The following is a 51,441-nucleotide window of genomic DNA, read 5'->3' as shown; positions in this document are numbered from 1 at the left end:
AAATCTTATTGAATGAAGCTGTTGAAGAATGATTGACCATATGGTAATGCGTAACCGATAAAGATTGTCACGAGTGCCAATACGATAAATCCGCCGAACAAGGCGTTTGATGGCTTTTTCTTTTTCACTTTGACGAGCGTCATCTCACCGAAGATCAGTGTCAATAAACCGACTGTGATTTTCACGTGATAGAACGTGCCGCCTCCGTTTAATTGAAGGTAGAGATAAAGTCCTGTTCCGAATGCGATGAGTAACATGAGTCGAAACGCCATATGTGCGATCTTTCCACTCTTGTTGCCGTTCTTATAACCCATATAGGCCACGGCAAACAAAATAAGTAACAAAATCCAGCTCGTAACGTGCGTGTGCAAGAATGCAATCAGTGGCATTCTAATGCCCCCCTTTATGTTGTTGTACAGTCTTCATTGTACACGAACCCTCTCCTGATTGGTCAAGCGAACGCTTACGTAAAAAATGAGCCATCCTTCGAGGATGACTCATTTCATTATGATACTGGTGTCGTCTCTGCCTCTTGGACAGCATATTCATAGCTAGGAATTTCAACGATGAAGGTCGACCCCTCGTGTTGAATCGATTCCACATGAATTTGACCGTTATGGCCACGGACGATTTCTTGACAGATCGGTAACCCAAGACCCGTTCCGCCGATTTCGCGGCTATCGGAGTTATCGACGCGATAGAACTTATCAAATAATCGATCGAGCGCGTCGCTCGGAATCCCAATCCCCTCGTCCTTCACTTTGATCGATACGATATGCTCATGATGGGCAAGCTCCACCGTAATCTTTCCACCACGTGGAGAATACTTCACGGCATTCGACAATAGATTACTCATCAGCTGCTTGAACTTCTGGCAGTCAACGAACAACTCATAAGGACGTGCATCATCCGCAATCAATTCGAATTCGTGCTTCAAGGAAGACGCTTCATAAAACGTCAACATATCACGAACGACCGGTTCGATATCAAGTTGTTCCCGGTCGTACATCTGACTGCCGGATTCCATCCGCTGCACATCGAGGAAGTCGTTGACGAGGTGCGTCAGACGTTCCGTTTCCGCATGAATTGTCTCTAAATATTTTGCTTGTTTCTCATTTGGTAACTGTTTCTTCACCATCAATTCTGTAAATCCATAGATGGATGAGAGTGGTGTCCGCAATTCATGAGAAATCGTTGAGATAAACTCGCTCTTCAGTCGCTCAGCTTCTGTTTCACTCGTAATATCTCGGAAGACGAGAAGCGTCCCTTTCGAAAGACCGCCGACGATAATCCGCTCCGCATACATCTGCAAGTTCATCTCACCTTTACGGATCGAGAAGCTGACACTTTCATGCGGGAAATCATCAGTGAACAAACGATTCGTATATTTCATAAAGTCTTCGGCCTGATCAACCGTCTCAACAAGCTGGTTTCGCCACTCTTCCCATGACTCCTCTTCAAGGTCTGTCATACTGACATCACTTAATTCTGGGAACATCTCGTAGAGTGGTCGGTTCACAAACACATCATCGGTCGCATGTTCGATATAGACGACCGCTTCCCGAATCGAGTCAAGAATGCGTTCTGTCTTCCCTTTTTCACGCTTCATCTCTTCGAATAGACGCATCCGTAAGAGCGAGAGTGAAAGCTGACGAGCGAACGACATGATGTCACCCATCTGCGTCTGTGTGAAACGATCTTTATAACGGACCAAATAGATGAACGCGATAATCGAGTCATCCGTCGGGTCATGGACCGGCACCGCCGTCTCGAACATATAGTATGGATACGGGAGTGGATGGTCACTTGCGACTTGTTTCGATGAATGCACCGTCGTCTTCAACGTCATCGCTCGCGTCAATACAGAATTCTCACTATCGAGCAATTGACGTGACAACGTGTCATTCAAACCATGGCTCGTCACGCGGTACGTACCCGATTCATCGACGAAAACGAGGGCACCGACTTCCGAATCCGTAATCGTAACGAGTTTCTCGATAATCTCTGGATAAGCCGTAAGCGAATCACGTGACGCTAACGTCTCCGTCAATTCGTTTCGGTACGCGAGATGTTGTTCGTTTTGTTGTGTCTGTTCGAGAATCTCTTCAAGCTCTTGCTGCTGTGCCTGAAGCTCTTCTTGTTGGGCGATCAATTCTTCTTGTTGCGCTTGAAGTTCATGGTTCTTTTCAATCAAATGACGTTCATTGTCGCGAAGTGTCTCGGCCATCTTGTGAAACGAGCGAGACATCGTCCCGATTTCGTCTTCACGCTTCATTTGATCGCTCAAGTCGACGATTTCACCTTTCAACAAACGGTTCGATGCAATCGAGAGTTTTGAAATTAAGCGTGTTTGACGACGAAGGAACGGTTGGACGAATAACAAGATCAATGCGGCAAATGAGGCGATGCTCATAATCCACAAGAATTGAAGAATGTTATTGTTTTGGCGCCATTCCGCGTAGACGTTTTCTTTTTCAGAAGCCATCAACTGACGGTAGTTTTCAAGAGACGACTCCACTTCATCAATCGGCCCTAAAATATCGATGCCACGCTCCGGATTAAATTGGACGAGACCTTGATCAATCAATCGTTGCGCCGTCGGTAACTCGGCAATCGTTTCGGCATCGATAAACGTTTCCGTAATCTCACCATCTAATTGTGCCTGCGCATATTCATACGTCACCGGAATGATGACGTCATAATAAAAGTCATGGAACTGCTGCAAATCTTCTGCGAACAACTCACCTTGACGAGTCTGCACTTGCGATTTGAACCAATTGATCTCCTGTTGGAATTTTGCTTCATTCGCACTTGCCCGTTCGAGGGACGCGATGTCCCCAAATAAGAGATATCCGCGTGTGTCGTACTGGTCGGCTTGCCACTCATCCCACATGGTCGTCAAGCGATCGACGCGTTCGTCCACTTGACGCAACTTCGTCTCGTTTGCCTCTAAACGGTTCTCGATATAGACATACGTCAGTACCGATCCGACCAACGCGAGGACGAGGAACGAATAGAGGACGACCATAATGTCACGTCCAAGTTTTTGTTTAAACCACCTTTTCACTTCACGATGCCTCCTATGATTTTAACGAGTTCAAGTGGGCTGAACGGTTTTGAAATGAAGTAGTCGACACCAATCTCATTCGCGCAATCACGGTCAGATTGTTGGCTTTTCGCTGTCAACATCATCACTTTCGTATCTTGTCGCCCTGGTAACTTCCGTACTTTTTCAATGACCTCAAGCCCCGTCATGCCGGGCATCATATGGTCCACAATCACCAAATCATATTCGTTCTCTTCAATCAATCGATAAGCCTCTACGCCATCTTGCGCCTCATCGATATCATATCCTTCATCTTCTAATGTATCCATAACGAGCATGCGTAATACTTCTTCGTCTTCCGCAAGTAAGATTTTAACCATAATCGTTCCTCCATTTTTTATCCCATTTTTTTATTTTAACGGATTTGTAATTGTTACACAAAATAAAAAGACGTACGAAACTCATCTTCGTACGTCTTTTACCGAATCATCTGACCGCAAAACCTATATTCTTCATTATACAACTTCTTTTTCAGCGAACTGACTATTATATAAATCTTCGTAGAAACCACCCGCTTCAAGCAGCGATTCGTGTGTCCCTTGTTCGATGACGCGACCTTGGTCCATCACTAAAATGAGGTCCGCATCCTTGATGGTCGATAGACGGTGAGCAATGACGAAACTTGTTCGCCCATTCATCAACCGCTTCATCGCCTGTTGAATCAAAATCTCGGTGCGTGTATCCACACTCGATGTCGCTTCGTCCAAAATCATAATTGGCGGATTGGCGAGAACCGCTCGCGCGATTGTCAGTAATTGTTTTTGACCTTGCGAAATGTTATTCGCTTCTTCATTTAAGACGGTGTCATATCCGTCTGGCAACGTCCGGATGAACGAGTCCGCATGCGCCGTCTTCGCCGCGTTGACAATTTCATCTTCTGTCGCCCCGGTTTTTCCGTAAGCGATGTTGTCACGGATTGTCCCGTTAAAGAGCCACGTATCCTGTAAGACCATCCCGAACGTATGACGCAAATCTTGTCTCGACATTTTACGAGAGTCTTTCCCATCGATTAATATCTCCCCGCCGTTCAACTCATAGAAACGCATAAGCAGATTAATCAATGTCGTTTTCCCGGCACCGGTCGGACCGACGATGGCTACGGTTTGTCCCGTCTTCACATCAAGGTTCATATCTTGAATGAGTAAACTCTCTCCATATCCAAAGTCGACGTGACGGAATGCGACATTCCCTTCAGCTCGCTCCAACCGATAAGTCGTTACTTCTTTTACTTCTTCCTCTTCGTCTAACAACTCGAAAACACGTTCTGCCGCAGCGACCGTCGACTGGACGATGTTCGCGATGTTCGCTGTTTGCGTAATCGGTTGGGTGAACTGTCGAGTATACGTGATAAACGCCTGAATATCCCCGATCGAGATGCTTCGTTGTGTGACTAAAATCCCACCGACGACACTGATCAACACGTAACTGATGTTCCCGATGAACATCGTCATCGGCATGATGATCCCAGAGATAAATTGCGCCTTGCGTCCGGCATCATAAAGTTCTTCATTCACCTCATCAAACTCACGGACAGCTGTCTCTTCACGACCGAACGCTTTGACGACCGCGTGCCCCGTATACATTTCTTCCACGTGACCGTTCAATCGTCCGAGATGGCGTTGTTGATCGGAAAAATATTGTTGTGACCGTTTTAAAATCGGACGAATCGCAAAAATCGTGAGTGGTAAAGACACGAGAGAGATGACCGTCAACAGCGGACTGATGGACAACATCATAATCAAAATCCCGACAATCGTGACGATCGAGGTAATAAATGACGTCACACTTTGTTGAAGCGTGCTCCCAATCAAATCGATATCGTTCGTCACTCGGCTCAACGTCTCTCCATTCGAACGACCATCGTAATATTTGAGTGGCAATCGTTCCAATTTTTTATTGACGTCTTCCCGCAAATCATAGACCGTCTTTTGCGCAACGCCTGACATTAAATACTGTTGCACGTAGTTGAATAGACTGCTGATGACGTAAAGTCCTGCGAGTAACGACAAGATTTGCCCGATTCTCGTGAAATCGATCTCCGCGCCTGGTACACCCATGAATTTCGCATAAGCGCCTTCAAAGAGTTCCGTAATGGCAATTCCCATGATCTTAGGACCGGCAATCATAAAGACCGTACTCAGAATCGCCGCGACAAAGACCGCAATCAATGTGTTGCGTCGTGGTTTCAGATAGGCAAGCAGACGACGGAACGTGACTTTGAACGCCTTCGGTTTCTCACCCATCATCATCATATTTCCACCGCCAGGACCTCCTGGACCACCATGCCCACCATGAGTTTGTCGCGTTGTCGTTTGTTTCTCACTCATGCGATTTCCTCCTCAGACAATTGCGACTTCACGATTTCCTGATAAACCGCATTCGTCGCAAACAATTCGTCATGTGTACCGATCCCGGCCACACTTCCTTCTTCAAGTACGATGATGCGATCGGCATCCATGATCGTACTCACCCGTTGCGCGACAATCAATACGGTCGCATCTTTCGTTTCCTCTTTCAACGCCTTACGTAACGCGGCATCTGTCTTGAAATCGAGTGCCGAAAAGCTGTCGTCGAATACATATAGATCTGGTTTTCGAACGAGTGCCCGTGCGATGGATAGACGTTGCTTCTGTCCACCCGATACGTTCGACCCGCCTTGCTCAATCACAGATTCATATTGCTCTGGCATTTTCTCGATAAAGTTGCTCGCCTGTGCGATGGATGCGGCATGTTCGACTTCTTCGATCGTCGCATCGGCTTTTCCATATCGAATGTTCTCAGCAATCGTACCGGTGAACAGTAACGCCTTTTGCGGAACGAATCCGATTTTCGAACGGAGTTCCTCTTGCGGTACGGCTTGAACATCGACCCCGTTCACGCGAATTTCGCCAGACGTCACATCATAAAAACGTGGGATCAAGTTGACGAGCGTCGATTTACCAGACCCCGTTCCACCAATCACCGCTGTGATTTCTCCTGGGTTTGCTGAAAAACTGACATGTGATAATGCCGGCTCTTCGGCACCTGGGTAAAAGAACGTGACATCATCAAACACGAGTGTCCCGTGCTCCACATCGGCCGTCTTCGTGCCGTCATCGACGAGTGAAGGAGTCATCTCGAGCACTTCATTGATGCGATTCGCAGATACAGATGCTCGCGGAATCATGATGAACATGACAGAAGCCATGACGAGCGCAAACATGATTTGCATGACATATTGAATGAACGCCATCAAATCCCCGATTTGCATCGCCCCGTTATCGATTCGGATGCCTCCGAACCAGATGACGCCGACGACGGTCAAGTTCATGACGAGCATCATGGCTGGCATGAGGAACGCCATGATTTGGTTGACTTTAATCGAGACGTCCGTCAATCGTTCATTCGCCTCCGTCAAACGAACTTGCTCTTCTTTTTCACGATTGAAGGCCCGAATGACACGAATACCCGTCAAATTTTCTCGTAAGACGAGATTCAAGCGGTCCAATCGTTTTTGCACTTTCTTGAAGAGCGGCATCGCTTTCCAGAAAATGAGGAAGATCGAGATGACGAGAACAGGCATGGCGGCAACGATGACGAGTGACAATTTAGCATCTTTCGACGTGGCCATGATCAAACCACCAACGAACATGATCGGTGCACTGACGACCATCCGAAGCATCATAATGATGACTTGCTGGACTTGCGTGATGTCGTTCGTCGTCCGTGTGATGAGCGAGGCTGTGCCGACACGATCGAACTCTTCTAGTGAGAAACGCTCGACATGGTTAAACACACGTCTTCGTAAATCACGCCCGAATCCCATCGCCGCTTTCGACGAATAAAAACTTGCCACGACCGCTGCGAGTGCCCCAAGCCCGGTCACACCAAGCATGATGCCGCCCATTTGCCAAATGTAGCCCGTGTCTCCTGTCACGACCCCGTTATCGATGATATCCGCCATCAATGTCGGCAAGAATAAATCTGCTAACGACTGTGCGAACACAAATAACAAGACCATGAGGACGGCCCATTTATAAGTAATCAAACGTTTTAACAACTTAATCATGACGACATCCTCCTTCACAATCTATGAACCCTTCGTTCAACCCATCTGCAATGTGTTGGTGAGCTTCAATCATATGGCGATACGTCTCCTCATCTAGACGAGAAAGGATTTGATTCAACTGTTGTTCGGTCCCTTCCTCTTGCTGTTCAATTTCCTCAATCAAACGTTTGCCCGATTGGTCAATCGTCAATACCACTTCGCGCCGATTGTCCGGGTTGATGTCTCGACGAATGAGCCCTCTTTCCACAAGTCCATCCAATGATTGACTCAACGTGCTCTTCGGCATCCTTGTGCGGCGAACCAATTCTTTTTGAGTGATTGCCCCTTGTTCATTCAACATCATCAGTCCGTGAAGCTGTGGCAAAGTAAGGTCGTTTTGTTGTGCCGTCTGATGCATGAGTCGAATCAACACACGCTGGACACGCCAAAACGATTGCATCATCTCCCGCGCTCTTGTTGCGCTCATCTCGGTCATATTTGTTCACTCCTTTTATCGTTCCGTTTCGGATTGTTCTATATGGAACAATTACTTATGTAAAATAAATTACTCCTCCATAGCTCACTTGTCAACGATTTAGAATGTGAAGATGCACATAGCAAAAAGAGCGATGTCATGTAGCTGACATCGCTCAACGTGTAACTTCTATGAAGTTGTCACCGTGACGATTTCTTGTAAATCAAGTGAGTAAATGAGCGTCTGTTCGACGCGAATCTCCCAAATCGTCTCAATGGCCTCTCGGTACAGCTGCAACTGAATCGCGTATCGCTCACGGAGTCGCTCGTGTGCGTCTTCACGAGATTCAGACAAATGAACAACGGCATCTGATTTATAATCCAACAGGACATACGATGTTCCGTCGAAATACAGACAATCGATAATCCCTTGAATCAAGACGTCCTCATCCGTAAACTGTCCATCCGGGTTGACTCGTTCAGCTGGTACGGTATAGGTGAATGGAAGCTCTCGCCACGCCGTGCCTCGCTCAAGCGCGCCGGCGAGCGCCTGCCCGACGTCGGTCTGGAAAAATGCTTCGACGTCAGGAATGGCAAGACGCGCCGTCTCAGCCTCGACCGGACTGAGCATTCCTTGCTGCTCCCATTTATCGATTTGGTCGACAATCGGTTGATTCGGGTCAGCCATTTGGAAAATCAAATGTAACGTAGTCCCCCGTTCGGCACCGGTCTGTTTCACTTGACGCCATTTCGGCTCCCGATAAGGTGTATCGATCGGGCGAACCGGGTCTTCGAAGGCGGCTTGTTCCAGTTGCATCGCCCGTTTCAATTCCGTCACCGTCTGTTTTGCCGCTGTGCGCACAGCATCCTGAGCTGGATAGGTATAAGTTAACGCTTTGTGGACGGCACGAATCGTCTCATCCTCATTTTGAATAGGGAAATCAATCGCTTCAAATCGTTGCACATGGTGGAGTTGTGCCATCATTTCTTGAAGTGTCGCAATCTCTGCAAGATCGTCTTCTCCAATCAAACGGTAGGTCCACGAAGTCGATTCATAAAATGAAGCGGGTACCGTGAAACCGAACGACTCGATGAATGTCGTGGCACTTGGCAAACGTAAGAGTGCTGGCGCAATCCAATCCAAGTACGTTTTCGCCTCTCGTCTCGCCTCACTTGCTAATAATTCCCCAGATTGCCCGACCTGTAGCCATTGTTGGAGCTGTTTAGCTGAATCTCCAACCGTACCGACGAGAATGAGTTTCTCTTTTGCCCTTGTCAATGCGACATAAAGGACACGCATCTCTTCGGCTTTCATCGTCGCATCCAAATCTCGCCGGATCATCTCTTTCACGAACGTTTCCGATTTCGTGCGTGTCACGACATCAATCGCATCGAGTGAAATCCCATATTGCTTATGGAAAATGACGCGCTGTTTCTGGTCGAGTGTATTGAACTGTTTCCCGAGCTGGGCGACAATCGTCACCGGGAACTCGAGACCTTTGGATTTATGCACGGTCATGATGCTAACGACGTTCTCCTCATCGCCGAGAGAACGCGCCTCGGATAAATCCTCCCCTGTATCCTGCAATCGGTCCATGACACGTAAGAAGCGATACAGTCCACGATAGCCGCTTCGCTCGTAAGAGAGGGCGCGGTCATAAAGCGCTTTTAAATTTTCCTGGCGCCCTTTCCCACCAGGCAATCCACCTGAGAAGTCATAAAACCCGGTGTCGTTAAATAGCTGTTGAATCAATTCGGACAAGCTATGGTTGCGTGCATACGTACGCCAGTGAGAAAGACGATCGAGAAACTCCCCACACTTCACGCCAAGCTCATCATCGTCATCCGCTTTTGCTTTCAAGGCTTCAAAGAAAGAATCTTCGGACTCGAGTCGGATTCGTGCCAATTCCCCATCATCAAATCGAAACATCGGGGAACGGAGCGCACCGGCGAGTGGGATGTCCTGAAGGGGATTATCAATCACTTTCAAGAGAGCAAGAATCATTCGAATCTCTGTCGCTTGAAAATAGCCGCCATCTGAATCCGTATAAGCCGGAATGTTGTACTGTGTCAAAATGTCCATCAACTGTTCAACTCGTCCTTTTTTCGAACGGACGAGAATCACGATGTCCCGGTACTCACAGTTTCTTAGTTGGCCCGTCACTTCATCCGTCACTTTGAACGGTTCATCCCCAGATACTAATTCTAGGATTCGGGTTGCGATGGCTCGTCCCTCGACTTCCTGTTTCGATAATTCACGACTTGTCCCGTCGACAATCATGAATTCGGGATGCGCTGGAATCGGTTCATATTCACGACCCGGCACGAGTTGAGCGGCCTCATCATAAGCGATTTCTCCGACCTCTTCATCCATGAGCTGGACGAACAAGTCATTGATGCCATGAAGCACCTCTGCCCGACTTCGGAAGTTTTGAGAGAGATCAATTCGTTTTCCCGTGTCCGCCTGTTTGAAACGCGTCGCCTTATCGATGAAGAGACCCGGCTCCGCATGACGGAATCGATAAATCGACTGCTTGATGTCTCCAACCATGAACAAGTTCCCAATCTCTTCTCGTTCATTTGCGACAAGGTTGATGATTGTCTCTTGAATTTCGTTCGTATCTTGATATTCATCGACCAGTACCTCGACGAAACGTTCCTTGTATAGAGCCGCGACGTCAGACGGTCCATCCTCCTGCCGCAAAATGGCAAGCGCATAATGTTCCAAGTCGCTAAAGTCGACGAAGGCTCGGTCACGTTTCGCTTGCTCATAAGCTGTTCCGAACGCACGGACCGTTCGGACGAGCGTCTTGACGAGAGGTTGTTGCATCGAGACGCTCTCTAATAGATCCGCCCCACTGACACGCGCCCGTTCAGCAGCTGCCGTCAACTTCTTCTTCGCTTGATCGTAGGCCGGTTTGAGCACCTCATGATAAATTTGATGCTCCTCTTTTTTAGGGACGGCTTTCATCGTCCCAAACTTCATCGCACGTGCAGCCGTTTCGAGTTCACTCCAGACAATCTCTTCCCCTTCTAACTGTTCAAACGGGAAAATCGCCTGACGAATGTTTTCCGACTGCGGCTCATAGCCCGCAACCCGAAGTTCCGCCTCGAGCTTCCGCAGGTCACGCACCGCTTTCTCAATGTCCTGCCACAGCATGTGACCGAACTCGATGAGGATGGCTTCTTGATCCGGGTCATCTCCGAACGAATACATCGAAATGAGTTTGTCCAAATAGGCGTCAGGGTCTGGGAGTGTACGAGCATAGTGATAAAGACCAAGAATGAGGTCTTCGATTTCGCTATCGCCACGGTCTGACGTATAGGCATCGACGAGGGCGAAGAAGTCCGTATCCTGCTTTCCGTACTCCTCTTCAAGCACCTCTTCTAACACATCATCTTGTAACAATACGAGGTCGCGTTCTTCCGCAATCTTGAATGCCGGGTCTAAGTCTAACAAATAGTAATTCTCGCGAATCACTTCTAAACAGAACGAGTGGATGGTTGTAATGAGAGCCCGGTTCAACATTTGTCGTTGTTTTCGGACATACTCATTCGTCGGGTCGTCGCGCAACGCCTCTTCAAGCGCTTTTGCGATGCGTCGCTTCATTTCTGCAGCTGCCGCGTTTGTAAACGTGACGACGAGCATACGGTCTGCCGTCAACGCATCCGCTTCGTCCAGCAATCGGCTAGACAACCGTTCAACGAGAACTGCTGTCTTTCCTGAACCGGCCGCAGCCGAGACAAGTACGTGACTTCCCCTCGCTTCAATTGCGGCGAATTGATCATTCGTCCATTTCACGGTCATCCCCTCCTAACTCCTGAAATACATCTTCTTTCTCTAACTTTTTCAATTTGCGTGGTTCATTCGCGAGCGCCTCGTCAAAATGGCAGACACTCTGGTACGGACATGTTTGACATGGGCGGCGCTCTTTATATTCGTACGGTTCTACGTCAATCTTTCCTTCATACATCTCTTCGGCACTCGATTTGACGACGTCAAACGCATGGTCCATCAATTGTTCGAGTTGAGGTGGTGTGACAATCTTTTTCAGTGTATTCGAATCAGGTGTGCCATCTTTTTTATATTTGACCGGGATGACAATCGATTTTTTCGAAGATCCTTTCGCAGAGCGGTCCATCATCTCCAAAATTTCCGGATCGTCGACCAACAACCCCTGCATCTGATACGACTCCAATACTTTCTGTCGCGTCTCTTCCTCAGAACCTGCCGGTGGGACGAGTGGGCGGTGAACGTGGAAATACAGTGCCGCAGCCGGCGCTACGTTCTCTTTCGTCCATACCTCCGCCTGTTCCACTAATACTTTCAAGTAGATGAGCATCTGCATGGCAAGACCATAGTAAATTTCCGCGAAGTCGACTTCACGCTTGCTCGACTTATAATCGACGATGCGAACGTACAGCTGATCGTGGACCATCGCCGTGTCGACACGGTCGATGCGACCGATGAGCTCACATGTGGCTCCATTCGATAACGTGAACGATACAGGTGGGAACTGCCCACTCCCGAACGCGAGTTCAAACGCTTTCGGGTCAAATCCGTCCCGTTTCGACTGTTCAATCAATACTTCTGCCGTCTTGCTGACGACGTCCGTCAATTTTTTCTTTAAATAGGCGTAACGATTTGAACTCATCAGAATGGCGTGTTGAATTTCAGGCGTCACGAGTTCTACTGCCTGTTCCGCTAAGTTCACACATTCATCAGGTGCCACATCTCGCCATTCTTTTCCGTCCATCTTCACCGTCTGAGACATATGTTCAATCGTCCGGTGATACAAGTTTCCGATATCCGGTGCCTCGAGTCGATACAATCGGCGTTCTTTCAGACGCAGGCCATAACTGGCAAAATGTTTGAACGGACATGCTTGGAACGTCTCAAGTCGCGAGACACTCGCCCGAATCGACGGTGTATAAAGAGATTTAGCCACATTGTCGTCTAGTGATTTCGGGATATTTTGATAGAACAGGGCGCTCGTCAACAACTGCAAACGTTCACGACCATCCGGATGTTTTAACAGTTCGTTATAGACGGCGAACCACATATCTTGAATCGGATAATGACGACTCAATCGTTGCAGTTCAAGAGCCGTGACAGCTGCCGTCTGGTTCACGTTCGTCAAAAAGGCGAACTGGTCACGTGGTCGATGCTCTCCTGCTTCAGCAAAATGTGTCTTGATGATGTTTTTGTGGAGACGCGCCTTCAAATCAGCAATAAAACGTGCTGGTTGAACCGCCTTACCGGTTCTGTCGATGAGGGCGTAGCTAATATAGAGACGCTCACTCGGTGCCGTCACTGCTTTATATAAGTAATACGTTTCATCATCAAACAAGTGCTCGGTCGCTTTCCCGGCACGCAGTCCGTTCTCATGCATGAAGTCCAAGTCGTGATCGGTCAACAGTTTGGACTGTGTCGTGACGAGAGGAATTTGATCTTCATTTGCCCCGAGCAAAAACACCACTTTTTTATCAATCAATCGACCACGGACATAGTCCGTCACCGTCAACTGATCGAGTGAGGGTGGGATGAGCGCATAACGTAGACTGTCTAGCCCAGTGTCCATCATCTGGAGAAACAGTTCCGTCGACAACGTCTCTTCCGGAGCTGCCGCTTCCAATTGTTCGAGTAGATGTAAGACCGCGTCCCACACTTGGGTATGCTCACGCGCTTCGAGCAACTGTGCTTCTTCAATCGCCTCGTCACGCCAATGCGTCAGACAGTCCGATACACCAATCCGCTCCAAAAAGGCATACATGGCATGCGTATAGGCTTGCATCGTCTTCGCCTGCTTCAAATCCGCTAACAACGGATCGAACGTTTCGATGACGCGTTCCCGGTATCGATTCAACTCCGCTTCGACGTCTAGCTCTTCACTCGTCAGTCGCGCTTCTTCCCCTGTACGACGACGCAATTGCCATGCATCGTGCCAGTGATAGTGTTTGATCCCGCGCTCAATGACGAATGCTTCGAGACGGTCGACGGACGTGCGTCGATGTGTCGGGTCGAGGACGACGAGTTCCGTCTTCAATGCCCGGAAGACCGCCTCCTCCCGATAGCTACGCAAGGCGATGTCGATGGTTGCTTTCAACAATTCGACGAGCGGATGGTCAAGCATCGGTTGCCGTTCATCTAGGAAGTAAGGGAGTCCCATTTTTTGTAACGCCTGCGATGCCAAATCGCCATACTCTTCGAGTGAACGCGAAATGAGCGCGATATCTCGGTAACGATATCCTTCTTCACGGGTGAGTCGGATGACTTCTCGAACGGCCGCTTCCACCTCGACAGTCCGGTCGACAGCAGCATGTAAATCGACGTGGTTCTCTGCCCCTGTATACGGCTCTGCCGTCATCTGGTCAAACGTCGCCTCTAAATAGCGAAGGCTTGGATGCGTATAGCGATAGATGGTGTCATACGGTTTGTCGACCGATTGAAGTTGTCGTTCCGACAAGAGTTCCTTGAAGCGCATAAGCGTCCGTTGCGTCGGTCCAAACAATGGGTCAGGACGATACATCGATGAAGGGTCAAGCGTCAGCAACACATCGACGTCGACTTTTTCCGCAAGACCGACGAGGACGGCTAATTCCTGCTCCGAGAACTCATTAAATCCGTCCACGTAAACACGGACTCCCGTCAAATCCGTCTCGGGCAACAATTGCAACAGGACGTTAAAGTAATCTTCCGCATGCAGCGACTTCCCTTCTGTCACCTTTAAAAATCCTTCATAGATGATGGAGAGGTCCTGTAACTTCAAGGCACGGTGTTGCGCTTGTTCACTCAACCGCAACAGATGTTCAGGTTCGACAAGCCCTCGCTTCAACATCGAAATCAGTTGGTTCAACTCTTCATAAAATCCGAACTGGTTCATCGTTCGACGGAACAAGGTCAAGCGTTCCTCGCTCATCTCGACGACTCTCCGCAACAACAGATGTGTCCCCGTCTGATCTAAAAATTGGTCGGTCGCCACTCCCGCATCCCGCATCATCAAAAATGCAAGACGGCGCATCGACAGCACTTGGATTCTTGTCGAGCCGCGTAGGTCGTCCACTGTCGCCATCTTTTTCTCCATTTCAAACGACATTTGGTCCGGCACGATCATATAAATCGTTGGTCCGCTCGGGTTTTGTTTCAGTTCTTGAATGACCTGTTCGATCATCCGTTCACTTTTCCCCGTTCCCGATCGACCGACGTGAAAGGTTACTGTCATTTTAGCGAACACTCCTTCCCTTTTTTCTTTCATTATGAACCATCTGCTCTTATTTGTAGAGGGAAACCTCCTCTTTACCCTAGTCAAAAAAGTAACAGCTTGCATCATTCCCATTTTTGGTCGAAATCGATTAGACTGAACGTATGAGGGGGAATGAATGTGAGTGCCTATGAACAATTTGGAGGCGAAAGCGGCGTTCAACAACTCGTTGACGCGTTTTATGACCTCGTCTATGCCGACCCGATTCTACTTCCGCTGTTTCCGGAAGACAAAGAGCGAGTGAAGCAACACCAATTCGAATTTTTGACCCAATTGCTCGGTGGTCCGAAGTTGTATTCGGAACGTCGCGGTGGTGGGAATTTAGCGATGATTCATCATGAACATCCAATTTCTGAGACACATGCCGGACATTGGCTCGGATGTATGGAGCAAGCGCTTAAGACAGTCGACGCGCCAGAATCGATCAAACGTCAGCTCTTCCAGCGACTGATCATGTCCTCTTCGAATGTCGTCCGCGTTTGCTCGCATCATTTTGAGTAGTCACAACTATAAAAAGTGGGTATGATAGGAAAGTAAGTAAAGGAGGTCGTTTCACATGACAGAAGAAGAAAAAAAAGAAGTCGTCTCATCTGAAGAAGAGGGGACAGAAGAAAAAGAAGAAACGGTAGTCCTCGCCGACGCGCTTGATGAAGCTAACGAAGCTGCTGAAGCAGAAGAAGATGAGGACGATGATGAGGATCAACCGGAAGAGAAGAACATGGATCACATCAAAGGCGTCTGTCGTTTTACAACGATCGCAAAAACTTAGTGTTCCGTGAACTTGGAAACGGCAAAGTTGAATTTGTCGGACGCTTCACGGACGAAGCATACGACGAAGAAAATGAGGCAGAAATGCGTGAACTCGGGCAACGTGAACTCGAGCGCATCCTCGCTGAACGCTTCAAATAAAAAAATCGCCGAAAAATTCGGCGATTTTTTTTAATTCTTCTTATTTCGTTTCTTTTTACGGAGTGCATATGCAACACCAGCAATCCCACCGACAACGGCAAGTCCGGCCACAACCGGAACGAGAACGCGCTTCGTCGGGATCATCTCTTTCACACGCTCATACGGTGTCGGTGTCGAGAACTCTAACTGTACGGCTGTATCGCCATGTCCATGCGCCCGTGCCTTACGTGACGCATCCGTGACGACGACACGTCCCGTCGTCCAACGACGATTGCCGTATTCGTCTACATATGGACGACGTACACGTTTCACGTCGCGTACCATCTTCCCACGCGCACGGTCTGGTCGAACGACACGCTCACTCGACCAAGAACGGCTCCCAGTCACACTGTATGCGGGTCGTACCTTACGGCGATTAAGCCAAGTATATGAATCGTTCATCTTCAATTCCCTCCCATACTGTTCAAAACCTCTCTTCTAATTATACCCATACAACATCACCCAAAACATGTGACAAATGGTTCAAAAAAAGATGTGACACCATACGGCATCACATCTTCAAGCTGAATCATTCTGTAAACGGTTTATCCTTGTGACGGCGTTTCGCCAAAATCAGGTAGTATGCCGGGACAAGCACGAGAGTCAACACAGTCGAGAATAGAATACCCGATACAATTCCAATCGCAAGCGGTTTGAAGAGCGGGTCTTCTCCAAGTGCGACCGGTAGGAGGGCAACGACTGCAGTAAGTGCTGTCAAGAGAATCGGACGAATCCGAGCACGTCCAGCTTCGTACACGGCGGTCGTGACCGGTAAGCCTTCACGAATGCGTTGTTCGATAAACTCGAACAGGACGACTGCGTTCCGGACGACGATTCCCGCAAGCGATACCATCCCCATCGATGCCATGAAACTGAACGGCGTCTGTGTCACGAACAACCCGACGACCGCTCCAGCGATTGCGAGATAAATTGTGAACAAGACAAGTAATGGCAACGAGAGTGAGTTGAACTGGAACGCGATGATCAAGTAAATCAAGAACAAGACGACGACGAACAATGTCGCAAGCTCTAAGAAGAACTCATTCTGCGTATCACTCGCCCCGGACTGGTCGAACGTGATTCCTTCATCTTCTAACCCAGACTTCGCGTCATCCAATACTTGCTCGACATCTTGCTTGAACGTATCTTCATCCATGCCCTCACTCGCATAAATTTGGAGTGTGACCGAACGTTCTCCATTCTCGCGAGGAATTTGTTGAATTTGCTCAGTCGTCGTTTCTGTCACGAACGTGCTAAGCGGTGCAACCGGTGGACCGGCTTCCGTTTCGACCGGGATTAAAATGTCATCAAGCGCAAGTGCCTCACGGTTTGCTTCCGCATCGATGACAATCTTCACGTCACGCTGTTCCACTCCGTCATCGAACGTGCCGATTGGAATCCCGTCTGTGACGAGTCGGATTTGATCACTGATGGCTTTCGCTGTGACACCCGCTTGGGCCATCTCCTCACGATTTAGTTCGTATGTGAGCGTTTGGAAGGGCTCTTTGATGTTATCGAGGACGATGGCGCCATCGATTTCTTCCAAGTCGGCCTTCACTTGGTCCCGTGCAGCGACGAGCTGATCAATCGTTTCGCTACGCATCGTGAACTCGACAGGTGCCGATGCCGGTGGTCCTTGTTGTTGCGTATCTAAGAAGATTTCTGCATCAGGATATGCCTCACGCAACTCATTCGTGTATTTATCAATCAACTCGATGGCATCGATTGATTCATTATCGACACGAACAACGACTTGCCCTGTGTTTTCACCGGACTGATCGAGTCCACCCGTGAATAGACCAGGAAGTCCACTACCTGCAAAGATCGATGTTTCAACGACCCCTTCTTCTTCTTGGAACCTTGCTTCGATTTCTTCAAGACGTGCTTCTGTCTCTTCTAAATCCGTCTGTACAGGCAACGTCACACTTGTCACGACTTCCGGACGGTTCGCCGCCGGGAAGAACTCAAACGGCGTGAGAAGAATCAATCCATATAGCGCTGTCGTGATGACGAAACCGACAATCCCGAACGTCCAAGGACGTTTCGCGACACTCGGTAACAGACGGTCGGCATAGAAGTTACTGAGACGATTGAGTGGTCCGCCGAGCCAACCCGGTTCACGCTTCGATACTTTCACTTCTTTTCGGTTCAAGCGATATTGCGCGATTGGGACTAGCGTCAAACTGATGACCATCGAGGCCAAAACAGAGAGCGCGAGCACCGTCGGCAAGGCACGGATGAAGTTTCCGTTCGCTCCAGATAGCAACGTGAGCGGAAGGAAGGCGAAGACGACCGCGAGTGTCGACGTGACAATCGAGCCCCATACTTCTTTCGTTCCCCGCACTGCTCCGAGCATCGCGGAATCACCACTACGGTACCGTCGTAAAATGTTGTCATTGACGACGATCGCGTCATCGACCAAAATCCCCAAGGCGATGATTGCTCCAATAATCGAGATCTGGTTCAAGTCGACCCCGGTGAATTGTAATGGGATCAACGCGATCAAGAATGACAGCGGGATCGCCAAACTGACGATGATTGACCCAGAGAACGTGAGACCAATCGTTGTCACGGCGATGACGGCGATGATCGCGATAATGAATTCACGCGTCAGTGACGAGAAGATTGCATCGACTGCCTTCGCCTGTTCATAATACGGAACAAGCTCAAAACCGTCCAAATCTCCAAGACCGTCTTCCACTACCTCGTTGACACGGTCTTGCATCGTTGGGATATCTAAACCTGACTCAATCGGTACAGTGATGGAAACGGCTGGTTTTCCGTCTAATGAAACGAGGTCCGTCTCACTTTTCGCCGTCTCTTCAACCGTTCCGACATCTTCTAACAAGACTGGCTCTCCATTGAACGAACCGACAATGACTTGCTCCATGTCGTTCACATTCGTCAAGTTGTCGATCGCCAGTTGATAGATGCCTTCATCGGTCGATTGGCGACCGAGTGGTGTCGTCTTATACTCTTCGTTAATTGCTGTCAACACGTCAGGGAAGGCGAGCTGCCGTGCACTGAGTTCTTCGGAGTCGAGTGAGACGACATACTCTTGCTCCGGTAGACCTTTGACGGTGACCCCTGTCACACCATCTGTTCGCAGAAGGTTCGATTCTAATTCCTCGATGTCTGCACGAACATCCTCGAATAATTCACGATCATCTGCCGTCAACAAGTATGAGGCAACCGGTAATTGACCGAGCGAGTCATTGACTGTCGGTGCGAGTGCGTTTTCTGGTAGCTTTGGTGTTGCGTCAGACAAAGCTTGGCGTACGTTCGCCTGAAACTCTGCCTGGTCAGTCCCATCTGCATACTCGACCGTAATGTTTGAGAACTCTGAAGCCGAAATCGACGTCACGTTCTCCACTCCTTCTAGACTACGTAGTTCTTCTTCTAACACGCCGGTCACACTACGTTCAACCGTTTCGGCAGTCGCACCAGGATATGGTGTTTGAACGAGTACGATATTGATTCCCGTTTCCGGAATCTCACGTTTAGGGAGCTGGAAGAACGTCAGCACACCTACGACGATTGCGACGAGAAGAAACACGATGACCAGTTTCCCTCGCTCAATCATTTTTTCAAAAAACATAAAAACCCCTCACTTTCGGAAGATGTGCAAATACACATATGATATCTCTTCTTCATCATAGAGGGGTTTCGTATTGAATTCAATCCTTAAGCGTGTTGCAATGTGCTGTCATGGAAACGTTTTTGAAATGCGTATGATAATTCGATTGACCGTTGTTTTTGCCTTGCCACCGTATGGTCGGATACGTGAACCTTGACCGATTCACCTGTCAAAAACTGAATGAGTGTCTGATTTCCGTCTTTTTTGATGGCTGTCACGTGCTGAAAATTGATCCACGCACAGTCTGGGCTCTCCTTTGCAATCGTCGGAAAGAAGACCGCGTCAGCGTGCCAATCCATCACAACAGGTGTTTTCCGATGTGGACCGAGAACGTGACGCGCAGCCTCGATTCTACCTTGAATGCTCGATCCATAGTATAAACATGCATGTTCTAATAGGTCGATGGGTGACCCTTTCACTCGCATCACGCCTTCCGGTTGATACACGAGCGTCTCCGCTTCGCCAAACTCGTTAAATACAGGAATTAAAGCTCTCGTTTCATTGGTCAATCTACTCATCTTTTCATCCCCCATAACGTATGTAATGACTTACATGTCATTCATACCAGGATTCTGCACGCCCCGCAAATCGACTTTTTGACATTTCCCATAAAAAAACCAGCCGTTTCCTGGCTGGTTTTCAAAATCAAGCGTTAGATTTTAAAGCATGATTCGGTTTGAGTCGCGGAAAATAAAATCTCACCGCAGTTCCGTCTCCTGTATTTCGAAGGGAGACTTCCCCTGTGTGAAGTGTCACAATCCGTTGGACGATAAATAACCCGAGTCCGAACTTTCCTTGTTTGCCACGAGAGAACTGATGGAATAAATCAAGGCTCTCGTCAACGGGTGGCCCATCATTAAAGATGATGATTTCCACGCCAGACTCATCTCGGTTTAAGTCAATTCGAATGCATGTCTCCGCATAACGAAGCGCATTGTCGAGAACGTTCTCAAATGCGACCCGAATCTGTTCCCCGTCCCCGAGCATCTCTCCGCCTTCTCCATTGATTTCCCAATCAAGCTGTCCTCTCAGTTTAAAGCGCGCGACAAGGAGTTCCATCAATTTATCCAGATTGATTGGTTCAAGTTTCATTTCTTGTCCTTTGAAATATTCGAGCTTCGTCACATACAGCAAGTCGACAACTTTCTTTTCAAGTCGAGATGCCTCTTCGTCAATAACTTCAGAAGACCCTTTCAAGTCTCCCGTCGGATAGATCCCGTCCCCGATCGACTGGGCATATCCACGGATGACCATAATTGGCGTTTTCAAATCATGTGAGATGTTTTGGAGTAACGCTTGTTGAGCGAGATCCTGTTCCTTCAATTCTTTGCGCATCGCATCAATCGAGTGGGCCAATTGTCCAAGTTCATCTTGTCGATCTAGCGGAAGAGCCGTCTCCCATTGGCGATTCGAAATTTTCTCGACCGCACGTTCCATCTCGACGATCGGTTTCGTCAATTGGCGAGACATGAGCAGTGCCGGGATGAGCGACAAGAGACTGATGACACCAATCAGAATTGAAATGCGCAAATACAACGTCGAGACTAATTCACGACGGTACGCATCCCAAGCGTAGGATGCTTGATAGACGATCGTACCATCGTATTCATTTTGACGAATGATGTAATAGACGTCTTCCCCGTCAATCGTCGTCTGATATCGCTCGACTTGACCACTTTGATTCAATGCTTCCTGATACATGCGATTCGTCAATTCGAGCGGTGCCGATCCGTAGATGATTCGTCCGTTCGGAAGAAAAATCAATTGGTTGACCGAACGCGACTCTTGCTGACGTCGGTCATACTCGATTGGATTTTGCGGATAATTCTCCAACTCATTCGTATTGCCCAAATAATAGTCTACATCTCGTAACGTCTCATATACTTGTTCATCAATGAACTGGGTGATAGAAGAGCGGACCGTAATCAAAATCATGAGCGCGAGGGTCACGATGATGAGAAGGATGAGTACCCATATCTTCCACATGAGACGCTTCGGCTTGATGGCGTTCATCATGGTCTGACGAGACGGTAGCCGATACCGTAAAGCGTTTCGAGCTTCGACGACTCGGTCCGAACCGAAATAATCGTTCCCCCAAACTCCTTCAAGAATCTGTTCACGCGATAAAGCCGAACCCGGATGTTCGAGGAAGAGAAGGAGTAAGTCGAATTCTTTCGAAGTCAAATCAATCTCTTCATCCCCGTGTTTGATGAGTCGTTTGTCCGGATATATTGTATACTCTCCGTACTCGATATGTTCATTCGACTTCGATCCGTAGACACGATCAATCAGTTTTTTGACGCGAATGACAAGTTCTCTCGGGAGAAATGGCTTCGCAATGTAATCATCCGATCCCATCTCAAGACCAATGATTTTGTCGATGTCCTCGTCTCGGGCTGAAATGAAGATGGTCGGTGTATTGGCATTGACGGCCTTGATTTGTTTCAGCAATTGAAAACCATCCAAGTCCGGCAGCATGATGTCAAGCACCCATAAGTCTGGCTGATCCGGGATCGCTTCTTGCGCGGATGTCCCGTCCGCGAATGAGCGAACGTTGTATCCTTCCTGTTCTAGATACGTGACGAGCATTTTATTCAAGTTTGCTTCATCGTCGACTAAGTAGATTGTATACATTCAAGTCACCTCAACACGTTTTTTCTCATCATATCAAACAATTGTCGTGAAATGATGGGAAAGGTTTAGAGTCAAAAAAAGAAGGCAACGAAATCGCACCTTCTTCAACGTACTGAATTTGTTCGTAGCTGTTGCGCCAAAAACGCTGTGCCCCCACTAATCAACGCCAACACTCCACTGATCATGATGATTTCCATGATGTCCGCCTCCCGTTGATACCGATTCTCATTATCAACTTAAATATAGCATACATCCTATTTGTTGAATACAACAAAAAAAGTCCCGATTTCACTCGGGACCCCTCGTCATTATGCCTTTACGTCGTATCCTTGCTCTTCGACTGCTTCGACCATCGCCTCGCGTGAGACAGAATCTTCGTGAATCACGTCGACCCGATGCTCTTGAAGAGATACGGTTGCTGATTCGACGCCGTTCAATTCGTTCAATGCTCCCTCAACGGCAGCCTTGCAGTGATTGCATGTCATACCTTCTACTGTTAACGTTGTTTCTTTCATGATGATGATCCTCCTTGTGTTTTTAATCGTAATGCGTTCAAGACGACAGACACCGAACTGAACGCCATCGCCGCACCGGCAATCCATGGGGCAAGTAACCCCGCTGCAGCGACCGGTATGCCAAGACTATTATAAGCGAGCGCCCAGAACAAGTTTTGACGAATGTTTTTCATCGTCAAGCGGCTCATATTCATCGCTCGACTCACGCCTTCAATATCTTGCCCTACAATTGTAACATCTGCCGCCTCGAGCGCGACATCTGTACCGCTACCGAATGCAATCCCGACGTCCGCGACTGCAAGGGCAGGAGCGTCGTTCATCCCATCCCCTACCATGGCGACACGACCTGATTGCTTCAAGTGTTCGATTTGGTCTGCCTTCTCGACCGGAAGGACTTCGGCAATGACTTGATGGTGTGGAAGGCCAAGTTCATCGGCAATCGCATAGGCGACTTCTTTTCGGTCACCCGTCAACACATACACGTCACGTGTTTGGCTAAGTGCTTGCACGACATCACGGCTTTTCGGTTTCAATTGATCTTGCAACCCGAACGCCGCGACAATCCCGCTCTTATCTGCGACATAGACCGGAGTCATCGCCCGCATCGGCCAATCTGGCAATTTGTATCCGAGCTCTTCCATCATTCGAACAGACCCGATGACAAGTACTTTTCCGTCAACGACCGCTTTGACACCACGACCCGCCAACTCTTCCACTTTCGTTACGACACCATCGCCGGCTTCTCGACCGATCGCCGCCGCCAAAGGATGCGTCGATTGGCGTTCTGCCATAACGGCACGGCGGAGCGCCATCTCATCTCCAAAACACGACGATGTTTGCTTCATTGAGTGATTCGAGTTGCCCGCCACCTTTGAACAATACACCTTGTTCTGCCGCTCGTCCCGTTCCGACCATGATCGACGTCGGTGTTGCCAAACCGAGCGCACACGGACAAGCGATGACAAGTACTGCGATTGATGCGCGAATGGCCGTATCGATATCATTTAAAAGAAATGCCCAGACGGCAAATGTGACGGCACTGATGGCTACGACAATCGGCACGAACACACCAGAGATACGGTCGGCCTGCCGTTGAATCGGTGCCTTATCCGTTTGTGCTTGCTCGACGACACGGACGATTTGAGCGAGCATCGTCTCTTTCCCGACTCGTTCTGCCCGCATGAGGATCCGGTGAGACTGGTTGATCGTACCGCCGACGACTTCAGCATCGACCGTTTTCTCGGCTGGAATCGATTCACCGGTCAACATCGATTCATCGATGACCGTCTCTCCTTCGATGATGCGTCCGTCCACCGGAATCTTCTCTCCTGGACGCACAACGAGAACGTCACCTACTTTGACGAGCTCAACGGCGACAGACCGTTCTTCTCCATCGACAAAGAGGATTGCCTCTTTCGCCTGAAGCGATAAGAGTGATTTTAACGCATCGGTCGTCTTCTCTTTCGCTCGTCCTTCTAACCATTTCCCGAGCAGGACGAGCGTGATGAGGACGGCACTCGTTTCGAAGTAGAGATGCGGATTCATCGGGTGTACAATCATTTCAAAAACAGAGTAAAAGTATGCGGCCGACGTTCCCGTCGCGACGAGCACATCCATGTTCGCCGAACCGCTCTTTAAGCTCTTATAGGCCCCTTGATAAAACTGTGCGCCAATCCAAAACTGAACGGGCGTCGCAAGAGCGAGTTGCCACCATGGGTTCATCAGCCATGGTGCATGAAATCCGAGTCCTGGTATATGCGTCAACATGACGAGGAGTAAAGGTGCCGACAACAAGGCAGAGATGATGACTTTCCGCTGTAATGGACGTAAGTCATGCGGTGACGCCATCTCCACTTTTGGTTCAGCTCCGTATCCGATTTTTTCGATTCGGGCGATCAGTTCTTCTTCTGTAATGCCTTCATCGACACGAATGGTTGCCGTCTCGAGCGGCAGGTTAACCGTCGCTTCGACACCGTCCATCTTGTTCAACACTTTTTCAATTCGTGCCGAACAAGCCGCACAGGTCATTCCTTGTATGGATAACTCAACGGTTTTCATGAAATCCCTCCTTATTTTTTGATGCGGCTGACAATCGTCATCAATTCATCAATGTAAGGTTCCATGTTTTCCGTCTCACTTGCGTGAACCAAACACTTGCGCATATGACGTTCTAACAGTTGCATCTCGACTTGCTTCAGCGCGGCCTGAATGGCTGACGTCTGTGTCAAAATATCGACACAATAGCGGTCGTTCTCGACCATCTTTTGAATCCCCCGGACTTGTCCCTCGATTCGTTTGAGACGCTTTCCGAGTGCCTCCCGCTCAGCATCATCACGCGGAACGAGTGGTTGTTCATGTAAAAATTCATCCATGTTGATCACCTCACCATTAATATACCCCTACCCCGTAACAGTGTCAAACGAAAAGGTAAAAAAGGAACGACTCGTAGTCGCCCCTCTCTACTCAACTATTTTGGAATGCCTCGCTCTTCAAGACGGTTCGTAAAATCTTACCTGTCGTATTTCGCGGAAGCTCTTCGATGATTTCAATATAAGTCGGTTGCTTATATTTCGCCAACTTTGTTTGTGTGTACGCACGAATATCCTCTTTTGTCACGTCTTCATGTTTCGTGACGACGAACGCCTTCACCGCTTCTCCTTGCTCCGCATCCGGCACACCAATCACCGCTGCTTCCACGATATCAGGATGTTGATATAGAACTTCTTCTACCTCACGAGGGTATACGTTATAACCTCCGACGATGACCATATCCTTTTTCCGGTCGACGATATAGAAATAACCGTCCTCGTCACGTCGAGCCAAATCCCCTGTATAGAGCCAGCCGTCGCGAAGCGTCATCATCGTCTCTTCCGGCAACTTGTAATACCCTTTCATGACGTTCGGTCCACGTACAATCAATTCCCCGACTTCACCGACGCCGACTTCTTCCCCTAGCTCGTCGACGACTTTGTTTTCGACATGAACGATTGAAGGTCCGATCGATCCCGCTTTTCGCTCGCCGTGAAGCGGGTTGAAGCAAGTGACCGGTGACGCCTCAGACAGACCATAGCCCTCGAGAATCTTACATTCGAACATCTGCTCAAACGACTCGAGCAGTTGGACCGGTAAGCTCGCCCCTCCCGAGACGAACACGCGGACATGTTTCAACGCGGACGTATAGGCCGGTACTTTCATCGCCGTCTGCAGCAAGAAGTTGTACATCGTCGGTACTCCCGCAAACAATGTCACACGATGCTTCGGCACCAAGTCGAATACATCTTGCGGTGAGAATTTCGGTAAGATGACAATCGTCGCCCCACGAAGAAGTGGCGCGTTGACAATGACCGTCAAACAGAATACGTGGAACATCGGTAATGCCGCCAACGCCTTGTCTTCCGGTGTGATATCCAAATACTCTCCAATCGAATGCGCATTCGAGAACAGGTTCCGGTGGGTCAATAACGCACCTTTTGGTTTTCCAGTCGTTCCACTTGTATAGAGAATGACGGCAACCTCTTCTTCATCGACTTCAATGAACGTCCCTTCCGCTTGTGCGAACGCTTCCGCGAACGGAATAAACTCAATTTCACCTTCACGCTTCAATGCCGGTACATCCGCATACGGGACAGAGATGACGAGTTTCAACTGAGGCAACTTCGAGAGTGCCGCCTCTGCCTGCGCGACGAGCGGTGACAATCCGACAATCCCTTTGACGTCCCCATCAAGCAGAATGTAGGCCATTTCATCAGGCGTGTATGTAGGGTTGATCGGAATGACGACCCCTCCACGTGACAACACGGCGAAGTACGCGATCAAGAACGCTGGACTGTTGCCGAGAACAAGGGCGACGTGATCGCCTTGTCCAATCCCTTTTTGTTCAAGCGTCGATGCCATCGCCTTGACTTGCCCATAAAACTGTCCGTAACTCACTGTGTCTTCCCCAAACACATACGCTGCTTTTTGCGGGTGAGCGGCCACCACTTCTTGTAGTGACTTGACTAAGTTTGCCATGGTAATCCCCCTTTAAATGAATGATGATTCACTTTTGAGCCATAAAAAAGAGCACGTTGTCCGCGCTCTTTTCAATTACTTCTATTGTACATGAAATGTTTCAATAAGAAAACGCTTCCAAAAAGTTCGTTTGTAAGTGATATAATCCCGTTCGGCTTTGCACGTGAACGAGCGCTTGGAGTGATTCATCATCCATGAGTAAATCATCAATCAATTTGTGATACGCCTGCTTTTTCGGTTCCGTCGTAGCTGTAATCAATAAGATGGCTTTCGCGTGAATCGTTTCACCGGTGATCGTCTTCATCTCGCATGGATTCAACAGATGAAGGAGTGAGATGCCGTCTCGTTTTGAAATTGAGATTGGGATATCAATAACAGCCACCGGCTCGGCCACGTCACTCACTCCGGACGGAATAATCGCTTCTTGATCCAGGATCACTCGTGTAAATGAAGAATCGACAATTTCTTTACGTTCCAACTCTAGCCCTATCGCCATGACAGCCCGTTCAAACGTCGCTTGTTCCGTCACCCACATCCGACTTGGATCCATCCATTCATTGAGCCTTCGATACATCGTTACTCCTCCTATTTTGATCAGCCTCTACGAAAGCGTTTGCATAAATTATGATACGCCTTATTTTTTCTAGGTGCAATCCGTAGCATCATCGTTCACGAAACTGCCAAACATCTACAATCCGGTGCTATACTTTGGAGTGAAGTATTTTAGTCAGATGTATAGATTTTTGTGTTGAGGGGGGAGAAGATTGCTCGAAAAACTTATCCATATTTTTGATTTGGACATTCAACATTCCGCTCCTGTTGAAAATTCATTTAGTTCAACTGTTTATCGGTGTGTGCAAGCTAATGGTGAGACTGTCTATATCAAAATCCCATTCTCGAAAGTGAAATTATTTCGTGAACTTGAAGCTTACCGACTTTTAAAAGCTCACATTCCAATTCCGACATTGCTAGACTTTTGGACCGGTGATGAACATTCAAGCGGTGCCCTGCTCTTGAAAGAATCAACCGGTGTACAACTTTCCGTAGATTCATCGGCCACAATCGCTTTTCAGGTGGGAGAAGTGCACGCTAAGATGCATTCCATTCCACCACCAACTAATCAAAAAATCACATATATCGAAAATGTTTTTCAAGAGTGGCCGAAATTTCTAGATCGTCAATTTTATAGTTTTGCGACAGATGCAAAGCCTTTGTTGGAGGAATCATTATATAACAAAGCCATTCATACTTTTGAAAAAATGAAACTGCAGCTCCCGGAACCTGATGGACCTAGTTTTATACATATGGATTTTAGACCAGGTAATATCCTCGTCACATCATCTGAAGTCTCAAGTTTGATTGACTTTGAAACCGTTCGTTTTGGTTCAACAGAAGTCGATTTCACTAAGATTTATCGGGACTATCTGAGTCATGACTTACAGTTATACGAAGCCTATCAAGAAGGTTACACAAGTATTCGACCATTGATCGATCTCGAACGCGTTCTTCCGTTTTATCGATTTACTGATGCTTTTAACAGTATTGGGTGGTGTAACCGTAGAGGACTTGAACAAAATATAGATTTTTATGAGAGAAACCTAGACATCCTTAAAGCAGAAATAAGTTAACCTTTCTTGAATCACATCAAAAAGGTGTTTCGGAAATTCATCCCGAAACACCTTTTTACTTTTAACTAATCAAATCAACCAATTCCTCGAGCTCAACATTTCCGAAGTAGTGCTTCAGATCGAGTTGCATCAATTGCTCGCGGATGGCCGCACGTTCGAAACGAGTCCCGACGAGCGCCTGCTCGACATCTTGGATGTCACCGACACCGAAGAAATCACCGTAAATCTTCGCCTCAGTGATCGTTCCTTTGTTGACGTTCAAGCGGACATCGATCGTCCCGATTGGGAAGCGACGTTTCGACTCGACATCAAACTTCGGCGATTTCCCAAAGTTCCAGTCCCAGTTCGCATAACGCTCTTTCGAAATATCGTGGACAATTTCCCAATCCTCGTCACGAAGCACGTAACGCTCTGGCTGCTCTCCATCGTAAATCGAATGGAGCAACGCTTCGACGAAATGTTCCATCTCCATCTCACGCTCTAAAAATTCAGTGATGTTCGCCACACGGCTACGGACCGACTTGATTCCTTTTGAACGCATTTTCTCTTCCGAGACGTTGAGCGAGTTGACGACTTCTTCAATGTTCGAGTTGAACATGAGCGTCCCGTGGCTGAACATGCGTCCGCGCGTCGTGAATTGTGCGTTCCCGCTGATTTTACGTTCACCGACCTGAATATCGTTACGGCCAGTCAGCTCCGCCTCGACACCGAGGTTACGTAACGCATCCACAATCGGTTGCGTGAACTTCTTATAGTTATTGAACGAGTTGCCATCGTCTTTTGTGATGAAGCTGAAGTTCAAGTTTCCTTCATCGTGATAGACGGCACCGCCACCAGAGAGGCGACGTACGACATCGATACCATTCTCTTCGATGTACTTCAAGTTGACCTCTTCAGACGTGTTTTGGTTTTTCCCGATGATGATCGATGGACCGTTGATATAAAACAAGAAGTAGTCTTCATGGTCTACGTTCAAATGTTTTAAGATATACTCTTCGACCGCCAAGTTAAGCTTCGGGTCGCGGATATCTGGATTAAAAATAAATTTCACAGTCTATTTCCTCCTAGTCGGATGTTCGTTACTCGTATTATACGAGACGAGACGATGACTCGACAAATCTTTTACTTCCACTCACCTGTCATCACTCGTTTCAAGGCATTCGCCACCCCATACTCGTCGTGACGTTCTGTGACGTGGTCGCTGATAGCAATCAAGTCCTCATGGCTGTTCCCCATCGCAATCCCTTTTCCAGCCACTTTGAACATCGGTACATCATTTAAGTTATCGCCAATCACGACGACTTCTGATAAATCGATGCCATAATGTTCAGCGAGCTTCGTCACACCGTTCCCTTTATCTGCGCCGTGCGCCATCACTTCAATGTTGTCATTACCTGAAGATGTGACGTACACACCTTCGACTTGTGCTTCGATTTCTTTCCAAAGCGCCGTCATTTTCTCGAGATGGCTTGAGAACGCGATGAACTTATAGACACGCCCCGCTTCCTCACGAATGAAGCTCTCGATATCGTCGACAATCTTGACGTCTTCATTGACGTAATAGCGATTCTTAAAGAATTCATACATCTCGAGCGAGCGGTCGTCACCATTCGCTTTCAAGTTTTTCATCGATGCTTCAATCAAGTCACCACGGCTCGCCACAAGTCCAGCTTCCGTGTACATCTCGTAAAAGACGTCCGCATACTTATGATCTTGATGAAGGACTTCAATGACCTGAAGTGCCTCTTCAATCGTCAAATCGATCTCATGAAGGACTTCTCCTGATGTGTCGAGCACACGTCCCCCATTCGACGATACGATTGGGCAAGAAAGACCGACCTCATCTAGAATTTGTTTCGCATTCACATAGTTGCGCCCCGTCGCAATTGCGAATCGAATGCCTGCTGCCTCTGCTTCACGAACGATTTCTGCCGTCTCGTTCGCAATCTTGGTGTGGTTGTGCAAAATCGTACCGTCCATGTCTGATACAAAAAGTTTATACGTTGCCATCTTCCATCACTCCTTTTTCTCTTTCGCTTCTAACTATAACAAAAAGAGAGGGATTCGGAACAATCCGAACCCTCCCTTCATCAAATCTCAATTTTTTTCACCCAATGCCTTCACTTGTTCCCGCACACTCTTCACACAGTCCGGCATCCCGATTCCGTCATAGGCGATCCCAGCCAGAATGACTCCAGGATATACCCGGCTCATCTCGGCACGGAGCGCTTTGACGCGGTCCGCATGAAAGACGGCATACGGCGGCAATCCGTCACGAAGTCGACTGACGACTGTCTGAATCGGATCACGGTGAATTTGCATGAGACCTCGAAGATCATGCAACGCTGTCTCGATGATTTCTTCATCGGACGCTTCCACGATGTCATCTGCCCCCGGACGACCTAAAAAGACACGGAGGACGTGATACCCTTCCGGCACGGCATGTGGCCATTTCTGGTCGATGAACGTACAAGCCGTAATCGTCACATCTGCTTCCTGACTCGTCACAAATCCTGTCCCGACGAATGGGAGCTCGATATCTTCTTCTTTAAAGACAAGCGAGCAAGTCGCCGTCGCATGCGGTTTCATATCCGCTAAAAAGTCACTGTCGACTTTCGGGAGGAACTGACGAATGAGGCGTGGTGGGACCGTCAATACGAGATGATCCGTGTCGATATCTCCACGATTCGTAAATAACCGATACCCGTCCTCACGCTCGGACACTTGTTCGACGGCACAGTTCAATACGACCTCCGTCCGTTCCAATCGTTCGGCCAGACGATCCGTGAGCGATTTGAGTCCTCGTTTTAATGAGGCAAACTGCCCTACTTTTTTCGCCCCGACCTCAGCGACCCGTTGTTCGGGACGTAGATGACGCATCCCTTCATACAAGTTCCCGTATTTCTTTTCTCCCTCGATGAACTGCGGGAATGTCGACATCGCACTCATTTGATCGATGTCCCCGGCATAGATGCCAGAGAGCAACGGTTCGATTAAGCGGTCGACAATCGGGTCCCCGACACGTTCACGAAGGTAAAGACCAAGGGAAACGTCCGAATCTGGTGCTTCTACATCAGGTGGTGTCAGTAACATTTTTTTCAAGTCTTCGTGTTCTTCTTCCGAGAGCAACGTCGTCTCACGAAACGCGTTGACGTCAAGCGGAATTCCCATCACTGTCTGCTTTGGAATTGGATGGAGTCCGTCATGATGGAGAACGTAAGCCTGTCCGACGCCGTTTCGAACGAGTTCATCACCTAAACCGACGTCTTCAATCAATTCTGTCATGGCTGTCTTTCGAAAAACGTACGAATCTGGTCCGCGCTCAACCGCAAACTCGCCCGTCTCATACGTGTCAATCTTTCCACCGAGACGGTCTGTCGCCTCGAGCAATGTGATTGATACGTCTTCCGGCAAATAACGCTCCGCATAAAAAGCGGCGGTGAGACCTGTAATCCCACCACCGACAATCGTAAAATTACGCATGATGCACGATCACGCTTTCCATTCGATCCGCGATGGCTTCGATGAAGCTTCGCTCTGCATTTGGCATAGCTGGACGTGCGTAGTGGACACCGAGGCGGTCACAGACGACTTTACATTCGACATCGTTGTCGAACAATACTTCGAGATGGTCTGCGACAAAGCCGACCGGCGTGTAGACGAACGCTTCGTAGCCATGTTTTTCATAAAGTTCAGCCGTCAAATCTTGCACGTCCGGTCCAATCCATGGATCCGGTGTGTTTCCTTCTGACTGCCAACCGACTTCAACGTTTGGTACACCTGTCGCCTGAGCAATCTTATCTGCCGTCTCCTTCAATTGATCTGGATACGGGTCGCCCCCAGCCAAAATCTTTTCAGGAAGACTATGTGCTGATACAATGAGACATGCTTTTTCAGCCGGTACAGGCAAGTTCGCGAACGTCTCTTTGATCGCCTCTGCCCACCAATTGATAAACTTCGGCTCGTCATACCATGAGTCGACCGAACGGATGTCGATGCCATACTTCGCTGCTTCTTCATGGGCACGACCGTTATATGACTTGACGCTATATGACGAGTAATGAGGTGCCAAGACGACCGATACCGCTTCTTTGATGCCGTCGTTCGCCATTTGCGCGACCGCATCTTCTACGAACGGTTCGATATGCTTCAATCCGATATACAGTTTGAACTCGATTTCACCTACATGGCGCTCATTCAAGATGTCACGAAGCGTCTCCGCTTGATCGATCGTGATTTTTGCGAGCGGAGATACGCCGCCAATCGCTTCATAGCGTTCCGTCAAATCTTGGAGCGCTTCCGGCGATGGTTTACGTCCGTACCGAATGTGCGTGTAGTAGCGTTCGATATCTTCCGGCTTGTACGGTGTCCCGTACGCCATGACAAGTAGTCCGACTGTTTTCATGATTCATTGCCTCCCATTTTTTCGCGTGAGTAATCGTGAATGAATGCCGTCAATTTGACGAGTACGGCTGGATCGACTTCTGGGAACACCCCATGTCCCAAGTTGAAGACGTATCCTGGCTGCTTCATTCCTTCATCCAAAATTTCTTTTACCTTCTCTTCGATGACCGGCCACGGTGCCAGTAAGAACGACGGGTCCAAGTTTCCTTGGACAGCCTTTGTGATTCCGCGGTCGCGCGCTTCTTGTACCGATAGACGCCAATCGAGTCCGACCACATCAAGTGGAAGGTCGTGCCATTCTTCGATTTGATGACTCGCTCCGACTCCATGCATGATGAGCGGGATGTCAAGAGAACGTAATTCTTTGAAAATACGTTCCGTCGTCGGCTTGATGTAACGCGCGTAGTCTTTACGGCTGAGCGTTCCGACCCATGAATCAAACAATTGGAACGCCTGAATGCCAGCATCCGCTTGCGCTTTCGCATACGTGATGACCATGTCGCCGAGTTTTTCCATCAATGCATTCCAGACATCCGGTTCTGCATACATGAGCGCTTTCGTGCGATGGTAGTTCCGTGATGGACCACCTTCGATCATGTAGCTCGCCAATGTGAACGGTGCCCCTGAAAAGCCGATGAGCGGTACTTCTAATCGTTCCCGAAGTAAACGAATCGTGTCGAAGACGTATGAGATATCATCTGGGTTTAACGGCTTTAAGCGTTCCACATCTTCCATCGTTCGATATGGGTTGTCGATGACCGGTCCGATTCCGCTCTTAATCTCGACATCTACCCCCATCGACGGAAGTGGCGTCATGATGTCTTTATATAGAATGGCCGCGTCGACTCCGAGTTGTTTCACCGGAAGTTCCGTGACATATGCACAAAGTTCAGGATCATGCGTGATCTCGAATAGTGACCTCGTCTTTTTAATCTCTCGATATTCCGGTTGATAGCGTCCGGCTTGGCGCATATACCATACAGGTACATAGTCTGTCGCCTCTCCTTTAAACGCTTTTAAAATAGTATCGTTCATACGTCGCGTCATTCCCCTCTAAATTTCTCCTACACTCTTTATTCTCGTGTTTGTGAACTCAAAAACATTATACAGAAATTAATTAGAATTATGCTAATGTGAAGCATTTTCATTGTGTTTTCTTTGTGTCATTTTTTTGTCGGAAATGTTCGGAAAGCCGAATTCAACTGACCGCGAATCAAATCGTCACGCTGCTTCGCCGACAATCGACGCTCACGCTCTTTAATATCTTGAATTCGCCACCCATCTTCTAGCTTGGTCGCCACTTCGACCAAACGCTCCACGTCATGGAAAGAATATTTACGTGAACCGCCTTTCGTGCGTTCAGGGAAGACGAGACCTTTTTCTTCATAATAACGGACCTGACGCTCAGAAAGTCCCGTCAACTCAGTCACGACGCCCATCCCGATTACTTTCTTCGATTTATAGTCCATTCGCCCTCGCCCTCCTTAATAAAAAAACTATGTCAGATAATCTGACAAAATGCAATCCAACATCAAATTTTCGTTTTACACTGAAGTCAACTTTTGGAAAGCACCTAAGAAAAAGGAGGGCATGAACATGGAAGACATTCTCTATTATATGGACACGCTGTATGTACTCATCGCTGCATTGCTCGTATTGACGATGCAATTAGGTTTCGGACTACTCGAGACAGGGACGCTTCGGGCGAAGAACGCCGGTCACGTCGCGGTCAAACAAATTATCAGCCTCTCTGTGGCGGCACTCGCTTTTTGGGCGGTCGGATTCGGCCTCTCATTCGGTGACGGAACGACTTGGTTTGGGACAGAAGGATTCTTCTTAAGCGGATCGTTCACAAGCCTCGATTGGGCGAACGTATCAATCGACATCAAATTCTTATTCCAGTTATCATTCGTTGCGGTATCCCTCGCCATCGCTTGGGGTGGATTTGCAGAACGGGCTAAACTTTCTGCCTACGTTCTCTTCGGTATCTTCTTCGTTGCCATCCTCTACCCAATCGTCGCACGCTCAGTATGGGCCGGCGGAATGCTCGGATCGATGGGGATGCAAGACTTCGCAGGTTCGGCGGTCGTTCACCTTCAAGGTGGGATGGCTGCTCTCATGGCGACCATCATCTTGAAACCACGTCGCAAGACGGAATCACTCGCTGGTCATAACCACGTGTTGACTGTCGTTGGCGGTCTCGTACTTTGGCTTTGCTGGTTCGGATTCAACGCCGGTTCGACGATGTCGGTCGCTGACGGATTCTTCGGTTACGTGGCGTTGACAACAATGCTCGCGACAGCAGCTGGTGCACTTGGTGCTCTTGCCATCGTCATGCTTCACCGTAAAACGGCAGACATCCCAACAATCGTCAACGGTGTTCTCGGAGCACTCGTTGCCATCACAGCAGCTTGTGCGTTCGTAGAGCCATGGGCAGCAGTCGTCATCGGTGCCCTCGCATCAATCGCAACATACGGAACGAGCATCTTGATGGCAAAATATGTGGATGACCCACTCTGCGCCTTCTCTGTACACGGGGTCGCTGGGATCATCGGGACACTCGCACTTGGCTTCTTCGCTTCTCCTCGACTCGTCGAAATTACAGGTATCGGTTCTGCCGGTCTCTTCTACGGCGGCGGATTGACACAACTCGGCGTTCAGACACTCGGCGTATTGATCGCCATGGTCATCGCCGGTGGCGGAAGCTATGCTTTCTTGAAACTCCTTGACGTCACAATCGGACTTCGTGTCACGGAAGAACAAGAAGATGTCGGTCTCGATATCGCAGAGCATGGTGTATCAGCATATGGTGAAGTCGAAGAAACAACAGAGAAACCTGGACACCTTCCGAAGATTCTCGGTTCGAGCGTATCGGTCATGTCTCCTAAGAAATAACATCAATCACGCGAGAAGGACATCCAGAATCGGATGTCCTTCTTTTTCATGTCAACCGTCTTAAATAGTAACGAATGACCACAATGGATAAAACCAGCCCGACTGCCGCATCCCATGTCGCGCCAAACCCAATCGAGGCGAGCACGAGAACGATGGATTGCACGATGAGTAACCGCATCGCCCACCACGAATAGCCTTCGATTCGTTCTTGACGGGTGATTGGTAGCCAAGACACGATGGAAATCGCCTCTAACCGTTTAAACAATGGAACGAGCTGTAACGCTGTCAACCCTACAAATAGTGGTGTGACGAATCCGACATACCAACCGCCTGACATCCACATGACGATGAGCGCCACCGCCGTCAATCGAAGAATCAGGTCGAGGGAGTCGTTCGAACGAATAATCCGAAGACCGTACACGTAACGGGACGCATCGACGCGTTGGAGCACTCGTTTTTCGAGTAGCTTTGTCAGAAGTCGTCGTTCCCGCACTTCTTCTTTCAAGGTCGGCAAGTCGACGAACCAGCTGATGACTCGTTCAAACTGAGCCCGACTCTTCTCCTCAAGCGCCAACCAGTGTAAGAGTGGGATTCGTTCGTTTCGTTTTACATGTAAGAAAATGAACGGCATGAACGCGGGCACCCACGCCCACTCTCTCCAATCCATGAGAAGACATGCGCCGCTCACGAGCGCGAACGGGACGATGAGCCATTCGCGTACCCCTTCCACTTTTGCCAATCGACCTGCAGCCGAAAGTAACATCATCGTGACAACGAACAATAATACCTCAATTCCAGTATAGCTCTCCGTCCGCACGAGAAGCGGCAATAAAATGAGTAAGACGAGAAGTGCTCGGATTGTCGCAAAGCCGATATTGAACAAGCGCACACCAATCATATAGGAACGAATCATCCCTAGTTCCGGGAGGAGGAACACTTGGTCCGCCTCTTGGATAAACGTTCTCGGACGATGACCGAGCGGGATGAGAATGAGAACCGCTGCGGCAATCCACCCCCCCGGAAACGTCCCATCAATACGTTCTAAAAAGTTGTTGTAGACGAATGCCCCGTATATCAAGGTGAAGTAGAGCGTGAACAAGAGTCCGCCGTTTGCGACGTAGCGACTATATTTGACGACCTCTTCCATCCAATTGCCGAGTCTTGATGTAAATCGATTCATGACGACCGTTCCTCCGACGCAATCGCCTCTACATAAATGTCATCGAGTGTCGCATCAGGTGACAATTGATACTTGTCTCGCAACTGTGCGGCCGTCCCGTTCGCAATGACGACACCTTGATGAAGGAAGACGAAACGGTCGCAATGCCGCTCCGCTGTCTCAAGAATATGGGTCGACATCAAAATCGCACAGTCTTGTTTGTACTCATCAAACAGTTGGAGCAACTGACGAATCGCTAGCGGATCAAGACCGACGAACGGCTCATCGACGATGAGGAGCGGCGTCTTCGTCACAAGGGCGCATAAGATCATCGCCTTTTGTCGCATCCCTTTTGAAAAGACGGACGGGAACCAAGTAAGTTGTTTTTCCATTCGCATTTCTTTTGCTAAACGCTTCGTCCGTTCGGTCAATTCTTCAGGACTTACGTCATATGCTTTCCCCATCAACTCAATGTGTTCTTGTAAGGTTAACGTCTCGTATAAAATTGGTGTCTCCGGTATGTAACTTACTTTCTTACGATACCTTTTTTCTGAAGACTCTAATGTTTCTCCATCAATTTCGATTTTTCCGGATAGTGGTGACAAGAGACCCAAAATGTGTTTGATCGTCGTCGATTTTCCAGCTCCATTTAGCCCTATCAACCCAACGAGCTCTCCTTTTTTCACTTCAAACGAAACGTCGTGCAAAACTTGCTTTCCGATATATCCGCCGTTCAATCGATCGACGTGCAGCATGAAAACCACACCTTTCATTTTCAACTTTTTTTCGTGGTATATGTTTTAAATGTTGTCACATGGGAATAATCTGAACTGTAAGGCATTTTAAAATAAAACATCAATACTCCCATTGTTCCACAAAATCGTTGAAAAGAACAATGGGCAAACAGAGGAAGGAGAAATGAATGATGGGGTTTATTCTTTATTTGATTATCGGGGGTATCATCGGTTGGTTAGCAGGATTAATTCTAGGTAAAGACGTACCAGGTGGAATCATTGGTAACATCATCGCGGGGATTATCGGTGCTTGGTTGGGTGGACTCATCTTCGGTGATTTCGGACCAATCGTAGCGGATATCGCGATTATCCCAGCTCTTATCGGTGCGATTATCCTTATTTTAATTGTATCGTTCGTCATGAAATCAATGCGTAAAAAGTAATTATTTATGTACAGGAGGGGCTTCCAAAATGGAATGTCCCTCTTTTTTCATTGAATCAATAAATACATCGCGTCATTTTTTTCAATAAATCGCTTCTCCGTTTCAAGACCAAAGAACGTGAAGAATGATTCGAAGAAAGATTGACCGTAATCCCACTCTGTTCCGAGTTTGTGTTCTGTTTTTTCTTTTGGTTCGCCGAGTAATGCAACCAAGTCGTCTGGTCGTTTATCAAGATTGATTAAAACTGACTGCACGTCTCCCTTTTCAAACACGATGGTCAAACGTTCATAATCCCATTTCCCATCACGTTTCCCATCTGGCTCTCCTAACGTTTCTTGAACCTTTCCTTCCGATTGTCCAATCAACGAATCAATCGTTTCTAACGGATGACCGGTTTGCGCTTCTACTTCGATCTCAATCAACTCTGCCCGCTTCAAATCGAACTGTCCCGCAATCGCTTCACTCGATTCCGGCATCAATGCATACTCGAGCGATTCAGGAGATGTTAATTGAATCGTCTCTGTTTCAGACACCGTCTCACCATTCGCCACGGCGACCGCCTTCACATCATAGCTTCCTGGCATCTTCTCGAACGTGAATCGTCCGTTCGCTTCATCAATCCGACCGACGCGCTGCCCATCGACCCAAATATTCGTCAACGGTACGTCTGAAGTGACATCGATTCGTTGTGGCAATAATTCAATCCGATAATCTGAAAAGCCAAAGCGCCCTTCACCTGTATCAATCAATCGAAACAGCCCTTCCGCTTCCATGCCTTTCGTGCGATTCGCACGATCTTGTGCGACTTCGGCGATGGCATCGCCACGAATGGATTTTTCAACGTTCAGCCAGCTCATAAACCGCAGCGCCTCGGCACGCGTTAACGTTTCGCCTTGATATTCTACTTTTTCCTCAAAGAAAGCACGGTCTTCCTCTAATAAAGCCTCTTTAAATGCGACGTGAATCTTATCTTGCTCCGCCGCCGGTTTGTATCCATATATATAGAAGATAATGGCTCCGACTAAAATGGTGAAAATAGATAATAGAAGAATCATTTTGGAATGACGTTCTTTCTTTCGACTTCTTGTATACGACATCTTTTCGCCTCCTTTCTTCAGTGCTTACTTCAAGTATAAAAGGAATCAATCTCTCTTCCAATCGTTCTTGCGCCTGAATTTCCGTGGTATGATGAAACAGAAATGACTTTTAGAATGGAGGAATATAGATGCATACCGATCCAACCTGTATCTTTTGCAAAATCGCTCAACAAGAAATCCCGTCGTATCGGGTATATGAAGATGAGGCGGTCGTCGCTTTCCTCGACCTCTCGCAAGTGACAAAAGGTCACACGCTCGTCATTCCGAAACATCATGCGAAAAACGTTTACGAGCTACCTGAAGAGGTCGCAGCGGACGTCTTCAAACGCGTCCCGACCATCGCAAAGGCCATTCAACGCGAAACAGGGGCAATCGGCATGAACGTCTTGTCGAATGCTGAGGAAGTTGCCGGACAAACGGTCTATCACTTCCACATTCATTTAATTCCACGTTTCGGACACGAAGATGGATTCGGAGCAAAATGGATTACACAAAATGATGCGTTCACATCTGAAGAACTCACAACCCTCGCATCGAATATTCAATCACACGTTTAAGACAGACCGAGACCCGTCAATCGATGACGGGTCTCGTTTTTTATGATTGATTGATTGAATCAAGGTGACGTTTCCGTTCTTCTTCTAATTGCGCTCGCTCGACCTGAAGTTTGATTGCCACTTCGTATAACTGTTGACGCGTCTTAACAGATGTCGCTTGTTCAAATTCTTTTCGTAATTCGGTTAGACGGGTATCTATTTCAAGCATACGTTTTTCTCGTATTGATTCTTCGCGTGCCTGCTCTGTTTGTTTCGACGCTTCATACCCCGCCTCTAGTGTGTTCATAATGGAGTCGGCCCAAGTGTCATCTCCCAGTCGTTTCGCAGCGAGATACAGGTCAAGCATGTCATCTACCCAACGCTTCGCTTTCTCCACTGAGGATCACCTTCCTTTACCTGTATTTTAAAATAAAATGATTTTTCGGTCAAAATTGAATGTTCTGAAAAATTTTATTTGCGATATAGGTTTTTAATCACTCTTTTTTGGTAAAATAATATGAAAAGAATGTAATTCGGATTATCCGAGCTTGAGGAGGGGAATGTTTTGTCGAGTCGCCAACGTCGAGATTGGATTGCTTTCGGCTTTGTCTTAGCATTTTTAGGAGTTGCCACGTTTAAAAAACTGGCGAGAGGTACGGCAAACGATGCTGCTGCTCAACAACATCGAGCATCCACAATCACTACGCTAAAAGAACAATTTGGGAATGTGGCGAAACATGCATCGCAAGTTGCCGCCGCAGGGAAACTGCAAGGAAAAGAATTGACTGATCAAGTGAAAGCCGAAGTCGAACGCTATCAACAAGACATTCAGCCTTCAGTCGAGCGAATTCAAGGGAACCTTCAGGAACTCTCGAACGTACAGTCTGCTATGACTGACAATACTGTCAATCAAACACAATGAGTGTTTGAGGTCATCGTCCGTCGATTACTTTTGATTTTTTATCCGGAAAGGATGGATCGAAATGGAACACGAAAAAGAATTCACTGGCCCTGAGGCCATGCTCTATAGCCACAAAATTATTCAATTGAGCAAGGCTTTGTGGAAAACCGTCGAAAAAGATTGGCAAAACTGGATTAAACCGTTTGATTTAAACATCAATGAGCACCACATCTTATGGATTGCCCACGCGTTAGGCGGCGCATCGATCTCTGAAATTGCAAAATATGGCGTCATGCACGTCTCGACCGCTTTCAACTTCTCGAAGAAGTTAGAAGATCGTGGATTACTTACGTTTTCGAAAAAAGAGACGGACAAGCGAAACACGTATGTCCAATTGACACCTGAAGGAGAATCGTTGTTGCTTGAAACGATTCACGCGTTTGATCCAGAAGGAAACGGCGTATTCCGCGCTTCACTTCCGCTCCAAGAACTTTATGGCAAGTTCCCTGACTTAACAGACATGACGGCCATCGTGCGTCGTTTATATGGGGACAACTTCATGGATATCTTTGCTGAAACATCAAAAATGATCACAGAAGAGGCAGGCAGACGTCCTGATGAGGATGAACTCAGTCAAGAAGCCTAACCTGCCGATAGAGTGGCTCTGTGACGTCTAACTCGATTCCTTGACGGACGCATGCCCCAAGAATCGTTTTTACGTCGAGCCTTGAATCTAACATACCCACAAAGTGGACGAGCAACGGCTCTATGGACGTAAACCCATAGCGCATTTGCTCGTTTTGTCGTGCCCGAATATCATCAAGCAACTGATAAAACGCCTCTACGTCCTGCTTTGTTAAGTTCGCTCGAATCACTTCATATTCAAACGGACGGTCCGTCCAATCGACAATCTCGAGTAAGATCTTCATCTGATATGATAAATGCTCGACCTTCTCTTCTAGTGACACTACCCTCACCCCATCATTTCACATTCTATTACATCATTATACGACAGGATTGTGTGCTATGATACTGTACAGACAAGAGAACAGCTGTCATGATTAGGAAAATGTGATATAGTCGGACTTAGAAACTTTAAAGAATTATTAGGGGTGGAATACATGTCAAACGGAATGACTAACGAACCAAAAAAGCAAGATAAAAAATTCTCAACCGGCGCTCTCGTCGGTGCATCTGCACTTGCACTGATCATCGGTGCTGGCGGCACATACGCAGCGACAAGCGCAGGCGGCGGAGAATCAGATAATTCAGCAGTCGTCACATATAAAGGCGGCGAAATCACACGCGGTGAAATCGCGGACATGAGTTACGACCGCATGGTGCCACAACTCGCATTCCAAGAGACGATGAATGCACTTCTTGAAAAAGAGTATGGTGACCAAGTCGAGCAAGAAAAAGTAGATGAAGAGTTCAGCAAGACAGAAGAACAATTCAACTCAAAAGAAGAATTCGAACAAGCGATTCAACAAGCCGGCATGAGCGGCACAGAAGAGTTCAAAGAAGCGCTTCGCGGACAAATGCTTGTCGATGCAGCTAAATCTGAACTTGTCGACGTTTCGGATGAAGAAGTCGAAGCACAGTTCGCTAAAGAAAACGTGGAAGTGGAAGCTAGCCACATCCTCGTCGAATCAGAAGAAGAAGCACAAGACATCATCAAACAGTTGAATGACGGTGCAGACTTCGCTGAACTCGCGAAAGAAAAATCAACAGATACAGGTTCTGGTGAACAAGGCGGAGAGCTCGGTTTCTTCTCTACCGGCACGATGGTACCTGAATTCGAAGAATATGCATTCAAAGAAGACGTCGTTGGAAAAGTCTCTGAGCCAATCCAATCGCAATTCGGTTTCCACGTCATCAAAGTGACAGATCGTAAAGAGAAAGACTTGAAACTCGAAGACGAGAAAGACCGCATTCGTGAAGAGTTGGCAACAGAAAAATCAGCTTCTGTCGATGCAAACAAAATTTACGCGGAGTTGATTGAAAAATACAACGTTGACGTAAAAGATGCAAAAGCAGAGCAACAATTTGACGCTGTCAAAGAAGCAATCAAAAACGCAGACGAGTCTTCTGAAGAGTCGACTGAACAATAAGACAAAAATGGCACTCCGTAATGGAGCGCCATTTTTTTATGAACATATTATAACTTTGGACGATAGAAGGCACGGTTATCGAGTGCCATGACACGCTCCGTAAACGTACCCGGTTCGACGCCTTCATACGCTTTCTCGAACATGTTCATCCGTGCATCGATGTTGTCGATGAAGAACAGCATCTCCGCTTCAGGGAGTTGTGGCGTATTCGCCGACCCCCATTCCGGTTTCCCATGATGGCTTAAGACAAGATGTTGCAACAACGTCGTCACTTCTCGGTCCGTCCCAAGCTCACGTGACACGACTTCTAGTTCAGATGCCATGAGTGAGAGATGGCCGAGCAACTTGCCCTCAAGCGTGTATTCAGGTGTGATTGCATCCGACAACTCGATCACTTTCGCCAAGTCATGCAAGACCACCCCTGCAATCAGCAGGTCTCGGTTCAACGACGGATACAGCTCACACATCGTGTCCGCAAGCTTCAGCATCGACATGACGTGGAATGCGAGTCCGGAATAGACCGCGTGATGATGTCGCACAGCAGCCGGATACGTGAAGTATGCCTCTTCGTGACGATTGACGACTTCTTCAACGAGACGACGAATGTCATCGTGTTGCAGTGACGTGATGAATCCACGGATGGTCGTTTCAAGTTCTGACTTCGGAATCGGCGCCGATCGAACGTACGGGGCGATATCGACTTCTTGCTCGATGATTGAAATTTGCTTCAACTTCAATTGCGTCCGACCACGATAGTCCATCACTTCACCCGCCGCATGGACGATTTTTTTCGTCGCATACTTTTCGGTATCCGAACTATCCCATAACTTTGTTTCAATTTCACCACTCTCGTCGCAAAGGATTAATGTTAAATAAGGCTTTCCGTTCCCGGCAAGTCCCTTATACGATTGTTTGATCATGACATATTGGTCTAGCGTGTCGCCCACTTTGAGCTGACCGATTTTTGTCGTCAATGAAAGCACCTCTCTCTTGTTCAGTACCTTCATCTTATCGAAACTTTGCGACAGATGCCAACATTCCTGACAATTTGGGAATACTACTACTATAGCGAATTGGAGGAATAGACGATGGAATGGGATTGGTACACGCGCCCCGAGGATTATGTGGAAGTAGATTCTCGATATGCACTGGCCTATACGTATTGGCTCGAGCAGTTGACGACCGCAAGCGTCACAAAAATCGTGGTCGAGGATGGTTATATGTACGGCTCACTTACACTCGACTACGAGCAATTAGAACGTGAGCCTCAGAAAATCGGGCACTATTTTATCGGTCCTGATTTTTTATGGACGATTGGATTTGACGATTTGCATCATGAATCGGTCCTTGCGAAAGACTGCAACTCACCGATTGAAGCGTTCTATGAGTTGCTTGCCGAACGGATGAACAATTACTTTCACGGAATCGATGAATTCGAAGAACGACTTCTCGTGGCACAGCGAGAAATGGCAGGACAAGTCCCTGCCACGTTCATGAATGAAATCTTTGGTCTTCGGAGTGAAATCGAACGGTGGTCCGATACGGTCACTCCTTATAAAGAACTCGTCATGGCAGGACGTGAGGCCTTTCTCGATATCGACCTACAAACGTTGAGACCTTATCAACTCGCGGATTATCGAGTCAGTCGACTATTGACGTTAATCAACCACTATCAAGGCGACGTTATCGCGATGACAGACCTCGCCTCGACACTTTCTAACTTTCGGGGAAATGAAATCATGAAGGCACTCACCGTCTTCACGGCACTCACGACCCCTGTCGTCGCGTTCGGTGCCGTATGGGGAATGAACTTTAAAGAGATGCCTGAACTAGATTGGCCGTTCGGTTACGCGTTCGCCTGGTTGATGATTCTATTCTTCACTCTTATCATTCAAGTATGGTTGAAACGGAAGAATTGGATTGGATCGTTGTTACAATTCCCGAATCAAACCACTTCATCAAAGAATAAAGCGAAACAAAATCCTAAAAAAACGAACAAAAGTTCCTTATAATAAAGAAAAGAGATTTGCACAGGAAAGGTGATGTTATGGAACGACTCATCATTCATGTGGACATGGATGCCTTTTATGCCTCCGTCGAACAACGGGATCGTCCAAATTTACGTGGGAAACCTGTCATCGTCGGTGGACCACCTCACAGTCGTGGAGTCGTTGCCACTTGTTCATATGAGGCGAGGAAGTACGGCGTACACAGCGCGATGTCATCACGTCGCGCTTTTACCTTGTGTCCGCACGCCACGTTTGTCAAACCACGATTTCAAGCCTATCGACAAGTCAGCGCGCAGGTCATGGACATCTTTAAGTCGGTTACTCCTCTCGTCGAACCGTTATCCCTTGACGAAGCCTATTTAGACGTGACCGAAAATACGCTATTGAGTACATCGGGTCCGTATATCGCTCGCTATATCCTAGGAGAGATTAAACGTCGTACCGGTCTCACAGCATCCGCTGGCGTCGCGCCTTCAAAGTTTGTCGCAAAAATCGCGTCCGGTTTTGAGAAGCCGAACGGCCTTACCGTCGTCTCACCTGAGAAAGTCGCTGATTTTCTCTCCCCCCTCTCTATCGAAGCAATGCACGGTGTCGGGAAAGTGACCGCCCAAACGCTTAATAAAAGTGGCTATCATACAATCGGTGACCTTCAACAAGCTCGTCCCGAACAACTGAAGGCCATCTTTGGACATGATCGCGGGCAACAACTGTATGAACTAGCACATGGACGAGACACGCGTCCTGTCATCGCCACGCGCGAGCGTAAGTCAATCGGGTCGGAAACGACGTTTGCGTTTGATATCGACGATCCCGAAGAAGTATTTGAACGAGTCATTCCCGAAATGGAGGACGTGTTGCGTCAGCTCGATCGCCGCGAACTAAGTTGCCAAACCGTCACGATTAAATTAAAGACGAGCGAGTTTCAAGCCAGAAGTCATCAAATCAAATTGAATCATCCGACGCATGACCATGATGAGATTCGACGACTGGCAAGACGCCTCTTCGATGAGATGAATGTCACCGAGCCCGTTCGCTTGATCGGACTGACCGTATCGGACTTGATTCCTCGAACTGAATCCACACGGCAACTGACATTTGACGAACTGACGAAACCTTCTCTTGAAGAATGAATGACCATTCATTAAAATAGAGAAAAAGGGGGTCGTGTGAATGGAGACATACACGGTGACAGGATTCGAGAATGATGGCACGCTCGTGTTGAACGAAATGTTCGAAGCAAGCGATGATCAATCAGCCAAACAGCAAGGGCTCGACATGCTTCGAGCAGCAGGGCATGAACATAAAGGAGCACGCATCGTTCGCCGGGGACAACTCATCTATTTCGAACGTTGCAAATTACCGGGGAAATTAAAAGGAACAGCATCCTAAGACAAGGCAGACCGACATAAACGGTCTGCCTTTCTCTATTTAACACAACGTTAGAATGGAAAGAGAAGAAGAATCATGAGAATTCCGACGATGCCGGTGAGTAGTTGCAACGGCACACCGACTTTGACGAAATCAATGAATCGATAGCCTCCTACACTAAACACCATCGCGTTTGTCGGAGAACCGAACGGTGTTATGAAAGCAAGGGATGCTGAAATGGCGACAGCGATGACGAACGGGACTGGACTGACCGCCATGGATTCCGATAGAGCGATGGCTAGCGGAATGAACAAAATAGAAATAAGACGACGAGGACCCAGGCTGGCCCAAAGCCCGCGAACGACCGCCCAATCCAGTCGACAAGCCACGCCATGATGCCCGCCTTCTCAAGTGCCGTTCCTATCGGGATCATCGCGGCAATCAAGACGAGTGAAGACCATTGAATCGATTGATACGCAATGTCTAGGTGGCGCACGGCTCCGCTCATCACCATCGCAAGTGCCGCCAGCCAAACCGCAACGGTCGGATCAACCCATTCAAACACGAACAACGTCATCATCATAACCATGATCACACCTGCCGCAAGTTGATGATGACTCGACACCGTCCGATTCGCTACATCCGTCACCCGCTCGTTCGAGAGGAGTAGTCGTGCCTCTTGTTCAACTCGCTCTAAATCGTCCCACTTCCCTTGTACCATCAACAAGTCCCCTTGTTTTAGAGGCGTATCTTTCAGGTGTACTTGTGCAATTTCTTCTTGTGGGCGGATGACACGCAAGACGTTCACATGAAACTCATTCCGTAACTGGCTCTCATGAAGACATCTCCCTACAAGTTGACTCGACCCTGGAATCGTGAACATGACGATGCCACCGGTCTTGTCATAGACGTTTGTTGCCTCAACCTGCTGAAACGGAATGTGTTGTTGTTTCGAGAGAGAACGGACTCGCTGCTCATCCCCACTGACGAGGATCGACCCGGCACGCAATACGGTGTCAGCGCGAGCAGTTTCGTATGGTTTTCCTATTCCTTTCACTCGTTCCTTTAATACGATGATACCGTCACGCGACCATTTCAATTCACTTAGTCGTTTGCCAATCAACGGATGTACCTCGTCAATCGACAGGACATACACGTTCGGGTTGATCGTCTCGGTTGCACCGCCTCCATCCCATTCCCTTGAACGATTATCTTCGAGCAAGCGATTTCCGACGAGGCGAAAATAGAACAAGCCGACAATCATCACGACCGCACCGATTGGGAACAAAGAAAAGAAGCCGATCGGCACATCAATCAGACCTCGTAGCGATTCAGCTGCGACAAGGTTCGGCGGTGTCCCAATCAATGTCATCGTCCCTCCGATGCTCGAGAAGAAAGCAAGCGGCATCAGATACGTCTTTGCGGATCGTTTGATTTGTCGGGACATCGCCATGACGACAGGAATGAGCAATGCGACCGTCCCTGTGTTCGACATGACGCTTGAAAGCAAGGCGACGGTCAACATGAACAAATAAAAGAGTCGTGTCTCACTTCCGTTCGCATACGGGATGAGTGCAGAAGCCAATCGTTCCGCTAAACCGGAATGAAACAACCCTGCTCCGACGATGAATAGTCCAGCAATCATCAAGACGACTGAATTTGAGAATCCCGCCATCGCCTCACCCGGCTTCAATTGATTGGTTAGAACGAGACTTAAAAGACCGATCAATGCGACCAAGTCTGCTCGGAGCCAACCTGTTATGAAAAAGAGAATCATTCCGAATAGAATGAGCACGGTCCACATGCCAGTTCACCCTTTCCCCATCATTCTACTTTCATTATAAACCCTCTATGAAAACGCTTACCTCATTCTTGTGACAATCTCATCAACAAAAAAACGGATGGCTCAATCGCCATCCGCTTCTCACATCTTATTGAACTTCGTTTTCATTCACCATCGGCGCGTAAAGCTCCTCAAGTGGTTTCATGATGATTTTCGTTACTTCTGTAACGAGCTGGTGCATGCGTTGCTCTTCTTGCATGAGCTCCATGATCAATTCGTTCTGTTGAACGCTCATCATTTTCGTTTGCGCATCCATCATTTCCTGCTCAGAGATTTCTTCTCCTTGCATTTGCTTTTGTTGAAGCGTCATTTGGATGTTACGGAAGTCAGCGAACAACTGGTTCGCTTCCGCATCCGCATTGACACGATCGTATAAAGAAGAGAGTGTTGTGAACTCTTCAGAATCGCGAAGTGCTTTCTCCAATTGGTAAGCTTGGTCGTACAAGTTTGTTTGTGACATGTAACGTCCTCCTAAATGCTATTAGGGTCGAGCTCATCATAAGATGGCAATTAACCCTTGAATCAACCCAATCATACCACCTAACAGCGCTCCAAGCCATGTTATTGCCCGGAACTCTCGTTTCGAGATTGATAAAACAATCTCTTCGAGGTACGAGGTGTCGAGCGACTGGACTTGTTGCTGTACGATTTGATCGATTTTTAAGCGGTCCATAATCGTCTCCATTTGATTCGTGAAGCGCTCAATGACAAGGGTGACCCCTTGAGGTACGAGTTCATCAACGACACGGGATTCGATGGACTCGGTATACGATGAGACTGGTCGATCCAACAATTGCCCGATCGGCAAACGCGTGACGACTTGCTCGGTGATCCCGTCGATGAGTCGAGCTTCTAAACGTTCATCCATCAACGTATCGACCGTCTTTTCACTGAATCGTTCGAACTCACGTGTAATCATCGTCGTCATGCCGTCACGAGTCGACTGACCTCGTAAAATATTGACGATTTCTGGTCGAACCATCTCGACAAAATTCATGTTTTGAATGAATCCTGCGATAAATCCAAGTCGACGTTGAACGAACGAATCGACCATATGACGAAGTTGCGCCTCACCTTCAGGAGAATAAAAATACTCTTCCGATTTGACGAGAAGTGCCTCAACAATTTCAGGAATGACTGCCCGTACACGGTCCATTCCTTCTTCTCCAAGCAATTCAAACAACTTCCGTTCTTTCACATCGGACATGACGCTCGTTAGCTCGTCACGTAACTTTTCATCCGCCGACGTAAGGATGCGTGCCTCTGCGTTCGGGTAGAGGGGTTCTACGAGTTCTCGAACGGTTTTATCCGAGCGTAGCATCGCCTGAACTTCTTGTTGCGCAAAGTGCGTAATATGCGTCGTCACTTGGTCATCTAGTAAACGTTTTCGCATGCCTTCCGGCGTCAATAAATGTTTGACGACCGTTTTTCCTAAGCTAGATGCCAATTCATCCCGACGTTTCGGAATGAGACCTGGTGTAAAAGGAATCCGGAATGAACCGATATATTTCGGTTCATGTGGCCGGAACAACATCTTGATGGCGAGAAAGTTGGTCACGCCACCAATCGTCGCCCCAATCACAATCATGAGTAAAATCTTTAATAACCCGTCCAAACTGCAAGCCTCCGATCTGAAATATGATACATTGTTGATGAGGTGATAGTATTGAATACGTTTGATCGTATTAAATCGATTTTTCCGACTGCTGTCCATCGGTCGGAAGATGCATCTGGGGACCTTGACTGGTTCGAGACGCAAGATGGTACCATATTTGGGCTCCCGACGTTCGAATTGACCGAACGTGAACAGCAATTGCTCCGCATGTGGGCGACCCCGTTCCTTCAGTCCGACCCACATCAGCGAAAATGGCAAGAACGCCTTCAAGATGAGACATACCGTCTTGAACAATCATTCCGGCTCATCTCTCTTTCCCTCCAAGAAGCAGAAGAGGAAGCGTTCGAATCATTCATCAGCATCATCCACGACTTCATGCCACATGCTGAAATCGTGTTGATCACAACCAAACATATCGAACTCATCGAACGAGACACGTTTGTCGACCTTCAGGAGTTCGAGGACGTCTTGCGTGCCATCGCGAGCGATTGCTTCATCGAAGCACACGCTGTCTATAGCGAACGTTCTCAAGGTCCTCTTGCCCGTGTATATCGTCAACATCAACTGCTCATGCCATACGCTCGTCTATCTACTAAAACTTACCCTGCTAGTCAATTATTATACCATTATTTACTACAAGAGCAGGACTTAAAAGAGCGGAACCATATCACGGCCACACTCATGGAGATGCTTGATTTATCGACGATTGAACTGCTCGAAGCGTTGTTCAGTCATTCATTGAACGTCTCCCACACGGCCAAAGCGCTCTTCATGCACCGAAACACGCTGAATTACCGACTCGATCGCCTGTTCGAGACGACGGGTTATGATGCACGGAAGTTCTATGACGCGAGCCTTCTTCAACTAATGGTCACGTTGCACAAATCCGATTGACGGTTTTTGTGCAACTTGTCTATATTCAATGCAAGCGGTTGCTATTATAAACACACAGATTCTTTAGGAGGCTAACGACATGGCAGAAATTCGTTTAGAACATATTGATAAAATTTACGATGGTGGCGTCAAAGCCGTCAGCGATTTCAACTTACACATTAAAGATCGTGAGTTCATCGTCTTCGTCGGACCGTCTGGTTGCGGTAAATCAACGACACTTCGTATGATCGCAGGTCTTGAAGAGATTTCAAACGGTGACTTTATCATTGACGGGAAACGAATGAACGACGTTGCTCCTAAAGATCGTGATATCGCCATGGTCTTCCAAAACTACGCGCTCTATCCGCACATGAGTGTCTATGACAACATGGCGTTCGGCTTGAAGCTCCGTAAGTTCCCGAAAGACGAGATTGACCGTCGCGTAAAAGACGCTGCTCGTATTCTCGGTTTGGAAGAGTACCTCGAGCGTAAACCAAAAGCGCTCTCAGGTGGACAACGTCAGCGTGTTGCCATCGGTCGTGCTATCGTCCGTGACGCAAAAGTCTTCTTGATGGATGAGCCGCTCTCGAACTTGGATGCAAAACTTCGTGTACAAATGCGTAAAGAAATCATCCAACTTCACAATCGTTTGGACACAACGACAATCTACGTTACCCACGACCAAACAGAAGCGATGACACTCGCAACGCGCATTGTCATCTTGAAAGATGGTCTCATCCAACAAGTCGGTTCGCCAAAAGAAGTTTATGATCATCCAGACAACATCTTTGTCGCTGGCTTCATCGGCTCACCATCGATGAACTTCTTCCGCGGTACGCTCGCTGAAGGTAAATTCATCACGAACGGTGAAGAAGTCAACGTTCCTGAAGGAAAAATGAAAACACTTCGTGACCGCGGCTACGTCGGAAAAGAACTCGTCCTCGGGATTCGTCCAGAATCAATCCATGATGAGCCAATCTACATCGACTCACCAACGACACACACGTTCAAAGCGCACATCGACGTCGCTGAGCTCATGGGCTCGGAGTCTTACCTCTACGCTGAACTTGGTGGACAACAGTTCACAGCACGCGTTGACGGCCGCTCGAACATCCACATGGGTGACGATGTCGAACTCGCACTCGATATGACGAAAGCACACTTCTTCGACGGTGAAACAGAACAAGTCATCCGTTAAGCCATACAAAAAG

General features: G+C 48.0%; 49 protein-coding genes and 1 pseudogene. 15 read left to right on the top strand and 35 right to left on the bottom strand.

The features are described 5' to 3' along the window. Nucleotides 1-5: 5 nt before the first annotated feature. The 8 genes from ON063_RS02860 to addB form a co-directional block, all read right to left on the bottom strand. Nucleotides 6-389: a YisL family protein gene (locus ON063_RS02860; protein ID WP_274664163.1), complete on the bottom strand. Its 384-nt coding sequence runs from the start codon at nucleotides 387-389 to the stop codon at nucleotides 6-8. Between the two features lie 116 nt (nucleotides 390-505). Continuing rightward, nucleotides 506-3,067: a sensor histidine kinase gene (locus tag ON063_RS02855; RefSeq protein WP_274664162.1), complete on the bottom strand. Its 2,562-nt coding sequence runs from the start codon at nucleotides 3,065-3,067 to the stop codon at nucleotides 506-508. Continuing rightward, on the bottom strand, nucleotides 3,064-3,426 hold the full coding sequence (locus ON063_RS02850) for a response regulator (RefSeq protein ID WP_074032651.1): 363 nt from the start codon (nucleotides 3,424-3,426) through the stop codon (nucleotides 3,064-3,066). Before ON063_RS02850 ends, ON063_RS02855 begins: the two co-directional genes overlap by 4 nt. 135 nt (nucleotides 3,427-3,561) lie before the next feature. Beyond that, the gene (locus ON063_RS02845) at nucleotides 3,562-5,433 is read right to left on the bottom strand and encodes an ABC transporter ATP-binding protein (protein ID WP_274664161.1); all 1,872 of its coding nucleotides are present in this window, start codon (nucleotides 5,431-5,433) and stop codon (nucleotides 3,562-3,564) included. Continuing rightward, nucleotides 5,430-7,154 carry an ABC transporter ATP-binding protein gene (locus tag ON063_RS02840; protein WP_274664160.1) on the bottom strand — a complete coding sequence of 575 codons (1,725 nt, stop codon included), beginning with the start codon at nucleotides 7,152-7,154 and terminating at the stop codon, nucleotides 5,430-5,432. Before ON063_RS02840 ends, ON063_RS02845 begins: the two co-directional genes overlap by 4 nt. Next, a complete protein-coding gene (locus tag ON063_RS02835) occupies nucleotides 7,147-7,629 on the bottom strand; it encodes a MarR family winged helix-turn-helix transcriptional regulator (protein ID WP_274664159.1) in 483 nt (160 codons plus the stop codon). Before ON063_RS02835 ends, ON063_RS02840 begins: the two co-directional genes overlap by 8 nt. 168 nt (nucleotides 7,630-7,797) lie before the next feature. Continuing rightward, nucleotides 7,798-11,415 (bottom strand): helicase-exonuclease AddAB subunit AddA, encoded by a 3,618-nt coding sequence (addA, locus tag ON063_RS02830; protein WP_274664158.1) that lies wholly within the window; start codon nucleotides 11,413-11,415, stop codon nucleotides 7,798-7,800. After that, nucleotides 11,393-14,830 carry a helicase-exonuclease AddAB subunit AddB gene (addB, locus tag ON063_RS02825; protein WP_274664157.1) on the bottom strand — a complete coding sequence of 1,146 codons (3,438 nt, stop codon included), beginning with the start codon at nucleotides 14,828-14,830 and terminating at the stop codon, nucleotides 11,393-11,395. Before addB ends, addA begins: the two co-directional genes overlap by 23 nt. A gap of 159 nt (nucleotides 14,831-14,989) precedes the next feature. On the opposite strand from addB, the gene ON063_RS02820 reads away from it, so the two are divergent. From ON063_RS02820 to ON063_RS02810, 3 genes are read left to right on the top strand one after another with little or no spacing between them, the layout of a single operon-like run. Next, the gene (locus tag ON063_RS02820; protein ID WP_214696163.1) at nucleotides 14,990-15,370 is read left to right on the top strand and encodes a truncated hemoglobin; all 381 of its coding nucleotides are present in this window, start codon (nucleotides 14,990-14,992) and stop codon (nucleotides 15,368-15,370) included. Nucleotides 15,371-15,425: 55 nt separating this feature from the next. Next, a complete protein-coding gene (locus tag ON063_RS02815; protein ID WP_274664156.1) occupies nucleotides 15,426-15,638 on the top strand; it encodes a hypothetical protein in 213 nt (70 codons plus the stop codon). Continuing rightward, complete coding sequence (locus ON063_RS02810; RefSeq protein ID WP_274664155.1) at nucleotides 15,638-15,778, top strand: hypothetical protein; 141 nt, start codon at nucleotides 15,638-15,640, stop codon at nucleotides 15,776-15,778. The genes ON063_RS02815 and ON063_RS02810 overlap by 1 nt, the downstream gene beginning before the upstream one ends. 30 nt (nucleotides 15,779-15,808) lie before the next feature. Here the strand turns inward: ON063_RS02810 and ON063_RS02805 are convergent, their stop codons facing one another. The 11 genes and pseudogenes from ON063_RS02805 to ON063_RS02755 form a co-directional block, all read right to left on the bottom strand. Beyond that, a complete protein-coding gene (locus ON063_RS02805; RefSeq protein WP_015880958.1) occupies nucleotides 15,809-16,219 on the bottom strand; it encodes a hypothetical protein in 411 nt (136 codons plus the stop codon). A 127-nt stretch (nucleotides 16,220-16,346) separates the two neighbouring features. Then, on the bottom strand, nucleotides 16,347-19,415 hold the full coding sequence (locus ON063_RS02800) for an efflux RND transporter permease subunit (protein ID WP_274664154.1): 3,069 nt from the start codon (nucleotides 19,413-19,415) through the stop codon (nucleotides 16,347-16,349). An 86-nt stretch (nucleotides 19,416-19,501) separates the two neighbouring features. Next, the gene (locus ON063_RS02795; protein WP_214747635.1) at nucleotides 19,502-19,972 is read right to left on the bottom strand and encodes a competence protein ComK; all 471 of its coding nucleotides are present in this window, start codon (nucleotides 19,970-19,972) and stop codon (nucleotides 19,502-19,504) included. Nucleotides 19,973-20,099: 127 nt separating this feature from the next. Then, nucleotides 20,100-21,440, bottom strand: a complete 1,341-nt coding sequence (locus ON063_RS14845; RefSeq protein ID WP_342455006.1) for a HAMP domain-containing sensor histidine kinase — start codon at nucleotides 21,438-21,440, stop codon at nucleotides 20,100-20,102. 26 nt (nucleotides 21,441-21,466) lie between these two features. Continuing rightward, a pseudogene (locus tag ON063_RS02785) lies at nucleotides 21,467-22,088 on the bottom strand (response regulator transcription factor). Between the two features lie 308 nt (nucleotides 22,089-22,396). Continuing rightward, nucleotides 22,397-22,603 carry a copper chaperone CopZ gene (copZ, locus tag ON063_RS02780; RefSeq protein WP_074032640.1) on the bottom strand — a complete coding sequence of 69 codons (207 nt, stop codon included), beginning with the start codon at nucleotides 22,601-22,603 and terminating at the stop codon, nucleotides 22,397-22,399. Beyond that, entirely contained in the window at nucleotides 22,600-23,394 is a 795-nt protein-coding gene (locus ON063_RS02775; RefSeq protein ID WP_446719120.1) for an HAD-IC family P-type ATPase, read from the bottom strand. The genes copZ and ON063_RS02775 overlap by 4 nt, the downstream gene beginning before the upstream one ends. 22 nt (nucleotides 23,395-23,416) lie before the next feature. Beyond that, entirely contained in the window at nucleotides 23,417-24,661 is a 1,245-nt protein-coding gene (locus ON063_RS02770; RefSeq protein ID WP_274664152.1) for a heavy metal translocating P-type ATPase, read from the bottom strand. Between the two features lie 11 nt (nucleotides 24,662-24,672). Beyond that, a complete protein-coding gene (locus tag ON063_RS02765) occupies nucleotides 24,673-24,975 on the bottom strand; it encodes a metal-sensitive transcriptional regulator (protein WP_214696181.1) in 303 nt (100 codons plus the stop codon). Between the two features lie 91 nt (nucleotides 24,976-25,066). Continuing rightward, the gene (locus ON063_RS02760; protein ID WP_274664151.1) at nucleotides 25,067-26,614 is read right to left on the bottom strand and encodes a long-chain-fatty-acid--CoA ligase; all 1,548 of its coding nucleotides are present in this window, start codon (nucleotides 26,612-26,614) and stop codon (nucleotides 25,067-25,069) included. A 100-nt stretch (nucleotides 26,615-26,714) separates the two neighbouring features. Next, entirely contained in the window at nucleotides 26,715-27,188 is a 474-nt protein-coding gene (locus ON063_RS02755) for a PTS sugar transporter subunit IIA (RefSeq protein WP_274664150.1), read from the bottom strand. 190 nt (nucleotides 27,189-27,378) lie between these two features. On the opposite strand from ON063_RS02755, the gene ON063_RS02750 reads away from it, so the two are divergent. Continuing rightward, the gene (locus ON063_RS02750) at nucleotides 27,379-28,242 is read left to right on the top strand and encodes an aminoglycoside phosphotransferase family protein (protein WP_274664149.1); all 864 of its coding nucleotides are present in this window, start codon (nucleotides 27,379-27,381) and stop codon (nucleotides 28,240-28,242) included. 61 nt (nucleotides 28,243-28,303) lie between these two features. On the opposite strand, the gene ON063_RS02745 is transcribed toward ON063_RS02750, so the two are convergent. The 6 genes from ON063_RS02745 to ON063_RS02720 all read right to left on the bottom strand — a co-directional run bounded on the left by ON063_RS02745 (nucleotide 28,304) and on the right by ON063_RS02720 (nucleotide 34,115). Next, entirely contained in the window at nucleotides 28,304-29,293 is a 990-nt protein-coding gene (locus ON063_RS02745; protein WP_074037667.1) for a lipoate--protein ligase, read from the bottom strand. Nucleotides 29,294-29,364: 71 nt separating this feature from the next. Then, entirely contained in the window at nucleotides 29,365-30,252 is an 888-nt protein-coding gene (locus tag ON063_RS02740) for a Cof-type HAD-IIB family hydrolase (protein WP_214785398.1), read from the bottom strand. 87 nt (nucleotides 30,253-30,339) lie between these two features. Beyond that, entirely contained in the window at nucleotides 30,340-31,725 is a 1,386-nt protein-coding gene (gene hemG, locus ON063_RS02735) for a protoporphyrinogen oxidase (RefSeq protein WP_274664148.1), read from the bottom strand. Then, the gene (gene hemH, locus ON063_RS02730; RefSeq protein WP_214696193.1) at nucleotides 31,718-32,647 is read right to left on the bottom strand and encodes a ferrochelatase; all 930 of its coding nucleotides are present in this window, start codon (nucleotides 32,645-32,647) and stop codon (nucleotides 31,718-31,720) included. Before hemH ends, hemG begins: the two co-directional genes overlap by 8 nt. Continuing rightward, complete coding sequence (gene hemE / locus ON063_RS02725; RefSeq protein ID WP_074032631.1) at nucleotides 32,644-33,693, bottom strand: uroporphyrinogen decarboxylase; 1,050 nt, start codon at nucleotides 33,691-33,693, stop codon at nucleotides 32,644-32,646. The genes hemH and hemE overlap by 4 nt, the downstream gene beginning before the upstream one ends. 116 nt (nucleotides 33,694-33,809) lie before the next feature. After that, complete coding sequence (locus tag ON063_RS02720; protein WP_074032630.1) at nucleotides 33,810-34,115, bottom strand: MerR family transcriptional regulator; 306 nt, start codon at nucleotides 34,113-34,115, stop codon at nucleotides 33,810-33,812. Between the two features lie 121 nt (nucleotides 34,116-34,236). Here ON063_RS02720 and ON063_RS02715 point away from each other — a divergent pair, with 121 nt between their 5' ends. After that, the gene (locus ON063_RS02715; protein WP_274664147.1) at nucleotides 34,237-35,541 is read left to right on the top strand and encodes an ammonium transporter; all 1,305 of its coding nucleotides are present in this window, start codon (nucleotides 34,237-34,239) and stop codon (nucleotides 35,539-35,541) included. Between the two features lie 46 nt (nucleotides 35,542-35,587). Here the strand turns inward: ON063_RS02715 and ON063_RS02710 are convergent, their stop codons facing one another. Beyond that, the gene (locus ON063_RS02710) at nucleotides 35,588-36,721 is read right to left on the bottom strand and encodes an ABC transporter permease (RefSeq protein ID WP_274664146.1); all 1,134 of its coding nucleotides are present in this window, start codon (nucleotides 36,719-36,721) and stop codon (nucleotides 35,588-35,590) included. After that, nucleotides 36,718-37,455 carry an ABC transporter ATP-binding protein gene (locus ON063_RS02705; RefSeq protein ID WP_263600772.1) on the bottom strand — a complete coding sequence of 246 codons (738 nt, stop codon included), beginning with the start codon at nucleotides 37,453-37,455 and terminating at the stop codon, nucleotides 36,718-36,720. The genes ON063_RS02710 and ON063_RS02705 overlap by 4 nt, the downstream gene beginning before the upstream one ends. 170 nt (nucleotides 37,456-37,625) lie before the next feature. Between ON063_RS02705 and ON063_RS02700 the strand changes: the two genes are divergently transcribed. Next, a complete protein-coding gene (locus tag ON063_RS02700; RefSeq protein WP_031421191.1) occupies nucleotides 37,626-37,877 on the top strand; it encodes a GlsB/YeaQ/YmgE family stress response membrane protein in 252 nt (83 codons plus the stop codon). Nucleotides 37,878-37,924: 47 nt separating this feature from the next. On the opposite strand, the gene ON063_RS02695 is transcribed toward ON063_RS02700, so the two are convergent. Further along, entirely contained in the window at nucleotides 37,925-38,974 is a 1,050-nt protein-coding gene (locus ON063_RS02695) for a hypothetical protein (protein WP_274664145.1), read from the bottom strand. 128 nt (nucleotides 38,975-39,102) lie between these two features. Here ON063_RS02695 and ON063_RS02690 point away from each other — a divergent pair, with 128 nt between their 5' ends. After that, nucleotides 39,103-39,531, top strand: a complete 429-nt coding sequence (locus ON063_RS02690; RefSeq protein WP_214696201.1) for an HIT family protein — start codon at nucleotides 39,103-39,105, stop codon at nucleotides 39,529-39,531. Nucleotides 39,532-39,571: 40 nt separating this feature from the next. On the opposite strand, the gene ON063_RS02685 is transcribed toward ON063_RS02690, so the two are convergent. Next, nucleotides 39,572-39,907 carry a hypothetical protein gene (locus ON063_RS02685; protein WP_214696207.1) on the bottom strand — a complete coding sequence of 112 codons (336 nt, stop codon included), beginning with the start codon at nucleotides 39,905-39,907 and terminating at the stop codon, nucleotides 39,572-39,574. Nucleotides 39,908-40,075: 168 nt separating this feature from the next. Here ON063_RS02685 and ON063_RS02680 point away from each other — a divergent pair, with 168 nt between their 5' ends. Continuing rightward, nucleotides 40,076-40,432, top strand: coding sequence for a hypothetical protein (locus ON063_RS02680; RefSeq protein WP_074032623.1), 357 nt, complete (start codon nucleotides 40,076-40,078; stop codon nucleotides 40,430-40,432). Nucleotides 40,433-40,493: 61 nt separating this feature from the next. Further along, nucleotides 40,494-41,057, top strand: coding sequence for an HTH-type transcriptional regulator Hpr (locus tag ON063_RS02675; RefSeq protein WP_015880933.1), 564 nt, complete (start codon nucleotides 40,494-40,496; stop codon nucleotides 41,055-41,057). Here ON063_RS02675 and ON063_RS02670 read toward each other — a convergent pair. Further along, nucleotides 41,041-41,379, bottom strand: coding sequence for a DUF1878 family protein (locus tag ON063_RS02670; protein ID WP_274664144.1), 339 nt, complete (start codon nucleotides 41,377-41,379; stop codon nucleotides 41,041-41,043). The two genes, ON063_RS02675 and ON063_RS02670, sit on opposite strands and share 17 nt — an antisense overlap. Before the next feature lie 153 nt (nucleotides 41,380-41,532). Between ON063_RS02670 and ON063_RS02665 the strand changes: the two genes are divergently transcribed. Next, nucleotides 41,533-42,522: a peptidylprolyl isomerase gene (locus ON063_RS02665; protein WP_274664143.1), complete on the top strand. Its 990-nt coding sequence runs from the start codon at nucleotides 41,533-41,535 to the stop codon at nucleotides 42,520-42,522. 47 nt (nucleotides 42,523-42,569) lie between these two features. Here ON063_RS02665 and ON063_RS02660 read toward each other — a convergent pair whose 3' ends face one another. After that, the gene (locus tag ON063_RS02660; RefSeq protein WP_274664142.1) at nucleotides 42,570-43,529 is read right to left on the bottom strand and encodes an HD domain-containing protein; all 960 of its coding nucleotides are present in this window, start codon (nucleotides 43,527-43,529) and stop codon (nucleotides 42,570-42,572) included. An 81-nt stretch (nucleotides 43,530-43,610) separates the two neighbouring features. Here ON063_RS02660 and ON063_RS02655 point away from each other — a divergent pair, with 81 nt between their 5' ends. Genes ON063_RS02655 through ON063_RS02645 form a run of 3 tightly spaced genes read left to right on the top strand, consistent with a single transcriptional unit; the run spans nucleotide 43,611 to nucleotide 45,920 of the window. Beyond that, nucleotides 43,611-44,534 (top strand): magnesium transporter CorA family protein, encoded by a 924-nt coding sequence (locus tag ON063_RS02655; protein WP_274664141.1) that lies wholly within the window; start codon nucleotides 43,611-43,613, stop codon nucleotides 44,532-44,534. A 35-nt stretch (nucleotides 44,535-44,569) separates the two neighbouring features. Then, on the top strand, nucleotides 44,570-45,661 hold the full coding sequence (gene dinB / locus ON063_RS02650; protein ID WP_274664140.1) for a DNA polymerase IV: 1,092 nt from the start codon (nucleotides 44,570-44,572) through the stop codon (nucleotides 45,659-45,661). Between the two features lie 40 nt (nucleotides 45,662-45,701). Then, nucleotides 45,702-45,920, top strand: a complete 219-nt coding sequence (locus ON063_RS02645) for a YhzD family protein (protein WP_074032616.1) — start codon at nucleotides 45,702-45,704, stop codon at nucleotides 45,918-45,920. 50 nt (nucleotides 45,921-45,970) lie between these two features. Here the strand turns inward: ON063_RS02645 and ON063_RS02640 are convergent, their stop codons facing one another. From ON063_RS02640 to ON063_RS02625, 4 genes are all read right to left on the bottom strand, one after another. Next, complete coding sequence (locus ON063_RS02640) at nucleotides 45,971-46,213, bottom strand: SLC13 family permease (protein WP_274664139.1); 243 nt, start codon at nucleotides 46,211-46,213, stop codon at nucleotides 45,971-45,973. Further along, nucleotides 46,198-47,703 (bottom strand): SLC13 family permease, encoded by a 1,506-nt coding sequence (locus ON063_RS02635; protein WP_274664138.1) that lies wholly within the window; start codon nucleotides 47,701-47,703, stop codon nucleotides 46,198-46,200. The genes ON063_RS02640 and ON063_RS02635 overlap by 16 nt, the downstream gene beginning before the upstream one ends. Nucleotides 47,704-47,830: 127 nt before the next feature. Beyond that, entirely contained in the window at nucleotides 47,831-48,202 is a 372-nt protein-coding gene (locus ON063_RS02630) for a YlbF family regulator (RefSeq protein WP_074032614.1), read from the bottom strand. A gap of 36 nt (nucleotides 48,203-48,238) precedes the next feature. Beyond that, nucleotides 48,239-49,330, bottom strand: coding sequence for a DUF445 domain-containing protein (locus tag ON063_RS02625; RefSeq protein WP_427373290.1), 1,092 nt, complete (start codon nucleotides 49,328-49,330; stop codon nucleotides 48,239-48,241). Nucleotides 49,331-49,399: 69 nt separating this feature from the next. Between ON063_RS02625 and ON063_RS02620 the strand changes: the two genes are divergently transcribed. Together ON063_RS02620 and ON063_RS02615 are read left to right on the top strand one after the other, a co-directional pair. Further along, on the top strand, nucleotides 49,400-50,251 hold the full coding sequence (locus tag ON063_RS02620; protein WP_274664136.1) for a PucR family transcriptional regulator: 852 nt from the start codon (nucleotides 49,400-49,402) through the stop codon (nucleotides 50,249-50,251). A 79-nt stretch (nucleotides 50,252-50,330) separates the two neighbouring features. Beyond that, nucleotides 50,331-51,428 (top strand): ABC transporter ATP-binding protein, encoded by a 1,098-nt coding sequence (locus ON063_RS02615; protein ID WP_274664135.1) that lies wholly within the window; start codon nucleotides 50,331-50,333, stop codon nucleotides 51,426-51,428. Nucleotides 51,429-51,441: the final 13 nt, after the last annotated feature.

The sequence above is a fragment of the Exiguobacterium sp. B2(2022) genome, from assembly GCF_028823655.1.
GTDB classification, from domain to species: domain Bacteria; phylum Bacillota; class Bacilli; order Exiguobacteriales; family Exiguobacteriaceae; genus Exiguobacterium; species Exiguobacterium aestuarii_A.
Note: the sequence above shows the minus strand (reverse complement) of the source record. Positions and strands in the feature narration are given on the sequence as shown.

Excerpts from the sequence above, each read along its gene's own strand:
- ON063_RS02860 (WP_274664163.1), bottom strand. The coding sequence starts at position 389 with ATGCCACTGATTGCATTCTTGCACACGCACGTTACGAGCTGGATTTTG.
- ON063_RS02850 (WP_074032651.1), bottom strand. The coding sequence starts at position 3,426 with ATGGTTAAAATCTTACTTGCGGAAGACGAAGAAGTATTACGCATGCTC.
- ON063_RS02845 (WP_274664161.1), bottom strand. The coding sequence starts at position 5,433 with ATGAGTGAGAAACAAACGACAACGCGACAAACTCATGGTGGGCATGGT.
- ON063_RS02840 (WP_274664160.1), bottom strand. The coding sequence starts at position 7,154 with ATGATTAAGTTGTTAAAACGTTTGATTACTTATAAATGGGCCGTCCTC.
- ON063_RS02835 (WP_274664159.1), bottom strand. The coding sequence starts at position 7,629 with ATGACCGAGATGAGCGCAACAAGAGCGCGGGAGATGATGCAATCGTTT.
- addA (WP_274664158.1), bottom strand. The coding sequence starts at position 11,415 with ATGACCGTGAAATGGACGAATGATCAATTCGCCGCAATTGAAGCGAGG.
- addB (WP_274664157.1), bottom strand. The coding sequence starts at position 14,830 with ATGACAGTAACCTTTCACGTCGGTCGATCGGGAACGGGGAAAAGTGAA.
- ON063_RS02815 (WP_274664156.1), top strand. The coding sequence starts at position 15,426 with ATGACAGAAGAAGAAAAAAAAGAAGTCGTCTCATCTGAAGAAGAGGGG.
- ON063_RS02805 (WP_015880958.1), bottom strand. The coding sequence starts at position 16,219 with ATGAACGATTCATATACTTGGCTTAATCGCCGTAAGGTACGACCCGCA.
- ON063_RS02800 (WP_274664154.1), bottom strand. The coding sequence starts at position 19,415 with ATGTTTTTTGAAAAAATGATTGAGCGAGGGAAACTGGTCATCGTGTTT.
- ON063_RS02795 (WP_214747635.1), bottom strand. The coding sequence starts at position 19,972 with ATGAGTAGATTGACCAATGAAACGAGAGCTTTAATTCCTGTATTTAAC.
- ON063_RS14845 (WP_342455006.1), bottom strand. The coding sequence starts at position 21,440 with ATGTGGAAGATATGGGTACTCATCCTTCTCATCATCGTGACCCTCGCG.
- copZ (WP_074032640.1), bottom strand. The coding sequence starts at position 22,603 with ATGAAAGAAACAACGTTAACAGTAGAAGGTATGACATGCAATCACTGC.
- ON063_RS02775 (WP_446719120.1), bottom strand. The coding sequence starts at position 23,394 with ATGGCAGAACGCCAATCGACGCATCCTTTGGCGGCGGCGATCGGTCGA.
- ON063_RS02770 (WP_274664152.1), bottom strand. The coding sequence starts at position 24,661 with ATGAAAACCGTTGAGTTATCCATACAAGGAATGACCTGTGCGGCTTGT.
- ON063_RS02765 (WP_214696181.1), bottom strand. The coding sequence starts at position 24,975 with ATGGATGAATTTTTACATGAACAACCACTCGTTCCGCGTGATGATGCT.
- ON063_RS02760 (WP_274664151.1), bottom strand. The coding sequence starts at position 26,614 with ATGGCAAACTTAGTCAAGTCACTACAAGAAGTGGTGGCCGCTCACCCG.
- ON063_RS02755 (WP_274664150.1), bottom strand. The coding sequence starts at position 27,188 with ATGTATCGAAGGCTCAATGAATGGATGGATCCAAGTCGGATGTGGGTG.
- ON063_RS02740 (WP_214785398.1), bottom strand. The coding sequence starts at position 30,252 with ATGGCAACGTATAAACTTTTTGTATCAGACATGGACGGTACGATTTTG.
- hemG (WP_274664148.1), bottom strand. The coding sequence starts at position 31,725 with ATGCGTAATTTTACGATTGTCGGTGGTGGGATTACAGGTCTCACCGCC.
- hemH (WP_214696193.1), bottom strand. The coding sequence starts at position 32,647 with ATGAAAACAGTCGGACTACTTGTCATGGCGTACGGGACACCGTACAAG.
- hemE (WP_074032631.1), bottom strand. The coding sequence starts at position 33,693 with ATGACGCGACGTATGAACGATACTATTTTAAAAGCGTTTAAAGGAGAG.
- ON063_RS02720 (WP_074032630.1), bottom strand. The coding sequence starts at position 34,115 with ATGGACTATAAATCGAAGAAAGTAATCGGGATGGGCGTCGTGACTGAG.
- ON063_RS02715 (WP_274664147.1), top strand. The coding sequence starts at position 34,237 with ATGAACATGGAAGACATTCTCTATTATATGGACACGCTGTATGTACTC.
- ON063_RS02710 (WP_274664146.1), bottom strand. The coding sequence starts at position 36,721 with ATGAATCGATTTACATCAAGACTCGGCAATTGGATGGAAGAGGTCGTC.
- ON063_RS02705 (WP_263600772.1), bottom strand. The coding sequence starts at position 37,455 with ATGCTGCACGTCGATCGATTGAACGGCGGATATATCGGAAAGCAAGTT.
- ON063_RS02700 (WP_031421191.1), top strand. The coding sequence starts at position 37,626 with ATGGGGTTTATTCTTTATTTGATTATCGGGGGTATCATCGGTTGGTTA.
- ON063_RS02695 (WP_274664145.1), bottom strand. The coding sequence starts at position 38,974 with ATGTCGTATACAAGAAGTCGAAAGAAAGAACGTCATTCCAAAATGATT.
- ON063_RS02690 (WP_214696201.1), top strand. The coding sequence starts at position 39,103 with ATGCATACCGATCCAACCTGTATCTTTTGCAAAATCGCTCAACAAGAA.
- ON063_RS02675 (WP_015880933.1), top strand. The coding sequence starts at position 40,494 with ATGGAACACGAAAAAGAATTCACTGGCCCTGAGGCCATGCTCTATAGC.
- ON063_RS02665 (WP_274664143.1), top strand. The coding sequence starts at position 41,533 with ATGTCAAACGGAATGACTAACGAACCAAAAAAGCAAGATAAAAAATTC.
- ON063_RS02660 (WP_274664142.1), bottom strand. The coding sequence starts at position 43,529 with ATGAAGGTACTGAACAAGAGAGAGGTGCTTTCATTGACGACAAAAATC.
- ON063_RS02655 (WP_274664141.1), top strand. The coding sequence starts at position 43,611 with ATGGAATGGGATTGGTACACGCGCCCCGAGGATTATGTGGAAGTAGAT.
- dinB (WP_274664140.1), top strand. The coding sequence starts at position 44,570 with ATGGAACGACTCATCATTCATGTGGACATGGATGCCTTTTATGCCTCC.
- ON063_RS02645 (WP_074032616.1), top strand. The coding sequence starts at position 45,702 with ATGGAGACATACACGGTGACAGGATTCGAGAATGATGGCACGCTCGTG.
- ON063_RS02635 (WP_274664138.1), bottom strand. The coding sequence starts at position 47,703 with ATGTGGACCGTGCTCATTCTATTCGGAATGATTCTCTTTTTCATAACA.
- ON063_RS02630 (WP_074032614.1), bottom strand. The coding sequence starts at position 48,202 with ATGTCACAAACAAACTTGTACGACCAAGCTTACCAATTGGAGAAAGCA.
- ON063_RS02625 (WP_427373290.1), bottom strand. The coding sequence starts at position 49,330 with ATGATTGTGATTGGGGCGACGATTGGTGGCGTGACCAACTTTCTCGCC.
- ON063_RS02615 (WP_274664135.1), top strand. The coding sequence starts at position 50,331 with ATGGCAGAAATTCGTTTAGAACATATTGATAAAATTTACGATGGTGGC.